Raw genomic sequence first — 57671 nt, 5'->3', positions numbered from 1 at the left:
GTGATCCTGCTGTTTAACAACACCGCGAACGCGATCATCAGGTCGTTCGGCATCGAGCCCAAAGAAGAACTCTCGGGTGCCCGCAGCGCAGAGGAACTCAGTTCACTGGTCCGGCGCTCCGCCCTGGAAGGCGTCCTCGACGCCGACCACGCCGTGCTGCTGCACCGGACCCTGCGCTTCTCCGAACACTCCGCGGCCGACGTCATGACCCCGAGGGTCCGGATGACGGCCGTCAATGACGATGACACAGCCGAGCAGGTCCTGGCCCTGGCCAGGACCACCGGCTACTCGCGCTTCCCCGTCATCGGGGAGGATCGCGACGACGTCCTGGGAGTCCTGCACGTCAAGCAGGCTTTTGCCGTTGCACTGCACGAACGGGAAACCGTAACAGCCGCCCAGCTCATGATCGACCCCCTGCGGGTCCCCGAGTCGATGGGCGTCGATTCACTGCTGGTCCTGCTGCGCAAACAGGGACTTCAGGTGGCGATTGTGTCCGACGAGCACGGCGGCACCGCCGGCATCGTCACCCTCGAGGACCTCGTGGAGGAAATCGTTGGCGAACTCGAGGACGAGCACGACAGGGCGCGCGTGGGCGTAGTCCGGGTTGGCCGGTCCATCACCTTCGATGCGTCCCTGCGGCCAGACGAACTGCTGGACCGGACAGGCATCGCCGTACCGGATGACGAGGACTACGACACCATCGCCGGCTTCGTCTCCGACCAGCTGGACCGCATGCCCGAACTGGGCGACGAGGTTCCGGTGGACGGCGGAACCCTGCGCGTGGAACGCGTGGTGGGGACGCGCGTGGAGCGGCTCCGCTTCACGCCGAACGAATCCCAGGAACCGCCCCAGAGTGCCCATGACCGCCTTGTCGACACCCTCACCTCGGAGCTGACCCATGAGTGAATACCTTCCCGGCATCATCTGGCTGGTGGTGCTCCTGGTGGTCAACGCGTTCTTTGTGGGCGCCGAGTTCGCCGTCATCTCCGCCCGCCGCTCCCAGATCGAGCCGAAGGCGGAGGCCGGCAGCAAGGCCGCGAAAACCACGCTGTGGGCCATGGAGCACGCTACCCTCATGCTGGCCACCAGCCAGCTGGGCATCACTGTGTGTTCGCTGGTGATCCTGAACGTTTCCGAACCGGCCATCCACCATCTGCTGGAGATCCCGCTGGGCCTGACGTCACTGTCGGGTGAGGCGATCGGCATCATCGCCTTTGTGGCCGCCCTGCTGCTGGTGACCTTCCTGCACGTGGTCCTGGGCGAGATGGTCCCCAAGAACATCTCCTTCTCGGTCCCCACCCGCGCCGCGCTGCTCCTGGCCCCGCCGCTGGTAATGGTGGCCCGGATCTTCAAGCCGGTGATCTGGACGCTAAACGGCATCGCCAACTCCATCCTGCGGCTTTTCCGGGTTGAGCCCAAGGACGAGGCCACCAGCGCCTACACACTGGACGAGGTGGCCAACATCGTGGAGCAGTCCACCCGCGACGGCATGCTGACGGACACCAGCGGCACGCTGACCGCCGCTTTCGAGTTCACGGCCAAGACCGTGGCTGACGTGGAGGTTCCCATCAGTGAGATGGTGCTCCTGCCCGCTTCCGCCACACCGGCGGATATCCAGCGCGCCGTGGCTGAGCATGGGTACTCGCGGTACATCCTCACCGATGACGACGGCGTCCCTTCCGGCTATCTGCACCTCAAGGATGTGATGGACCTGGTAACGCCGGAGAAGTTCGTCCGGCCCGTTCCGACGAAGCGGATCCGCCGCCTGGCCTCCGCCTTCAGCGGCGGCGAGCTTGAGGACGCGCTGGCCACCATGCGCCGCACCGGAGCCCACGTTGCCCGGGTGTTCGACGAACAGGGCAACACCACCGGTGTGTTGTTCCTCGAGGACATCATCGAGGAACTGGTGGGCGAAGTGCAGGACGCCACCAGCGCTTAACCCATCCATCGCAGTGCTGGCGAATGCCAAAAACGAAGGAGCGCCCTCCGTGCGGAGGGCGCTCCTTCGTTGCAATACGGGGTCAGTCCTTCTTGAAGGCGTCCTTGACCTTCTCGCCGGCCTGCTTCAGGTCGCCCTTGGCCTGGTCTGCCTGGCCCTCGGCGCGCAGGCTCTCATCGCCTGTCGCTTCGCCAGCAGCTTCCTTGCCCTTGCCGCCCAGTTTTTCTGCGGCGTTTTCGATCTTGTCATCCAAACCCATGGTGTTCTCCCTACGGTTGGCGCCCGCCGACGGGTAGGCCGGCGGCTAACGTTCCCATCCTAAGCACGTGGCTGCGACGCATCCAGCACCGAAAGGACCTGTGGCCGCGGGCCGCCAGGATCGGTGCATGGCATGGCCGTCCTTCACTACGACAGCTGCCACCCCGGCAGGTGGCGGCTGGAACCGCCCACGCAGGGCAATACCTTCACCATTCTGGGCCTGGTACTGACAGGCGTCGGACTCGCCTGCACCGCCACCGGTTTCATCCTCATGATGTTCTAGCCGACTCCAGGAACACATCCCGGCGCCTCTGTGACTACGATAGGTGCATATCTACGCACTTATGCACTTGGAGGGGTCGGGACTGATGCTGGTGGTTTTGCGGAACGTGGCGTACGGGCGGCTGTTTGCCGCCCAGGTCGTGGCGCTGATCGGTACGGGTCTGCTGACGGTGGCTCTGGGGCTGCTGGCGTATGACCTGGCGGGCAGCAATGCCGGCGCAGTGCTGGGCACGGCGTTGACCATCAAGATGCTCGCGTATGTTGGTCTGGCCCCGGTGATCAACGCCCTGGTGGCCCGGTGGCCCAAAAAGCGCGTCCTGATCGGCGCCGACCTCATTCGCGCGGCCATGGCCCTGGCGCTGCCGTTCATCACGGACGTCTGGCAGATCTACATCGTGATCTTCCTGCTCCAGTCCGCGTCCGCGACGTTCACCCCCGCCTTCCAGTCCCTCATCCCCACGATCCTGACGGACGAGAAAGACTACACCCGCGCACTGTCCCTCTCCCGGCTGGCCTATGACATGGAAGCCCTGGTCAGCCCCGCACTGGCGGCACTGCTGCTGACCGTGCTCAGCTATAACAACCTGTTCCTGGGGACGGTGGCTGGGTTCCTGTTCTCAGCCTTCATGGTGGCCATCACGGTACTGCCCAAGGTCCCCGCGGCCACCGGGCCGCAAAGCTCGCTGTGGCACCGGACCACGCTCGGCGCGAGGATCTTCTGGCGGAACCGTCGGCTGCGGTCCCTGCTCGCCCTGAACCTGGTGGTCGCCGCGCCCACGGCCCTGGTTCTGGTCAACACGGTGGTTTACGTCCGGGATGTCCTGCACCGGCCGGACACGGACCTTGCCCTGGCCCTGGCGTGCTTCGGTGTGGGATCCATGATCGTGGCGCTGTCCGCCCCGCGGGTCCTGGACCGGTTCGGGGACCGGACCGTGATGCTCACCGGCGCGGCCGTCATCCCTGCCGTCCTGGCCGGCGCGGCCGCCCTGACCCTGCTGGGTGTTCCAGGCACCGGCTGGTGGCTGCTGCTGGGCCTGTGGTTCCTGCTGGGAGCTGCGAACTCCACCATCCTCACGCCCTCCTCCCGGCTGCTGCGGGACGCATCCACCGAGGAGACGCGCCCGTACGTGTTCACCGCCCAGTTCTCCCTGTCCCACGCCTGCTACATCCTGACGTATCCGCTGGCAGGGTGGGTTGGGGCGGCAGCCGGTTTGGGCTGGGCAGCGTTTGCCCTGACAATTATTGCGATGATAGGCAGTGCAGGAGCGTTCCTGTCCCGGCCCCGGCACACCGTCGGGACCGGCCAGGAACCGGCGGAGAAGGAGCAGAGCGTTGAGCAGCCAGCCTCACAACGCACCAACCCCCGTCCCTGAGAAGCCTTCACTGGTCCACCCGGTCACCCCGGGGCCGCAGCTGCTGGAAACGGCGGCCGGGACGCTGCGGATGCTGGCCGAACCCACCCGCCTGAACCTGCTCTTCCAACTCACCGACGGGCCCAAAACCGTCACGGAGCTCACGGCCGCCGTGGACGTGCCCCGTACGGTGGTCAGCCAGCACCTGGCCAAACTTCGCCTCAGCGGCCTGGTGGACACCCGGAAAGACGGCCGGCACGTCATCTACTCCCTCCACGACGGGCACCTCATCCGGCTGATCCGGGAAACAATCAACCACGCAGACCACCGGCTCACCGGCGAACCCACCCACGGCTGACCCGCGCCCGTGACAACACTCCGCCCGGGAAGCCGTGCCAGGACGCCAGCGGTCGCGCCCGTACAGGCGCCGCTGACCCTGCAACGCGCGCTCACCGTCACCGGCCTGGTCCTCGGCATCGCAGCCGCCGCGCACACGGCCGGCGGAGGGCACCTTCCGCCGGCCCCGGTGCTCGCCCTTCTGGCTGCCCTGGTCCTGCTCCCGGTCACGGTGCTGGCCCGACGGCGGCTCAGCCTCGCGTCGATCTCCGGAGTCTTGGGCGCCGGGCAGTTGGCCCTGCACACCGCGTTTACCTCCCTGCCCGGGCCCGTTGATCACTGCACTCCTGCGGGGATTGCTTCGTACGGACACCATCAGGCCCAGGCGATTCCGGACTGCCTCACTGCAGGGGCCGGTGCCGTGGCACTGCAGCTGCCTGCGGTCCCCGGCCCCGTGATGGTTGCCGCGCACATCCTGGCCCTTGCCGCCACGGCTCTGCTTCTGGCGCACGGTGAGGAAGCCCTGTGGCGCGCCCTCGCATGGCTTGCCCCGCCGGTGCTCGAACTGTACGCCCGCCCGCTTCCGCGATGGACGGCGCCCGCACCGCTAGCTGCGTCCTGCGTCCCGCCGCTGCACCCCAGCGTGCGGACGAGGCTGTTCCGCGGCCCGCCGTTAGCCCTGGCCCGGCCCGTCTACTGACAGAGCCGGCTGCCGCCCCGCACACTTCACACACTTTTTCTTGCCTGCCCGGAACCCGGTGCCAGGCTGTCCTGAAAGGACTCCCCTGTGGCTTTTTCCCTCCGTCGCGCCCGGCTCGTTGGCGCGCTTACCGCAACCGTGGCCCTCGCCGCCTTGGCCGGAGCGACTCCGGCCCAGGCCCATGATGCCCTGGCCTCCACCAGCCCCGCTGACGGGCAGACCATCACCACCGCCCCAGGCGAGGTCTCCATCACGCTGACCAACCCGCCCACCACCGGCGTCCCGGGCGCAAACGTGCTCACGGTCAGCGGTCCGGACGGGCACGTGGTCAGCTCAGGCGAAGTGACCGTGAACGGCGCAACGTTGAGCACCGAAGCTGGCATCGACCTCAACGGCGTACACACCGTGCAGTGGCGGGCGGTCTCAGTCGACGGCCACCCCATCGAAGGTACCTTCAGCTTCACCTACGCCCCCGAAGGGGCAGGGACCGCAACGGCATCAGCTGCCGCCACCAGCCCCGCCGCTGTTGCCACCCCCTCGGCCGCGGCTTCCCCCAGTGAAGCGCCTGCGACGGCGGCTGCCCAGAGCGTGCCCGCGGACAACACCGGCTGGCTCGTCGCAGCCGGCGTCATCATTGTCATCCTCGCCATAGCCGTGGTGTACTTCCTGCGCCGGCGGAACACCAACAACAACCCGGTCTAAGCCAAGCCCGGGCCGCGCAGCAGCACCCCTGCTGCGCGGCCCGGGGCGGCTCTATTCCCCTCGGGAAAGTGCATACGAGGAAGGAATTATGTAACTCCAGTTGAGTTAGGTTAGCTTTACCTTTACTGTCCGAGGCGTGACTGTACAGCCAGAACTGGCCGGGGTCTCGTTCGCCGCCACTCTGGCAGGGTTCGGAGACCGCACCGCCATCAGGACAAAAAACCGCACGTTGAGCTACCGCGAGCTGGCGGACCTTGTGGACGGCATGACGCATTCGCTTGGGCCTGCCCGGCGGCTGATTGCGATCGAAGCTGAGAACTCCCTGCCCGCCCTGGTGGTCTACCTCGCGGCCCTGTCCTCCGGCCATCCACTACTCATCCTCCCCACAGGCGGCGGGAGAGCTACCGAAACGCTCATCGCCGCGTACGATCCCGACATTGTGGTCCGCGCCGTGGACGGTGAGGCGGTACTGGACATCCGGCGGGACGAAACCCGGCATGAGCTCCACCCTGATCTGGCGCTGCTGGTGAGCACCTCCGGATCCACCGGCAGCCCCAAACTTGTTCGCCTGTCCGCTGAGTCAATTCAGGCCAACGCTGCAGCGATCGCCGAGTACCTGCACCTGCGGCCCACCGATACCGCAGCCACCACACTCCCCCTCTCCTACTGTTACGGGATGAGCGTGGTGAACAGCCACCTCCTGGTGGGTGCGTCCCTGGCGTTGACGGACCTCTCCGTGGTGGACCCATGCTTCTGGGAACTCGTCCGTGAGGACAAGGTGACGTCCTTCGCCGCGGTACCCTATACCTTCGATCTCCTCGAACGGGTGGGCTTTGAGCACATGGACCTGCCCGGCCTGCGCTATATCACCCAGGCAGGCGGTCGGCTCGCCCCGGACCGGGTGCGTTACTACGCGGAACTGGGCCGGCGGCAGGGCTGGGACCTGTTTGTTATGTACGGCCAGACCGAGGCTACGGCCCGAATGGCCTACCTGCCCCCTGACCTGGCCGCAGAACATCCCCAGGCCATCGGCGTTCCAGTGCCGGGCGGATCCTTCAGGCTCGAGCCCGTCCCCGAGCTGGACGCCCACGAACTCGTCTACGCCGGGGCCAACGTTATGCTGGGCTACGCCGAGAAGCCGGAAGACCTCGCCCTGGGCCGGGTCATCACAGAGCTTCACACCGGCGACCTCGCCAGGCGCGGGCCGCAAGGCCTTTACGAAATCGTCGGCAGGCGCAGCCGGTTCGTGAAGATCGTCGGTCTCCGTGTGGACCTGGGCCAGGTGGAACGGTTACTGGCTGATCTTGGTTTGACCGCAGCCGCTGCAGGTTCCGATGACGGCGTGGTCGCCGCGGTGGAGGGCGGCCAGGACCTTGGCCTGGTAGCGAAAACCCTTGCCCAGGACCTGGGCGTGCCGCGTACGGCCGTTCGGCTGCATGCCGTGGAATCCCTGCCGCGGCTCGCGAACGGAAAACCGGATTACCCGGCGGTCCTGGCCCTGGATGTCGCCGCCGAGGGCCAGGGCAGCGACGCAGCTTTGCTGGAATCGAGCGAAAACGGGGCGGACGTCCGAAGGATTTTCGCCGAGGTCCTGGAGGTGGACGACGTCGCCGACACCGACACCTTTGTTTCCCTGGGCGGCGACTCCCTGTCCTACGTCGCAGCGTCCGTCCGGCTCGAACGTGCTCTCGGGGAGATTCCCCAGGGCTGGCACCTGATGCCGGTCCGTGAACTTGCATCCGGCCCAAAGCGTACGGCGCCCTCAGCACGGGACGGGTCCGCAGACCAGCCGGCCGACCGGGCAGCGCCGTCCTTCAGCGGCCGGTTCCGGCAGATTTTTGCCCCCATCGAAACAGGGATCGTGCTGCGCGCCGTCGCCATCATCTTCATCGTCTCCACCCACATCGGATTCTTCCACTGGGAAGGCACCGCCCACGTACTGATCGCCGTCGCCGGCTACAACTTCGCCCGGTTCCAGCTCAGCGGCACCCGCCGGGCCCGCTTCCGGCGGCAACTGCGGAGCATCGGCCGGATCGTGGTGCCCAGCGTGGCTGTCATCGGACTGGCCTTCGCGCTGACGGATACCTACACCTGGGCCAACGTCTTCCTGCTCAACACGCTGCTGGGACCGGAGGGGTGGACCGACTACTCCCGGTTCTGGTTCATCGAGATCCTCGTCCACATCCTGCTTGGGCTCGCCGCGCTGCTGGCGGTCCCTGCCGTCGACCGCGCGCTCCGCAGATGGCCGTGGGCCTTCCCCTTGGCAATCGTCGCGGTTGACCTGCCATTTCTCTTCAACCTGATTGACAGCCGCTACCCGGGGCAGGGACCGGTGCTGTGGCTGTTCGGGCTCGGCTGGGCGGCCGCCGTGTCGAGGACGACGATGCAGCGGGCCTTCGTGACCGCCATTGCGCTGTTCGCCGTCCCGGCGTCGTTCGAGGACCAATACCGCTGCGCAACCATCCTGGCGGGCTTCCTCATCCTGCTCTGGGCGCCCACCATCAGGGCTCCCCGCGGGCTGCACCGGCTCACGGCCCTGCTGGCCAGCGCCTCCCTGTACATCTATGTGACGCACTGGCTCGTGTACCCGCTCGTCGACCCGGCCCAGAAAGGGCTGGCCGTCGCGGCTTCCCTTGCGGCGGGCGTCCTTTACTGGGCGGCAGCGACGAGGGCCATGGGATGGGTTGAGCGCCAATTCCGGCGGCGCCATTGTTCAAACCGCGGAGATCTGGCCCACCCTTTAGCATGGGCGCACACCGCTAGCAGCTGAGATCCAGTGCCGTCCGTGCCGCCCTGTGCATTGCGTCCACATTGAGAGGATTATCTGGACGATAGTCGGCGGGGTCCCACGATTCCGGCGGGTAGGTGATCGCCATTGCTATCTGCCGCTTGGCGTCCGCGCTGGTAAGCACCACGGTGCGGTACCCCGCCCAGTCGCCGCCGTGTCCGTAATAGAAGCCACCGCAGATATCCACCCACCGCAGCAGTCCCATCCCGTAAAACCCGAAAGGGGCCAGCTGCATCTGCTTCACCGTGGCGGGTTTCAGGAGACGCCCCTCCATGAGTGCGGCATAGAAGGTGTTCACGTCTCCGAGGGTCGAGACCACGCCGCCCGCGGGGTTCCCGACAATCGCCCCCAGATAGGCAGAGTCAATCCGTTCGCCGTCAACCGCGACTTGGCCGTGGAGCATTGTGGGCGGAGGCGGGCCGGTGCCGGCCATGTGCGTGTTCTTCATTCCCAACGGTTCAAACACATCTCTCTCCAGTACCTCGGCCACGGGATGGCCGCGCAGACGCTCCACCAAAAGGCCAAGGACCAGGAAGTTTGAGTTCGAATACTCCGCGCCGCTGCCTGGTTTCAGCACCCACGGCATGGCAGTTGTCAGAGCCAGGCTCTCGCTCCAGGTCATCTGCTGCGTCAACGCCTGCCGGATAGGCCGGGAGCTGAATAGCTCCTCCTCATAGCTAGGTATTCCACTTTCGTGTCGTAGAAGGTGTGCCACCGTGACTGGGCCAGGCGAATTCACCAGACGGTCGAATTCAGGGAGGTGCCTGGTCACAGGATCGTCCAGCCCCACGAGACCTTCTTCCACGAGTTTGAGCACCGAGGCAGCCAGCATGGACTTGGTTATGCTCGCGATATGAGTGGGATCCGTGGATTGAGCCGGGACCGGGTTGCCAAAGCTTCGGGCTCCGTCGGCGTGTGACCAGACCTCACCGTTGATTCGCGTTTCCACCAGGACGGCCGAGGCCCCGAGGTCCAGCATCGTTCTGCTGAAATCCTCCAGGCCTGTCTTGTACTTCACAGCGGCCTGGCTGGTCTGCACGGGCATAGGCGGGGCCCCGGTGCAACCACTAAGCAGCACAGCTAGGGTTGCAGCTAGAACGGGGAAACGCCGGATATGCGGCCGTCGCTTCAACGAAAGTGATCTCCTGGGCATCGACGTGTCAACCCGTCTCTTTTTGGTCTGGGCTAGCACATGCTCTTGGCGGTCTGCAGGATAGCGTCCTCCATCTCGGGAACGAGCGGAGGCGCGTCTGCGACGTTCAGTTCACGGGGCGGCAGCACCGCTGCTACGGTTGCCTGCTGTTGGCCGTCTTCGGAAGATACGGATTGGATACTGTACGGGCCTCCGCCGCCGGACACGAAAACGTGGCCTGTACCCGGGCAGACGGCGTCACTTGGACGGATGCCACCCAAAGAAAACGGCTTGGCCTCAACCATGCTTTTCCACGTTTCCTCGCGGATCAGCCGGCCCGTGGTGAGCGCCGCCAAGAATCTGCTGAGGTCTTCGACCGTTGAAATGACCCCGGAATCAGCAGATCCGGCAACTGCGTCAATACGCGTGAAGTCGCGCCTGTTCCCGCCCTCCAGCACGTACCCGTGCAGCATGGGCTCAGGTGGCTGCTCTGCCGCCGCCACGTGGGTGTTGTCCATTCCTGCGGGCTCAAACACGTCCTTGGCGAGAATCTCTGCGAGTCCGCGGTTGTGTTTGCGTTCCAGCAGCCAGCCCAGCACTTCCCAGTCAGTTGCAGACCACGCAAAGTAGGTCACGGGCCCTGGCGGCAGGTTCACACCGGCTGCCATGTGGAGCCGTTCCTCGAAGGTCAGTGCCCTTGTTTGGAGCTCGTCCAGGCTTCTGGATTCAATGAGGGGTGGAAAGTAGTCGGGCAGGCCGGAGGTACTGCCCATCAGATCCCGCACCGTGACCCGGTCCCACGACGGGAAGATGGCCGTGAACTCCGGTAGATGAGCAGAGACGGGATCGTCCAGGCGCACGGCGCCGGCCTCCACCAGCTTCATCACGGAGACGGCTACCATCGGCGTTCCTGCCCCGATGATCCATGTTTTGTCCGTGGGGGCCGCCTTCTTCCTGGACTCGAAGTCATTCACCCCCGTGGCCCTTAGCTCTTCCTGGTCTCCATTCCGGACATGGAAGACCACTGCAGACGCTCCATGTGCGGAAGCGTCGGAGGCAAAAGCTTCCAGCGCCGCGGCAAGCTCTACAGCCGGGGTGGTGGCTGTTTCGTCGGGGGCGCCGTACGTGCACCCGGAAAGCACAAGAGCCACGGCCACCACTGCGGCTTTCTTTTTCACCACGGAACCGGACCCCATGTATTGCCCGGAGGGATATTGAGCCTGCACGGCAGGGCCCGGACCATGACCGCTCCTCTCCGAGAATGCGCCGCCCAGCCCACTTCCAATTATGTTCCTGAAACCTCTGATTAGATCCTTTGAGGCGGCCCAGGACTGTGGTTCAAGGAGAGACTGCGTTACCGGGCTTCCAAGGCTCATGCGTGTGTGAGAGCCAAACCATTTCAGGGTTCAGGGAACGGATCAGCTGCTGCCCGTTGGTGCGGGGGTTATCAAGTTCGTCGAACCAGACTGCCGTGTCACCGGCGATGATCGTTGGGCCTGCGGCTCCGTCGACGACGACGATCTGTGAGCCCCGGGTGTGACCGGGCGCCGGCAGGAGCCGCAGCCCGGGGAGCAGTTCGAGCTCGCCGTCCACCTCGATGTAGTTCATGCCGGGCGGGTCTACCCATTCGGGGATGGTGTAGTCGTCCTGGTTGCGGGCGTCGTCGAGTTCCTGGCGTTGGACATAGGTGGGCTTTCCCGCGAAGAGGTGGTTGCCTCCGCAGTGGTCGAAGTGCAGGTGGGTGTTCACCACCATGTCCACACTGCCGGTGTCAAAGTCCTGCTCGTTCAAGGGGTAAATCCGGGGGTCCATGTCGGCGACCGCCGGGTGAACCTGGGTCATGCCGGTGTCCACCAGCACACGCGCCTCGGGGTGGTCGATCACATGCACGTAGACCGGCATCGGCTCGCCTTCGGCCAGCAGTTCGGCAACCCGGACGGCGGTTACACGGATTTCAGCGGGAGAATTCAATGTTCACCTTCCGTTGGGGCGTCCGTCGAGCCAGGAGGCACGGAGCCACTCCACCTATTGGGTCAAAGCCGTCCAGGACTCCAGGAACTTCTCAGCGATGAAAGCGTGGCCAGCGGTGTTCGGGTGGATGCCGTCGGCGTCGAACTCCGGGCTGTTGGCAGCGGTGAACCAGCCGGCCTCGAGGGCGTCGATATAGGGGGCGTTGGCAGTCGCGGCCCCGGCACGGACGGCATTGTTCACGTCGCGCAGTTCCTCTGCAAGCGGCTGGGGCGCCGACGGTCCGAACACCACCACCTGCACGCCGGGCCACAACCTGCGGGCTGTCTCTACGGTCTGCGCAGTTGCGGCCCTGACCTCGTCCGGGTTGCCGATTTCCGCGTCGTTCTGGCCGCCCTGGAGAACGAGGAGGTTGGGCACAAAAGCCGGGTTGGCCGCGATGTTCCGCAACCGGACTTCGTACTCTTCACCCTGCTCATCCTGCGCGCCGCCGCCCCAGGCGAAGCCGGTTCCGCCGATCCCGTCGATGTTGGTGGGGTATCCGAGCTCCCCGGCAACAAGGTACGCCCACCCCTGGTCAGGGAGGTCGGCACCGTCACCGGCAGTGTAGGAATCACCAAGGATAAGCAGCACAGGATCAGCAGGCAGCTCAATCTTGAGCGAGGGAGCCGTAGGAGTTGCAGTAGCCGTGGGTGTCGGTGTGGGCGAAACGGACGCGGTGGCGGAAGGCGCCGCTGCCAGCGGACTCACCGGCGCCGGGACAGTTTCGCTCACGTTGCGTGGACCCATCAGGGCAAGAGCCGCAACGCCGAAGGCGGCCACTGCCAGCACAAAAAGTGCAGCGTACTTGATCCACTCCTGCTTGGTAATACTCGGGCGCCCGCCGTTCCTCGTCACCCGGCACATCCTACCGGGGCGAAGCCCTGTCGAGGGGCAACCCGGAGTCCTCTTGACAAGCCCCACGTCACGGCTTCTCATTCACGTACCTGCACGAATAGGAAAGGCCGTGGTGGCTATGCCTGCCGTCCCAACGCATTCCCAGGCGAAGAAGTCCCGGCTCCGGACCGGGGCCGCGCTCATGGCGCTGGCCGGGCTGGCCTTCGTGGCCTACGGCGCAGTCTTCCTGGTGCTTAACTTCGCTGGCACGTTCCTCGAGCTGGGCATCGGGCCCGACGAAGTGGACAAGACCAAGGCGGACGTGGAGGCGTTCAGCCCGCAGCTCTACCACTACATCAGCCACCTCCACATCGCGCTCAGCGGCTTCATCACGGCTACCGGGCTGGCCATCGCCGGCCTCTCCTGGTTCGGGGTGCGCCGCGGAGAACGGTGGGCCTTCACCGTGGCCGTTAGCGTCCCGGTCGTCGGACTGGCCGTCGCCGTCCCCGCCCATTACCCGTGGGGCCTGGCCACGCTTGGGCACCTTGGTCCGGTCTACCTCGCCGTCCTCATTTTTATAGCTGGGGCCGGGATGGCGTACAGCGAACTGCGGAAATACCGTCCGGAATCTCAGTAGAAGGAGATAAGTTCGACCAATTCCCCTACCCTGTCCTCCGGGTAGTTGCGGGCAACGTCCGCCTGGGTAAGGATGCCCACCAGGTCATGGCCGTCGATGACCGGCAGACGGCGCACTTGGTGCTCTCCCATAACCCTGATGGCTTCCTCGATGGAATCATCGGCACCGATGGTGACCGGCTTGCCCTGGCCAAACTCCCCGGCCTTGGCAGTACGCGGGTCGCCACCCTCCGCGAAGCATTTGATGACGATGTCCCGGTCCGTGATCATGCCCTTGAGGCGATTGTCCTCTCCACAGATAGGCAGCGCGCCGACGTTGAGGTCCTTCATTTTCCGGGCCGCTGCCTCCAAGGTCTCATTTTCACCGATGCATTCAACGCCGCCGGTCATAATTTCACGTGCTGTGGTCATGGCATTCTCCTCGTTAGCTTGCGCCCGTAGGGGCGTCGGGTGTTCCTGGTATCGGGCATCCCCAGACTTTGTCCGTCATCGTCACGTTCACATGTGATGCACTGGACAAGATGAATTCCGCAAGCCACCTCACCTTCCCGGCGGAGCTAAGCGCCGAACTGGGTGTATATCGAAATTTTATCCGCGTTTATCCCGGATGGACATGGAAGTTCATCACCCCAGCCGCCGTCGGCTCCGCACCATTCGTGCTTGGCAAAATGCGTACGACGGCGGGCGCGCGCCCGCCGTCGTACGCCCACCTTGCGCGCTGACTAGTGACTCGTACGCACTCAGCCGGTATGTTGAAGGCTTGGACCAGCGGGCGAAACTGGCCCGCATTGAAACTGGACGCTGGGGGCAGCAAAGGTCATGCACACAGGAGCGCGTAAAACTGCAGGGGCAGGCTCGGCGAACAGCGCCGGGCCGCAACGGTCAAACTCCAGGCGGGCATCCGCCGGTTCCAGCCCGTCCCGGTTCAAAGTCACGGACTGGCCCGAGGTGCCCGCTGACCCGGCAAAGGATCCGGAGGCCGCACATGCAACTCCTGCAAAACCAAACCCTGACGGTTCCAGCCCGGCCCTGGGGTTCAAGGACTTCGTGTGGCCGGAAAGCAGCACCAGCCTGGAGCCCGATGACGCTAAGCGGACGGGGCGTTGATTTTCGCTTCGATGGGGAGCCAAAGCTGACCGCGGCCTCTTGATCCGCCCGGTTCCGGCTGAACACTGAGCAGCTGCGGCCCGGGCGCCCATAGGTAGGGGTTGGCAGGGAACCACTCGGCGGCGGCGTCGGCCCACAGCTTTTGCAGGGCTTCGGGGAATTTCCCCTCGGTCTCGAAAACCACCCACAGCCCGGCCGGAACTTCTTTGGAGTCATATCCTTCCGGCGCCGGGTGCGAGGACGCCACTGCACGCCAGTAATCCAGTTCGCTGCCCTCGGTTCCCGGCTCCTCGATGTTCTCGGTGACAGCCACCAGGCCGAGCGGTTCCGTGTCCGAGAGCCCGGCCAGGCGCGGCCGCACCGCTGGATCCAGGCCACGCTCGAACTCTTCAATACCCGGGTTGGGTCCTTCATAGATGAGCCGGATTCGTGTCTTGAGGCCAATCAGGCGGAAGGCGTCCTTTTTGACAATCTGATGTTTCATGCCTGTGCTCCCTTCGATGCGTAAATGGAATTTCAAGTGGGGTTGGGAATGGAGCACTGCGCCGGGGCGTCGCGCTTCTGTGGGCGTCAGGCCGTGCATGGCTTTGAAGGCGCGGGTGAACGCCTCAGCGGACCCGTACCCGTAGCGCACGGCGACCTCCAGAACCCCCTGCCCGGCAACGATTTCCGCCGTCGCCGCCGTGAGTTTCCGGCGCCGGATGTACTCGGAGACGGGCATGCCAGCCAGGGACGCAAACATCCGCCGGAAGTGGTACTCCGAGGTGAGCGCCACGCGGGCGAGCCTGCCGACGTCGACGGCCGCGGTCAGATCCGCCTCGATGAGCTCAACGGCCCGGTTCCATTCCTGCATGGCATCCTTCCCTTCCCTTCAAAGGTATGGGGAACGTATCCCGGCGACCCCACTATCCCTGCCCGAAAAAATCAACGCCAGCTGCCATACCCGGAGGCAATTGCCGCAGTTCTCCCGGCCGGTCTCCCTCAAGCCGCGCGATGAACCAGCGTGCGATTCGCCCAGTACTCAGGTTCTACCTGCCTGCCGAGTGACTTCCGGCTGCCCTAAATCCGAGTACTTCGTACTCGTGCGGCAGTCGACTCTCATTTCTACACTCGAAGCTTCGAGGGCCGGACGCACCCGGGCAACCGGCGGCGTGCCAGAAGACGACGGGGGTTCTTATGACCAGGGCGAAACGGAGGAGGCTCCGCCAAACGTCCCTGTTTGTGGTCGGACTGCTGCTGGTGACCGGGTACCTGACGTACTTTGTCCCCAGGTCCTTGAGCAGTACCGGCTCCCACAGCTCCCACGCCCACGCCTCGGTGCTGCCGGCTGCCGCCCTCGCCGCCGCACCGGCTGCCCTGCCCCGGGCCGGATGGACGGCCTCGGCAAGCGACGCCGAAACCGCCGGTGAGAACGGCATCGCCGCCAACGTGCTGGACGGAAATGCCGCCACCATCTGGCACAGCAGATATTCTCCGGCGCCGGCGGCACCGCTGCCGCACACCATCACCATCGACACCAAGGTGAGCCAGGTATTCTCAGGGCTGCGCTACCTCCCCCGCGCCGACCATATGAACGGCCGGATCGGCACGTACTCCGTCCACGCCAGCTCCAACGGAAACACCTGGAGCCTCATCGCCCGGGGCACCTGGGCGGACAACGCTGACGAGAAAACCGTGACCTTCGCACCGGCCACCGCGCGCTACATCCGGCTCACCGCAAGCACCGAAGCCGGCAACCGCGGACCTTGGAGCAGCGCGGCGGAAATCAACCTGATTGGCGAGCCAACACCGCCTCCACCCGCTACAGGTCCGCTGCCAAGAGACGGATGGGTGGCCACCGCGAGCGATGAGGAAGTGGGCGGTGAAAACGGCCGCGCCGCAAACGTGCTCGACGGCAGCGCCGCCACCATCTGGCACAGCAGGTATTCGCCCGCGCCGGCAGCACCCCTCCCGCACACCCTCACCATCGACATGGGTGCCATCAAGGACGTCCTGGGACTGCGCTACCTCCCCCGGGCAGACCACATGAACGGCCGGGTGGGCGCCTACTCCATCCACGCCAGCACCAACGGCAGCACCTGGACCGCAATCGCCAGCGGCACCTGGGCGGACAACGCAGACGAAAAAACGTCGCCTTCGCCAAGGCTTCGGCACGTTACATCCGGCTGACGGCGACCAGTGAGGCCGGCAACCGCGGTCCGTGGAGCAGCGCCGCGGAAATCAACCTCCTCGGCGAACAGCCCACGCCCCCGCCCATCACGGCTCCGCTGCCGCGCGACGGGTGGGTGGCCACCGCAAGCGACGAGGAAACGGCAGGTGAAAACGGCCGCGCCGCGAACGTCCTCGACGGCAATGCCGCCACCATCTGGCACAGCAGGTATTCACCGGCACCGGCGGCACCACTGCCGCATACCCTCACCATCGACATGGGTGTCTCAAACCAGGTCTCGGGGCTGAGCTACCTCCCCCGCACAGACCACATGAACGGCCGGGTGGGCGCCTACGCCATCCACGCCAGCAGTGACGGAACCATCTGGAGCGTGGTCGCCAGCGGCACCTGGGCGGACAACGCGGACGAGAAAACCGCGGCCTTCACTTCAACCACGGTGCGCTACATCCGGTTGACAGCGAGCACCGAGGCAGGCAACCGCGGACCGTGGAGCAGCGCCGCGGAAATCAACATCCTTGGGGTCCAGCCAAAGCCCGAGTCGGCTTCCGGTCCCCTGCCCCGGGACGGCTGGCTGGCCTCCGCGAGCGACCAGGAGACAGCCAACGAAAACGGCCGCGCCGCGAACGTGCTCGACGGCGACGCCGCCACCCTTTGGCACAGCAGGTATTCGCCCGCTCCCGCGGCCCCGCTGCCGCATACCCTGACCATCGACATGGGTGTGGTCAACCAGGTCGCGGGGCTGCGCTACCTCCCCCGCTTCGACAATATGAACGGTCGGGTGGGCGGGTACTCAATCCACGCCAGCTCGAACGGAACCTCCTGGAACCTCCTCGCGCGCGGCACCTGGGCCGACAACGCGGACGAGAAGACTGTCACTTTTGCGGCAGCTTCAGCGCGTTACATCCGGCTGACGGCGAGCACGGAAGCTGGCAACCGGGGACCGTGGAGCAGCGCAGCTGAAATCAACCTGCTTGGAACACCACCGAAGGGGCCCGGAACATGGAGTCCCACGGTCAACTTCCCCCTCGTCCCGGCCGCCGCGGCACTGCTGCCCGGCAACAGGCTGCTCACGTGGTCCGCCTACTCGCCTATTACTTTTGGCGGCGAGACCGGCATCACGCAGTCAGCCATCCTGGACCTGAATACCGGGGCTGTCAGCCAGGCGGAAGTGGCCAACACCGGCCACGACATGTTCTGCCCCGGCACATCGCTGTTGCCGGACGGCCGGATCCTGGTCAGCGGCGGCAGCAACAGCGAAAAAACCTCTCTGTTCAGTCCTGCAACGAACACGTGGGCCCCGGGGCCGGACATGAATGTTGGCCGCGGCTACCAGTCCAACGTGACCACTTCCACGGGGGAAGTGTTCACCCTCGGCGGTTCATGGTCGGGCGGACTGGGCAGCAAGCACGGCGAGATCTGGAGCAGCACCGGCGGCTGGCGGCCGTTGCCTGATGTTCCGGTGGACAGCATCCTGACCGATGATCCCGGCGGCGAGTTCCGTTCCGACAACCACGCCTGGCTGTTTTCCGCGGCCGGCGGACGGGTGTTCCATGCCGGCCCCAGCCGTGAGATGAACTGGATCTCCACGGCCGGCACCGGCAGCGTCACGTCGGCCGGCACCCGGGCGGACAGCGCAGACGCGATGAACGGCAACGCGGTGATGTACGACGTCGGAAAGATCCTCACCATGGGCGGGGCGCCCGGCTACGACAACTCCGATGCCACGGCGCGGGCCTACACCATCGACATCAATAACGGGGTTGACGTTGCCCGGACCTCGGACATGGCGGTCAGCCGGTCCTTCGCCAACGGCGTCGCGCTGCCGGACGGCCAGGTGCTGGTGGTGGGCGGCCAGGCCCATGCCGTCCCGTTCACGGACACAGGCGCCAGGATGGCCCCCGAACTCTGGAATCCGGCTACCGAGGAGTGGACCGCGATGGCACCGATGGCGGTCCCCCGGACGTATCACAGCGTGGCATTGCTCCTTGCCGACGGCCGGGTGTTTGTGGGCGGCGGCGGACTGTGCGGCACGTGCACCACCAACCACCTGGACGGCGAGATCTTCACGCCGCCCTACCTGCTGAACGCGGACGGCAGCGCACGGACCCGGCCAACGATCGTTGACGCCCCCGCCACCGCTACGGCCGGCAGCAAGATCTCCGTGACCACCGGATCGAAGATCAGCAAGTTTTCCCTCATGCGGATGTCCTCGGTCACCCACACGGTAAACACCGACCAGCGGAGAATTCCGCTGACGGCAACGGGGACCTACGGCAACAACACCGCAACGCTGACGTTGCCGGCAGACCGCGGCGTGCTGGTACCGGGCGCCTACATGCTGTTCGCGATGGACGGCAACGGGGTGCCCAGCGTCGCGACGACGATCCAGATCTCGTGACAGCCGGGGCGGCGCCGCTAGTGCCCGTGACCTCCGCGGGTTGAGCCTGTCTAGACCCCCACGAAGCCAGTCGGTGATTGTGCCTGGGCCCTGCCACTGAGCATGGAGTGGCCCCGGAGCCCTCACAGGCTCCGGGGCTGTGCAGTCGCAGGTCCAGAAAGACGCTGCGGACTCCTGTGTGGCCGGCCAGCGTTCTTACCTGCCTTGCCTCATAGGTGTTCGACTAGCCCGTGATCAGGATGGCTGGCTCGCTGAACCCCTCGAAGGTCACCGAGTACTCGAAGCTGTAGTCGACATCGGTAACTTGAGCTAGCCAGCGGGGGTTCGGGCAGTCGAAGGTAGCCTGGAACTCCTGAGCAGAAGTTCCGTCCACTTTGACGCCTCCTGGGATGACCAGTCGGCCGTTCTTATCGGAGGTAACCGTAACAGGCGCCGCTTCCGTCTCCACGGTCTCTGTGAACGGATCTACGATATTGCGGTTGCCCGGGTTGCGGCACACGCCCGTGAACGTGGCGGTGAGAGACAGGTTAACGGTCGCATCCGTATTTCCGACGCCTGCGAACTCGGTACCAGTACACGTCACCGTGGCCGTCGTCTCGTTAAGTGAGCAGGTGGGCGCCGCTTTTCCCTTAGCGAAGTGAGCTCCCTGTGGAGCGTTATCGAGGTTTACAGTCGTCGCGGCCTGCGCCGCAGCCATGCCCGTTGCGAGGGCGAGAAATATTGCCGCGAACAGAATCAGGACGCGGCGGAGTGATAGCTTCATTTTTTTGCTTTCTGCAGATGCCCGTGGCCGGTCAGGCCCAAGGCGGTGAAGGAGGTTCGGAGATCCGGCTTTCGCCGGTCAATGTGCTTCTGAAGCGTCGCAGGCCACAGAAGCCACCCGGCCGCAGCCCCGAGAATGAGCTGCGCCTTTCGAATGGGCGAGCAAACAGCAGCACCTTTGCTTGTGCTGTCCTCGCCACTGAACAGATCAGGAGGGTGTCAGGCTAATTCTTTTGCTGACATCGGGATTCTCTCAGTGCAAATTCGCAATATGGAATCCGCCGATACCCAGTTCGTGGCGGTGCGCATGCCGTCGGTGGCACGCGACAAGGAGGCCAATTTATAACCTACCCGCTTCAACATCGTACGTCGGCCGGACACTTCTCAAGGGAATCGGTGACAGATAGGGGAGGCATGAGGGTGCATTAGGTAGGCCACCAGATCGGGGTTTCGGCTGCCCCCTTTTAGGCCGACGGCCACCTGCCATACGCGTGGCTGGCGCGGGACGGAGCGAAAGGCTCTTGGACCCGCAACAAAAGCGAGACGGCCGGGAGGCCTTGAGGTGGGGCCTCCGGACCGTGACGCTGTTTTCCTAGTCCGATTCAGTAATCGGAGCATTCACTATGCAAGCTCTGCACAAACGTCCGTTACATCTCCGATGCCGCTGTATGGACTTGATTCAGTCCCCTTCGATGTAAGCGCAAAGGTGAAATTTCCCTCTAATACGAAGATTCCCATCTCCTCGGATTTCACCTCGCGCGGGTTGAACACCACATTCAATCCGGTGACCTTGAATACGGTCGTCCCATCCGCCTGCACGGTGGCGTGTGTGGTCCCCGTAATCAGGTAGGTCACCTGCTCCCCCGTGTCGAGGTTGGTGACCGTGAGCACTTGGCCAGGAGAGCCCACGAAAAAGCGGTCCCCGGGAAGATCAACAAAATTCGATTTACCGGTCACTACCAACTGGACCGGGAACTGGCAAAGCTCCTTGGCTCTGAAGGTTTCATTAAAGATGATTTCCCCGCCCGGGGCCGCAGTCGCGGGGCTCGCGCTGGCAATAAACGCGAAGAACAGGACGCACAGAACAAACAGCTTCTTCATGGAAAACTCCATTCAGGTGGACGCGCACGCGAAGAAGTAGTAAAAGCACATGCGCGCAGAGGGGTTGCTGGTACTCGGCGTTGAATAATCAGCATCGGCGGCATTACCCAAGCAGGTAATTGCGCGGACGGACTGCGTGGAGTCGCAAAGGACCGTTTCGTCCCGCATCATGTCTTACCAAGGAGTAAGTTCGGCTGCTGTATCGCCAAAATTGCGATCACTAGGTGGCTGATGTTAGACCGCCATTTCCCGGTCTGTGAAGCATCAAAGATAAAGTAGGGGGCTCAATTCGGGAAGCAGGGGGCTCCGACTAAGGCAAGGTTGCGGTGAACGGCCGTGGACTTTCGCCGTTGCGGGTCCTCCAGCACTATGAACCTACCCCTGGTTCTCCCGGCGTGTTTCCTGCAGGCGCTTGATGAACCAGCGCGACTGTTCCGGCCCGTAGGGCAGCACCGGGATGGCCTTGGTGGCATCGTCCGGGGTGTCCCGGATGGAGCCGCGGGCCTGGCGGACGGCGGTGGTCATGGTGTTGGCCATGGTCTTGACGAACTGGTCGCTGCACGGCTTCCCGTGCCCGGGGATCAGGAACTCGTAACGGTGCCGCAGCGCCGAGATGTGGCGGAGCGCGTCCGCCCACTCCTCCGGGTACGAGTCTTCGAAGGAGGGGTGCGCGCCCTGCTCCACAAGGTCCCCCACGTACAGGGTGGTGGGGGTGCCCACCAGCAGGTCTCCGTCGGTATGGCCGCGGCCCAGGTAGAACAGGGTGGCCGTCAGCCCGCCGAGGTCAACCAGCACCGGCTGGTCTTTGACGATCGCGTTCGGAACCACGAGCTCCACATGCTGGCCCTCGCCGGTGGACATCTCCGGTTCCAGCGTCCCCACGAACCGGCGCTGGAGGTCACCGCGTTCATCAATCTCGCGGGCGCAGTTCTGGTGCGCCCAGAACTCGGTGGCTCCGGCTTCGGCGAACACGGCGTTGCCGAAGAAGTGGTCGTAGTGCGCGTGGGTGTTGACGACGACGAGCGGCAGCTGGGTCTTCTCCCGCACCGCATCCAGGATCTCCCGGCCCTGCCGCGGCCCGCAGCCGGTATCGATCACCATGGCCCGCTCGGATCCCACGATCAGTCCGGTGTTCAGCAGCGATCCTTCGGTGACCAGCACATAGTTGTCCGCGCCGACTTCGAGCCATTCCGACATTGTTTCTCCGTACCTCCGGCAAAGCAGTGTTCGTTCTCGTCTAGGCGTCGATTCTACCCATGGGCCGGTGGTTGAGCCCGGGGCCACGCCCGCGGGGAGCGGGTGGGAGCGAAACCCCGGGAGCCCGTACTCCACGCCGGCCGGACCGGTAACGGTGCAGTAACGCGCGTCTGATCGACTCATAGCTGTGGTTCCCCCGCGTGTGAGGCCGCGTTATGAGACAGCCCTGGAGTTCGGTCCGGATGGCGGGCCTGGCCCTGGACGTCCCGGCCCAGCTTGCCCCGTCGGAGGAGCGCGGCATCGAAGGCAGCGCTGCGGTCCTGGAGGGGGACGGCATGCGCCTGACTGTGGATACCAGCCCCTTCGCGGACCCCCTCACCCACTACGCGGCCAAGCCCGGCTACGAGCACTGGCAGGAAGCTGTGGCCAGCCAATCTGCTGACTTCATCCTGTTCGAAGAGGAGGGCACCCGCACCGTTGCCGTTGCCATCCCCGGCCGCGCCACCGCCGTCGTCCATCAACCGGCAGGCGCCGAAAGGGACGTCGCCCTGCAGATCCTGCGAAGCATCCGACCTGATGAAGGAGAGTCCAATGACTGAAGAGCAATACCGCGCCGCCCCGTACCTCGCGGCGGTCCCCACCACAGCCGCGGGTGAACGCAACCCGGGCTTCAGCAAGGTCCAGGCATATCTTGAGCGGTTCGGCTACCTGGCCGGCTCCACCACACGGGACATCGGCGTCCTGGACGACCCCACCGAAGGAGCCCTGCGGGACTTCCAGGAGTTTTTCCACCTTCCGGTCACCGGCGTGTTCGACGACGCCACCCGGGAAGCGATGATGCAACCCCGCTGCGGGCTTCCGGACATGCGCGGGGACGGCCTCGCCTTCTCCACAGCTTGTGCCTGGGCCGACCGGACCCTGACGTTCGCTTTCGACACCGGAACGGACGACGTCGCCGGCACCGCCGAGTTTGACGCCATCAGGCGTGCCATCCAGACCTGGCGGAACCTGGGCGGCCTGACGTTCACCGAGGTGGCCGTCGGATCCAGTCCGGACATCCGGATCGGATGGCGGCCCGCGGCGGACCCGGACCACTCGATGGTGGGTGGCGTCCTGGCCCATGCGGATTTCCCGCCGGGCTGCAGCGTGGTGACCAACACGCTGCCCAAGCCGGTGCACTTCGACGACAGTGAGCACGTGTGGAGCGTTGGCGCAGTGGCCAGCGCCTTCGACATCGAAACGGTTGCGCTGCACGAATTCGGCCATATCGTGGGCCTCGCGCACTCGAGCGTTGCGAATGCCGTGATGGCACCCACCGTGGCATCCAACTTCACCAAGCGGGCCCTCACCCAGGACGACATCGACGGATTCCGCGCGCTGTACCCGGCAGCCCCGCAGGCCTGGTCCGGCTGGAATTCCCTGGGCGGCACCCTCACCTCGGACATCTCCGTGGGCAACAACAAGGACGGCCGGCTGGAAGCCTTCGTCCGGGGCACCGACGGGGCTGTGTGGCACCGATGGCAAACCGCACCCAACGGAAACTGGGCGGGCTGGCAGTCCCTGGGCGGCGTGATCACCACCGAAATCGCCGTGGCCAACAACCAGGACGGCCGCCTGGAAATCTTCGCCCGCGGCACCGACAACGCCCTCTGGCACAAGTGGCAGACCACCCCCAACGGCAACTGGTCCGGCTGGAACTCCCTGGGCGGCGTGATCACCGGGCCACCGGCCACCGGACGCAACGCGGACGGCCGCCTCGAGGTCTTCGCCCGCGGCACCGACGGCGCGGTGTGGCACCGGTGGCAAACCGCACCCAACGGCAACTGGGCCGGCTGGCACTCCCTGGGCGGGGTGATCACCTCCGAAATTGCCACCGGCAGGAACGCGGACGGCCGGCTGGAAATCTTCGCCCGCGGCACCGACAACGCCCTCTGGCACCGGTGGCAGACCGCACCCAACGGCAACTGGGCCGGCTGGCAGTCCCTGGGCGGCGTACTCACCTCCAACATCACCACCGGCAGCAACGCCGACGGCCGCCTCGAAGTTTTCGTCCGCGGCACCGACAACGCCCTCTGGCACAAGTGGCAGACAGCACCCAACGGCAACTGGTCCGGCTGGGCATCCCTGGGCGGCATCCTCACGTCCGATATCGCCACCGGCAGGAACGCGAGCGGCCGCCTCGAGGTCTTCGTCCGCGGCACCGACAACGCCCTCTGGCACAAGTGGCAGACGGCCCCGAACAGCGGCTGGTCCGGCTGGGCCTCCCTGGGCGGCATCCTCACCTCCAACGTCACTGTGGGGAGAAACGCCGACGGCCGGCTGGAGGTCTTCGTCCGCGGCACGGACAACGCCCTGTGGCACAGGTGGCAGAACAGTCCTTTCCTGACCGAAGAATCCACCGGTGCTTCCGGTGCTGCCACCATGGCGGCGGAGGAAGGCGCGGAACCGGCCGCCGGCAGCCTGGTTGCCGGCACCGTGGACATGCCAGCCGGCACCATGGCCGGGAGCGTGACAACCAACGGGCACCAGCCGGCAGCACCGGCCATGCCTGCGGGGTCCATGGACACTCCAGCCAAGGAGTCCGCGGCTGAGTCCGGCACGCCTGATAAGGAAGGCAGCATGCCGTCCCGGGGCATGGCCGTCAGCGCCTGAGCAGGCGGGTGGCAGGAGCCGTAAGGTACGACGGCGGCGCGCGGCCGCCGTCGTACATCACCTCTGAAGGAAATGGACATGGCATGAACACCACCCACCGCCCCGGCGCGGAGGCAACGTCCGACGACGAGCAGATGATGGCCTCGCTGCGGCAGTTCATCAGGACCAGGGGCGCCGCCTACCTCGAGGACCCGAACATCACCTCGATCGGGGTGGGCCACAAAGTGGTGGACGGCAAACCGACAGGCGAGATCGCCATCCAGTTCACCGTGGGTGAGAAGGCGGCGCCGGAAGCCCTGGACGCGCTCAACACCACCCCCATACCTGAAGCGATCGTGGTGGACGGGGTCCCCGTGCCCACCGACGTTATTGAGCGGAACTACCGTCCCTCGTTCCGGGCAGTAGCCGAGGCGGAGCCGCCGGCCACCAAAGTCCGGCTCGATCCCATCCGGCCAGGGGTCAGTGTGGGCCACATCCGGTCCAGCGCCGGCACCATCGGCTGCATCGTGTACGACAGGCACGAGGGGACACCCATGATCCTCAGCAACTGGCATGTGCTGCACGGCGATTCCGGCATCCTGGGCGATGCGGTGGTCCAGCCGGGCCCGCACGACGACAACCGGGTGAACGCCAACGGACTCGGCAGGCTGGTGCGGTCCCACCTGGGCGTGGCGGGAGATTGCGCTGTGGCCACCATCGAACAGCGCGGATTCACTACCGCTATCCAGTCTCTGGACGTGACTCCGGATCAGCTCGGCGAACCCGAAATCGGGGACAAGGTGGTCAAAAGCGGCCGGACCACGGGGGTGACCCATGGGACGGTGCGCCGGGTGGATGTGATCGCCAAACTTCGTTACGGCAATGCTGGGACGCACGCCATCGGCGGCTTCGAGATCGGCCCGGACCCGGACAATCCCCCGGTGGACGGGGAAATCAGCCGCGGCGGCGACTCGGGGTCGGTCTGGATTTTCAAGACCCCTTCCGGCGAGCTCACCACCGTCCTGGCGGGCCTGCATTTCGGCGGGGAAACGGGCGACAGCCCGGACGAGCACGCCCTTGCCTGCCTGCCCCAGTCGGTGTTTGAAAAGCTGGAGATCACCCTGCGTCCGCCGGCAGCTCCTGAGGCCGGCGAGGATGTTCGCGAAGGGTTCGCCAGCGATTTCCTCGGCCCCCGCATCGGCCTGCCCACGCTCGCCGCTGACCTGGACAGTGACGCTGTCCGCCTCGCCGGCTCGGAGGTTATCCCTTACACCCACTTTTCACTCTCGATGAGCAAGTCCCGGCGGTTTGCCCGCTGGGTGGGGTGGAACATCGACGGCGCCGGCCTGATAAAGCTCAGCCGGAGCGGCATCGACTTCATCAAGGACCCCCGCATCCCGGCCGACGTCCAGACCGGGGACGAGCTGTACCGCGGCAACCGGCTGGACCGTGGGCACCTCGCCCGCCGCGCCGATCTGGTCTGGGGAGAGCTGGACGAGGCCGGCCGGGCCAACAAGGACTCCTTCTACTTCACCAACATCACCCCGCAGATGGATGATTTCAACCAAAGCAGCAAGAACGGGGTCTGGGGCCGGATCGAGGACGCGGTGTTCGCCGACGTCGACGTCGACGACCTCAAAGTCAGTGTGTTCGGCGGGCCGGTCCTCCAGGATGATGACCGCGCTTACCGGGGCACCCGCCTGCCGCGCGAATACTGGAAAATCGTCGCGTTTATGGAGCAGGGACAGCTCAAGAGCAGGGCTTTCCTCCTGACCCAGAACCTCAACCAGGTGGAAGCGCTCGAACTCGACGAATTCCGTGTTTTCCAGGTTGCCGTGACCGAAATCGAGGAACGGACCAGCCTGCAGTTCGCGGACACGCTGCGGCAGGCTGACACGCTTGTGGTCCCGGAGTCGGTGGGCGACCGGCGGCCGCTGGAGGATCCGTCCGATATCCAGTGGTGAGCCTCCAGTCGTGAGCCTCCAGGGGCAGGCCGTTCGCCTACTGGATGTCTGCCGCCGGCGGCGGGAGCCGGTATCCCCGGTCCTCGTCCACGGACTGCACGCCGTGCACGGACTTCAGGGCGGGCAGGCTGTCATCCGGGGCTGACCCCGTGATGAAGCCCATCTGCAGCACTTGTTCCACCTGCATGCCGCGGGCGCGCAGGGCGTCCGCGACATCGGCGACGGTGGACACATGCTCCGGGTCCACCGTGATGTTGATGTTGACCATGCTTCAGATTATCCTCGCCGCGGTGCTCACAGCGGTGCTCACATCGGTGCTCACAGCGGGGCGATGACCAGGCCGGAGCCAACGTCCACGGACGGCGCAATCAGGCGGTCGCTTTCCTGGACCAGCGAGGACCATAGTTCCCGTCCGCGGAAGCCGGTGGCCTGTGCCCAGAGGGCGGCAATGCCGGCGGCGTGGGGTGTTGCCATGCTGGTGCCGCTGATGCTCCGGTACCGGGCGGGCATGGGCCAGGACGAGTAGACCTGCCAGCCGGGGCCGGCAACGTCAACCTGCCCGCCGCGCACCGGCAGGCTGCGTGCGGAGAAGAAGGCGAGATCCAGCTGATGGTCCAAGGCGCCCACGGCCATGATGAAGGGGCTGTTGGCCGGGGTGCCCACAAAGCCGTTGTTGCCCTGGAGCCGCTTGGCGTTGTTTCCGGCGGCGGCGATGATCAGTGTCCCGGCGTCCAGGGCCCGTTCGCCCGCCGCCACATAGGGCGGGTGGATCTGTGGCACGTCGGCTCCAAGGGACATGGAAATGATGGCGCAGCCGCTGGTCAAGGCCCAGTCGATGCCGGCCAGGATGCCCGCGTCACTTCCCGAACCGGCGTTGCTGAGCACCTTGCCGGCGAAAATCTCCGCCTCGTAGGCAACGCCGTAGCGCGGACCCGTGGAGGGGGACTTGGAGCCGCAGGATGTGCCGATGCAGTGCGTGCCGTGCCCGTGTCCGTCCGTGGCAGACTCCCCCGGGATGAAGGAGCGCACGGTGATGTTGCGTCCGGCGAAGTCCGGGTGGGTTGAGTCGAAGCCGGTGTCCAGGACAGCCACCTTGACCCCGCGCCCGGAATAGTGGGATGAGTGGGCCTGGACCGCCTGCAGCCCCCACGTGAACTGGGCCGTGTCCTGGAAGATGGGCACCGTTGGGGGTGCCGCTACCGCCGCACCCCGGCCGTTTCCGCCGTTGAGGCGGGTGTCCAGGTCCAGGACGGCGTCGCGGTAGCCCCTGACATATTCAGTGGGGCCGGCCGGCAGAACGTGGTGGATCAGTTCCGGCGATACGGACAACACGGCACCCTGTACTGCTTCGGTGGTCTGCAGCGCGCCGATCTGCTCCGGCTCCGCCGAAACTACGGCGATGCCCAGGGAACTGAAGAACGTGGCGTCTGCGCCGCTGGTTTCCGAGACATCCACTTCGCGGTCCGTGAAGTCACGCGAGTCCGCCACGTTGGACAGTCCTGCCGATTCCAGGACCGAGGACGGGCTGCCCTCTTCCCGGGCGAAGACCACGATGAACCGGCCGGTGGTCTCGGCGCCGGAATAGTCCGCCTCCGGAACGGAGCCGGACGCGTTCTCGGACGAGGGGAAGGAATTCGGGTCAATCATTTCAGGTCTCCTTTGAGCGGGCGGATGGTGAACGGTGTCAGAGGGCCAGTGTCCTGGGGGTCACTGTCAGGCGGAGGCCGGCTTTTTGTCCGAGGAGGCTCCGGGACATGGCGGGAACGGGAATTAATCCCTGCCAGCGGTTGGGAGTGGGATCGATGTCCTTGAGTTGGTCCTGATCGCCGGCATCCCAGTTGCGCAGGGCGCCGGGAATAGTGCTGTTCCACGCTGCCCAGGCCTTTGGCAAAGGCACGCCCGCGGAGGGTGGTTCGATTTCCACCAGCAGTGTGTCCTGCCAGTCCTCGGTCTGCTCCAGATGGTCGGCAAAGAAGAAATGCCCGTCCTTTTCGATGATGGACATCAGCGTCAGCTTGAGTGCCTGGCGCAGGCGGGGTACTTCCTTTCCGTCCACGCGCGGCCGTGGGGCGTGGGACGAAAGGAACGTGGTCAAAAGCGGGACCGGTGAGTCGATGGGGTCCCCTTCTTTCCAGTGCTCGATCTGGACCGGACAGAAGTGGGCCGCACTTTGTTCATGGACCAGGACGGGCAGGCCCCGGATGGCCAGGCCCACGTCGAGTTGGTATTCGACTTCCGGCGGGTCGGCCACGCCCACGGTGAAGCCGACCAGTTCCACCTCCACTTTGAGGTCGCCGAAAAGGAAGCGCTGGAGGTTCTGGTAGCCCTCTTCTGAGTTGACGATGCCGTAGCGTCCGCTGTGGCTGCGGTGCACCACCGCCACCACGGCGCCTTTGACGGCGGCGTTGTCGATCTGGACCAGCCCGTCGCTGCGGGCACCCACGGCTTTGGAGGACAAGCCAAGGGCCACATCGTAATCCTCCGGGTTGGAGCCCACCAGGCAGAAGAGTTCCTCCACGGGGAACCCGTCGTCGGGCATCTCGGTGGCCCGGAAGCTCTCGCGTGTCCGGATCCGGCGGAGCGCGGGCGGCGTGAGGTATTCATACATACGGTCGGGTCCGAAGATATCTGCCCCCTGGAAGCGTGTGGCGTCCCGGAGCTTCTCGAACAGGCCCAGGCCGACGGCGAACCGGATGCCGCCGTGCGGAGTGGCATACGTGAAGACCCTGGCGACGTATCTGGCACCTGCTGCGGGGTCGATCCGGCCGTCGTCGCCGGCCAGGCTTTCAGGGATGACACGCTGCAGGAGCGAGCGGCAGATGAGCCCTCCCATGGAGTGCGCCACCAGGAAGACCTTGGGGGCACCGGTTTTTTCCAGCACAAGTTTGATCATGCTGAAGAGGTCCTTTGCCGCTTCCTCGAACGTGAACTTTTCAGGTTCCTCATCGAAGGTGTCTGCTGCGTCGTCGTAGAAGCGGTGGATCCAGATCGAGGCGGGGTTGACGGATTTGGCGTCCGCGGTATTAAGGAATGCCCATTGGTCGCCGTGGACCGGCACCTCGTACTTGTGGTCTGCCACCAGGCGCAGCATCGGCGACTCGAACTGGTGGAATTTTGCCCGGCCGCCGCCATCGGCGCGGACGTGGACCGAGCCTTGGCTGAATCCGTAAAAGGGGTCGTCAACTGCACTGTTCACCGCGGAGCCGGTACCCGCAAAGCCGCGGACGTAGATCACCGGCAGCCGGCCGTCATGAGGGGTGTTTCCCATGGGGAGAGTGGAGCATGGGAACCGTTACGGCTGCGTTACTGCCTAGGTGGGGTTGAGCGCTGGCCGCCCGCCCAGCAGGGACTCGGCCGCTGCAACCAGGCGGTCTGCAACCGGATGGGCCTGGCGGTCAAGGAGGTCGGCCACGAGGGCGGTGAGGGGTCCGGAGGGCAACAGGCCCAGGTCCTTCGCCAGCTGCTCCCGGTACCGCTCGTAGGCGCGCAGCGCTGCGCCGGGATTTTCACGCTGCAGTTCGGCCGCGATAAGCCACGAAACGGCGCGCTCGTAGAGCGGCTCGATTTCCAGTGTGGCGTGGGCAGCTTCCGCTGCTGTTTCGGAGTCACGTGCGGCGAGGGACTTCCGCGCCAGCAGGGCGAGGGCCTGGAAGCGGTCCTCGGTCAGGCGGTTTTGTGCGGTGACCACCCAGTCCTCGTACCAGCCGGGGAGGAGTTCGGCGTCACGCAGCTCGTGCAAAAAGGAGGCACCGTTATCGGTGTGCCGGTCTTCCTGCAAAGCCCGGATCCGGGACCGGATGCGCTGCACATCCACGTCCACCCGCTCGTCCAGCGACAGCATTGCTCCGCCATTAACGAGCAGCCCGGGCACCTGGCGGGAAATCAGGTGCACCGTGACGCGCAGGCTTTCCAGTGCCCTGGCGTCGGGGTACTCCGGCCACAAAAGGCCGCTGAGATACCCCCGCATGCTTGGTCCGCGCAAGGCCAGGGCAGCAATAAGGCGCTGCTGGCGCGTTGCAACGTGGAGAATTTCCTCGTCCCGGCGAAGCCGCCAGGACCGAATTAAGTCCAGTTGTAGTTCCCCATAGCCGACGGTGCCCATGGAAACCTGATTTCCGATTTGTCAAAAGGATGAAGCAGGTATGAATGAGCATCCTCAGTAAGAACAGCGCTGTCAATAAGCTGCTTCCCCCTATTTCGATAGGAGAGCGCACTCTCTCCTACCGGTCAACAAATAAGTCATAGGAGGAACAAACCATTACTTCAATGTGGGAACCACTTTCCTGAGCGGTGCGCCAACGGCAGGAGTCGGCGTTGCAGGCTTGGTGGTCGCAGGCCCCGTCGTCGCGGTCCCTGTACTTCCCGACGTCGATGCTGACGGTGAGGTGGTCGACGGCGACGGCGCGGGCTGGGACATGGAACCTGTAGTGGGTGGCAAGGTTGCGTTGGGGGCCGCTCCCGCCGCCGCAGTGAGCGGGACCGAAATGCCCTTGCGCACTGACCCTTCCTTCGCGTCCGGTTCAGCGACGGATACCTCCAGGTTTGCCTCCCGCACCTTTGTGGCGGTCCATTCTCCGCGCACCAGGCATTTTTCACCAGGCTTCAGGATTCCAGTGCAGCCGTTGAAAATGACGCGGAACGCCACATTGTTGATTCCGGCATCGGGCACGCTCACGTCGGAATCCGTGCCGTTGGTGATTTCTATCGACTCCATCGTGCCGGCTTCGGCGATGGGGCTGGTATGGGCGGCCTGCACTACCCAGTTGTCCTCGCCGATCCGCACCCTGTTTTCAACCACCGGCTGCGAGTCCTCGGTCCTGGTGTCCCCCGCTCCCCCGGGACCGGTGCAGGCTGGCAGGATTCCCGCGGCAAGAACGAGTGCCGCAAATTTTCCCATTGTCAGATGTTTCAACTTTCAGCCTCCCGGAATGAATTCCACCCGGTATTCCGGATTGTCTTCCAGAATGATGGCCACGCCGTTGTCGCGCCGCCAGCCTTCCGGCAGAAGAAAGAACTTATCGGCGCTCCTGGTGACAAACTTCAGTCCCGTGTATTTGAAGTGGTACTTCGCTTCCGGGTCCGGTATCCTCTCCTCCCGGACCGGGCCGGCCAGCGCCAGCGACTGGACGCTGTAAACAACCACGGAGGGACGCTTGGCCAGCTCGCGCGCGTATTCCCGGGATCTGCCTGTACCCAGGGCCCCGGCGTACAGCGAGCAGGCCCAGAAAAGTGCCAGCACCACCAGCAGCACGGTGCACACGTAGCCGAGTTTTTCCCACATGGGTAGATACCTGAGCGTGTGCCCTGTTGAGGTGGCCAGTCTCCGAAGGACCCAAAAGGCGTAGGCGCTGACCGCAACGCCGCTGCCCAGGGCCGCCGGTTCGAAGAGGAACGGGGTTCTGAAGGGAGGTTCCTCGAAGATCACCCACACGCCAAGCGCGGTGACAAGAAGGCCTGCGGCGAGGATCATCCACGCGCCGAAGAAGGCGTACCGGTGTACCCCTGGCCGGCCGATGATGTTGGCGGTAAAGGCGTGTATTCCAATGCAGATAACGCTGATGAGAAGGACGGATATTGCGGGCACGATGATCGCGTCGGCGCTTCGCAGCAGATAGTCCACGGTGGAATATTCGAGGATGCTCTGGTCAATGCCGAAATAGGCGGTCCGGGTGGCAGTCATGGTCCAGCCGAACCAGAATGCCAGGGCCGTGGCAATTGTGGTCAAGGGCGCAATGATGGCAAACCACTGCACTATCGAGTGGCTGAGATCCGTGCCAGTACGCGCGGCTGGAGGGCCCTTCCGCCGGGCGGGACCGCGACGGACTGTGCCGGACCAGGCGGCTGCCGGCACGGTCGATCGACGGCTGCGCTGTGCGTCCGGCCGGCGTCCCGGAACCCTCCCGGAGTTCACTGTTGCTCCTCATGCCTGGTAGGCATTTCGCATTTGCTCACACACACCGTTACTGCGGTGTTACTGCCCCGAAGGAAGGCGTACGACGGCGGCACGCGCCGCCGTTGGACGCCTCACCTTCGGGCGGTGGCTGAGCCCGGGCTCCCACCGCGCCGGGTTCCCTGGCCAAGCTGGCCAAGGTGGAAGCCTTCCTCACGACACGCAAAAGGGATGACGCTACCCATATTTGGGTAGCGTCATCCCTTTTGCGTAGCGGCAAAGATTATGCGCGTCGAAAACGTCAGCGCCCAGTCCCGAAGGCGACACCGAGTGAGAGAGCGATTGAGTTAACCCGACATCGAGTGAGCGAGCGTTTGGATAAAACCGACATTAAGTGAGAGAGCGTCGGTGGGGGTGGGTGCTGGGGTTAGAGGTCCGCGAGGAGGTTGGTTGGGTTTTCGATGGCGTCGGCTACGAAGCGGAGGAAGCCTGCCGCGGTGCCGCCGTCGCAGACGCGGTGGTCGAAGGTGAGGGTTACCTCGGTGACCTTGCGGACTGCCAGCTCGCCGTTCACCACCCACGGCTTGTCGATGATGCGGCCGACGCCGAGGATGGCCACTTCCGGGTGGTTGATGATCGCCGCTGAGCCGTCCACGCCGAACACTCCGTAGTTGTTGAGCGTGAACGTGCCGCTGCCCAGCTCCGTGGGCGTGGCCTTGCCCTGGCGTGCGACGTCGGTCAGCCGGCGGATCTCCGCGTCCAGCTCGCGAGCGCTGAGCTTCTCGGCCGCGCGTACCGACGGCACTACCAACCCGCGGTCGGTCTGGGCGGCGAAGCCGAGGTTGATCCCCTCGAACGAGACGATCTCCTGCGACCCGTCGGACGCGGTCTCGATCCGAGTGTTCAGCTCCGGGTGCCTTTTCAGCCCGGCCGTGACAAAGCGGGCGATGAACGCGAGCAGGCCCGGAACATCCGAACTGCCGGCTTTGAGTTCCTTGCGGAGCTCAACGAGCGCAGTGGCGTCGACATCCACCCAGACAGTCGCCTCGGGGATCTCCGAGCGACTGCGCGTCATGTTCGCCGCAACGGCCTTGCGTACTCCCTTCACAGGTGTGCGGGAAGAGATGGCGAGGCCGGTGCGGGCGTCAGTGCCCTGGGTTTCGATGGGCATGGTCCGGGCCGGTTTGGTTTCGACAGGCTCAACCACCGGGCTCGGCTTGGTTTCGACAGGTTCAACCGCCGGCGCACTGATCGCCTTTTCAACGTCTTTGCGCATGATGAGCCCACCCTCGCCGGAGCCGGGAAGCTCTCCGAGGTCGACGCCGTGCTCCCGGGCCATACGACGGACCAGCGGGGAGATCACTGCACCGAGCCTGCCGGGGACGCGGGTGCGCAGGATGGAGAGGTCGTCGAGGTCCTTGGTTTCGGTTGCCGTGGAAACGGGCTCAGCCACCGCAACAGGTGACTTGCGAGCGCGGGTCCTGCGGGCAACGCCATGCCCACCTGGAGTTCCGTACCCGATCAACACATTCCCGGACCCGGCCTTTTCTTCTTCCCGGTAGGTCTCAGCTGCCGCCTCAGCGACCGCCGACGCGGATGATGCCGCCCCGGGAGTGGCATCGGGCCTGTCGGAGCCGGACGGCATGCTGCTTGCAGCATTGCCGTCCGGCGAAGGGGCGGGGGCGGCATCATCCGTGGCGATACCCGTAGAAAATGGCGTCACCGAGATCAGCGGCTTCCCCACGTCCAGGGTCTCCCCCGGCTGCCCGTGCAGCTCCGCCACAATCCCGGCATACGGCGAAGGCACCTCAACTGTGGACTTCGCGGTCTCCACCTCGGCGATCGGCTGGTCCACGGCAATCGTGTCCCCCACCGAAACGTGCCAGGACACCAGCTCCGCCTCGGTCAGCCCCTCGCCCAGGTCGGGCAACAAAAACACGCGCGCTTCACTCATAATCAGTTCTCCCACTGCAGGTCGTCGACGGCGTCGAGGATGCGGTCCACGCCGGGCAGGTAGTACTTCTCAAGCTTGGGCGCCGGGTACGGGATGTCGAACCCGGTGACGCGGCGGATGGGGGCGGCCAGGTAATGGAAGCAGCGCTCCTGCACCCGGGCCACAATCTCGGAGGACACGGACGCGAAGCCGTGCGCCTCGGCGATCACCACGGCCCGGCCGGTCTTCCGCACCGACTCGCACACCGTCTCGTCGTCGAACGGCACAATCGTCCGCACGTCAATCACTTCCAGCGAGCGCCCCTCCAACGCAGCAGCCTCGGCGGCGGCGAGCGCGGTGGGCACGGACGGACCGTACGCGATCAGTGTCGCGTCAGTGCCGGGACGCGCGACGGCGGCACGCCCCTCAGTGGCAAGGCCCGCCGTCGTGCCTTCCAGGTAAGAGGACTTCAACGAAGGCAAATCCACCAGGTCCTTGGACCAGTACAGCTTCTTCGGCTCCATAAACACCACGGGATCGTCCGAGTCGATCGCCTCGCGGAGCATCCGGTACCCGTCCGCCACGGTGGCCGGGGTGTACACCTTCAGGCCGGCGGTGTGGGCGTAGTAGGACTCGGAGGAATCGCAGTGGTGCTCCACTCCCCCGATGCCGCCGCCGTACGGCACCCGGATCACCATGGGCAGCTTCACCGCGCCGCGGGTCCGGTTGTGCATCTTGGCCACGTGGCTGACGATCTGCTCGAACGCCGGGTAGGCGAACGCGTCGAACTGCATCTCCACCACCGGGCGCATCCCGTTGATGGCCATGCCCACGGCCATGCCCACAATGCCGGACTCGGCCAGCGGGGTGTCGAAGCAGCGCTGCTCCCCGAACGTGGCGGTCAGCCCGTCGGTAATCCGGAACACCCCGCCCAGCGTCCCCACGTCCTCGCCGAACACCAGAACAGAGGAGTCAGCGTGCATGGCGTCAACCAAAGCGGTGTTCAACGCCTTGGCCATGGTGACCGGCTGCGGGCCGGCGGCCTCGGCAGAGGCAGCGGCGGAGGCGGCTGCCCGGGCAGTGGCGGCGGAAACGTTGCCGTTGGCCTCGGATGAGGTGGTGATGGTGGGGCTCATTTGCCGGCCTCCTCGGTAGATGCTGCGTCGCGGGCGAGTTCGTCGGCGAGCAGGGCGGACTGTTCCTGCAACTGTGGTGTGGTCTTGGCGAAGACGTGGCGGAACAGCTCCTGCGGATCCACCGGCACGTCCTCGCTGAGGCCCTCGCGCAGCTGGCTGGCCACTGCTTCGGCGTGTGCGGCAATCCGCGACTCCACGGAATCGTCCAGCAGGCCGCGGTCCCTCAGGTAGGCGCGCATCCGGTTCACCGGGTCCTTCGCCCGCCACTCGGCAACTTCAGCGCTCTCCCGGTAGCGGGTGTCGTCGTCGGCATTCGTGTGCGCCTGCATGCGGTACGTGTTGGCCTCCACCAGCAGCGGCCCGGAGCCTTCCCGAGCGAGCTTAACGGCCCGGTCCAGGACAGCGAGGAGCGCGACAACGTCGTTGCCGTCCACGCGTTCGCCGGCCATGCCGTAGCCCACGGCCTTGTGCGCGAGCGACGGCGCCACGGACTGGTGTGCCAGCGGCACCGAGATGGCGTACTTGTTGTTCTGGACGAAGAAGATGACGGGCAGGTGGAAGACGGCGGCGAAGTTCAGGGCCTCGTGGAAGTCGCCTTCACTGGTGGCGCCGTCGCCGCACATGGCCAGCACCACGGTGTCCTCGCCGCGGAGCTTGGCGGCGTGGGCCACCCCCACGGCGTGCAGCAGCTGGGTGGTCAGCGGCGTGCACTGGATGCCCACCTTGTGCTCGAGGGGATCGAACCCGCCGTGCCAGTCGCCGCGGAAGATGGTCATCACCTGCACGGGGTCTACGCCGCGGGTCATCACGGCCACGGCGTCACGGTAGGTGGGGAACATCCAGTCGCCCTCGGACAGGCACAGGGCGGCCGCCACCTGGCAGGCTTCCTGGCCGTGGCTGGACGGGTACACGGCCATGCGGCCCTGCCGGACCAGTGCCGAGTTCTGGTCATTGACGCGGCGGCCGACGACGAGCTGCTCGTACGCTGCCAGCAGTTCCTCATCGCCGGGCAGGGGGTACTCGTGGCCGGGTTCGGTGCCCTGCTCACCTTCGGGCTTGAGCCGGCCCTCCGGGTCCACCATCTCGATCTGGTGCCGGGCGGGCAGCATGTAGTCCTCGGCCGTGATGCCGAACTTCTTGGCAGCCTCGGCGAGGGCATCCTCTGCCGGCACCGGGCCAGCGTGCTCGCGTGCGGTGTGGTCTGCGGAGATCGTCATTGTTCCGTCCTTCTGTTGCCACTATTCCTTCCCAGTATCTGCCCGCAGCTTGTTTCGTATCCAGCATCTGGAGGAATCGTGGAGAAGCTGCTCGATTCGGGCGTTGCCGGGAGACGAATTGCAACTGTGAGCCAGCTTACTGCGGCGGGTGTGGACAAAATGGCACGCAGGGTCGCGGTACGGAGCCGAGACCGCTGGACAACTCCCCGAGAGGACCCTTATGTCCCGGCACCCCCTAACATGCGGCTGCCGAGGCTTAGAATCAATGCGTCCAGTCTCAATCGGAGGAGTGTCCATTGGTTTGGCGTACGCGATTCTTGGCAGTCCCTACCGAGCGGCTACAACAAGGCGAGCCGGTAGCGATCTCTCCCAAGGCGACATTTGAGCAATTGAAGGCGTTTATGGCTCAGCTTCCGGCCGTCTACGACCAGATCCGGGACGGCGCGAGAACCGACGACTTTCGCCAAATGAGGCACAGCCACGATGCACAGACACAGGCCATCGGCAACGCCTATTATCACCTCTTCGCACCAGAGGGAATAGACCACAGGCTCGAAGCAGAAGTCGTTGAAGGCAGGGATCTGATCGTCACTCGCGGCCGGCACCGAGTGGAGGCCGCCCTTGAATTGGGACTACCCTACGTGCCGGTTCATGTCCGTGCCGCTGATGACCGGGCCCTGAATACCTTCACCCGCACTTTCGAAGAGACCCTTGAGCCCACAGCTCAGGGAGTGGTTTACGCGCAACGCGAGTTGGATGCTGAGCACCAGGCTGCACGTGCGGCTCGGGATCGATCCAGCACGCGAACTTCTGCCGGGCAGGCGCCAACCCGCGTGTCGCGTGTGAACTCCAATGGAATCCTGTCCACACCAGCCTCTACCCGGAACCGCAATCGGCGCTAACGACGTCGGTCGTTTCTAAAATCATCAAGTGCAAGCCCAAGAGACGCACTCGCCTGCTTAAATGATTGATGCGACTGCGTACTGAATTGCTTGACCACCAGGAGCTGGAGCAGCTGCTTTTCCCTGTCCGACGTTTGGGCCTTATTGTGAAAGCACGTATAGAAAATCGAGCCCGCGCCGTACTCCGCGTACGCCATGAGAGGTAGCCCGGCGTGCACACTGTCTACGCTCGACGTGAGAAGCGGCTCCACCTTCCCTCCTTGCAGAACAGCCCAAGCGCCCATATCGAACTCAACTTCGATGCGGCTTCCCAATACGTCCCTAAGCTCTGGGTCGGTGACATCCGCGGTCACCCGGCCCGAATTGCCCAAGTGGCCGCCAAAGTCGAAGAGGCCGGGAAAGGCCTGATCTATCAGACGGTCGGCGTGATCTGACGCATACACGCACCCTCCACTGTTAACAAATTCGGCCAACTGCAGGGCGTCTACGTCATCCGGCGTCCGGCAGTTCACAAAGAGCAGGGAACAATCGAAAGAACCTTGGAACGCTTCGAATTCGATACCCAAACCGGAAAGGATGTCGCCAATGTTGTCGTTTCCTGGACGGGTAACCAACACCTTCTGCTGTCCGAGCCGTGAAAGGTGTGGGCCATGCGGATATTCCGTGATCCCCGCTGAGAGCATTTTGCGGCGCCGCCATCGACTCATGCGACGTCCCGGGTGATTGCTGCCTGCCCTTTGTGGCTGCGTTCAATAAAGAACTGTGCAAGGACTGCGCCAGCAAACAGGCAGGCACCGAGAAGGGTCAGGAATACCCCGACGACGCCGTCGCCTTGCCGCAGTGAGGAGCTTGCCAGGGAGTAGGTTGTGATGTAGATGACGGACCAAAGGAGGCACGACGGGGCGGACCACGCCACGAAGCGGCGGAAGGGAAAGCCATTGACCCCAACCACGAAGGGGGTGACCGTGCGCAGGACGGGGATGAATCTCGACATCAGGATCGAAGGGCCCCCCCAGCGTTCCACCATGCGTCCCACAGACCCGATCCGATGTTCCCCCACTGGCCGGCGCAACCAACGGCCACGCCGGAATGCTGGGCCGGCCCAGCGGCCCAGCCAGTACCCGGAGACTTCACCGAGGAACGCACCGACGGACACAAGGATGCCGAGCAGGACGCCCTCAGGGACGCTTTGCACTGCCGCCGATGCGACGAGCATGACGGTATCGCCGGGAACCAGAAGGCCTGTGATGACGTTCGTTTCCAGGAACGCGGCTGCGCCTGCAAGGAGCGCCCGCAGTGTTGGGTCGACGGCTTGGATCTTGTCGATTACATCGCTGACGGGGCCACCGAGGTTTCTCAGCAGCCCCATCATTCCATCCCAGAACCCGTTCACGTTTCCAGCCCTTCCCACGCGCCTACGGCCACTTTTCAACGCCTCTGCGGGTTAGACCCTGCGCCATTGAAGCGATGGAATCGGCGAGGTTTTCTGACGTCGCAGTCCTTGGAGCCACACTCTCCGTAGAGATGGAAGCGAGCTCTTGAGCGCTCCCATCGCCCAAGCCGCACGTCAGGATGCGAATGTTGTCGGCTACGAGCTGATGCGCCTTCGCTTCGGCACTCTGCCGGTCTCCAAGGTCTCCATCTCCGAAGATGGCCACTACTTTGTCGCCCACGTCCACCGCCATCAGCTGGCTGTGCGCAAGCGTCAGGAATGGAACGGCGCTATTTCCGCCAGCCGCTTTCGCGCGCGCGAGCAGAGCCTTGGCACCCTTTGGATCGGCATGTGGGGGTGAGTCTTCTTCGACGGCGTGGTGCCAGAGGATCACACCCACTTGGTATCCTGCTCCGACAGCTTCATCGACGAATCGCTGACAGCCCTGGACCGCCTTGACGATCCGGTCGCCTTGCATCGACCCACTCACGTCCAAAGCGAGGACCACCGCCCCGCTGGATCGGGCCAGCAACCGCTTGAAGTTGGCACCTATGGGGTGCTCAGTAACACCGCCCGAACTAAATGACTTCCGAGTCCATCCTGCAGCCACTGCTTCCTCCGCCCTAGCGATCCAGTGTCAGGTTGCCAACGGTCCGCTGTTGTTCGGCGACTTCCGCGTCGTCCAAGACACCGTGGATGAAGGCCTCGACCACCAGTCCGGTCCGCGACACACCTTCAGCAGATTCAACAGTGATGCGTCCGTCAAGGTCTATCGAGACGAACAGCGTCAAGGGGCTCCCTGCCTGCCGTGGAGGTATGCCCACGATTTCACCCTCCAGAACGATCCGGTTGTCCGCAGGTTCCTTGGACGTCACCGAGCCACCTTGCTCGTAAAGTTGGACGCGGGCGCTCTCCTGCTCATGCACGATGGTCGCCACCACATGTTCTTTGCGGTTGATTGGCAGTGGAGTGTTTGCGAGCAGGAAGTGATGCACGTATGGCTTCTCCCTCCAGGGCTCCTGGCTGGAATGAATCAAAATGCCGATGGCTCGTGGCAGAACCGGCGTTATGCGGGCAACCGGTCCCGGCAGTCCTTGCCGGAAAGTGGAACTTGAGGTCCCGCCGGGCACGGTGCTCAACTGCTGGGCGAGGATGGCTGCCCCTCGGGCAACCGCCTTGTCTGGATCGATCAGACGAACAGGCAATTGGAGATGTTCACCGAGGGCTTCTCTGATCATGGGCATGCGGGTGGAGCCGCCCACGAGTAGGATCTGTCCCACCCGGGGCGTACCCAATGCAGAGGCCGACTGCACCACCCTGTCAACAGCGTCCAAGCACCGGACCACGAGGTCGCGCGAAACCTCTTCGAATGCCGCGCGACTCAGTTTAAGCTCAATTGATTCGCCTCGTAAGCGAACGCGCTCGATCACACTGTCCCGACCAGTGAGTTGGCGTTTGATGCGTTCGGATGCAACCTCTACCGCGCTTATCATCTCCTCGTCGTACCGGAGATCCGAGGCGTTCGGGAGCTTGTCCACCTGAACCCAAAGCAGGTCTTGAATCCGGCTGTCCCAGTCAAGGCCGCCGAGGCGCGTCTCGCCGTCCACAGCCCACACGCGCGGCGTACCGCGGTGCATCCCAACGACGGCGACGTCGAAGGTCCCGCCTCCGAGATCAAATACAAGTGATGTGATGTCCGGTTCGTCGGCCAATCCGTACGCGTATGCGGCTGCGACTGGTTCGGCAAGAAGCTCAAGGCACCGCAGGCCGCCAATCTCAGCGGCGGCGTAAGTGGCCTCCTTTTCGGCCACTCCAAAATAGGCAGGAACGGTGATGACTGCTGCCAGATCAGCGGGAGGAACACCCAGCGACTGGGAGGCGTCGGCGGCAAGATGGCGGAGGATGATCCCCGAGATACCCTCGGGCGTGTAATGCTTCCCGTGGTACTCGAGCGGAAACTCGCTCCCCATCTGCCTCTTGATTCCGGATACTACATTCCCGGGGTCGCGTTCAAGCATCCGTTTGGCTCGCTCCCCGACCAAGACGCGGTCCCCGGCGGAGAAATGCAACACCGACGGAGTCAGCTCCCCACCATCAGAGGACTCGACTACCGTCTCGCTGCCGTCGTGTTTACGGTGGATGACGCACGAGTATGTTGTCCCGAGATCGATTCCGATGCTGGTAGTCATCTCTCCGACCTCACGCACCCCACGGCCATCGTACGGCGCTAGCGACACGCTGCTGCAGGTCAAGGACGTCGTGGATGGCCGATTCGATGATGCGTTCAGCGTTGTTGTCCGAAAGCGCCCACCAGATCAACACAGCTGTGGCCACCGCCACAAGAAGAAAGTGAAGGACAGTCCATGCTGTGCGGAACGTCCAGTAAATCAGGGGAACGTTGTCCTTCATACTGCGCTCTCCTCAGCAGCCACAGCCGCAAGCTGCGGCATCACACTTAGTTGCGGGTCGGTGGTTCGCAGGACCCAGTCCAGGACCCTGACGGGGTGCAGGACGTCAACGCCGTTGCGAGTGCCGTATGAGTCCACGGCGAAGTACTCAACACGCTTGAAGTCCTGGTCAACCCGCCGAACAAATCCGTCCGCCCCGTTACCACGCAGCCATGCTTTGACGGAGGTACTGTCCGCAGGGTCGATCGGCCCTAGTCCAGAAAGCGATTGAAGTACGTCGATTTTGGTCAGGATGATCGCCAGACTCTTGGTGCCAAGGCGGACGTCTTCTGCACGAAGTCGGTCGACAACACTGGCGTAGGAGTCCTCGGGGTCACCCTGGGCAATCGGGACGTCGGCCACCTTGCCCGCCACCCGTACCTGTTCGGTCACCTTCGGCAGCGCAAGGGGATCGAGGATGAAGAGCAGGACGTCAGCGGTGTCGATGTACCCAAGACCCTGCGAGCGTTCCCAGTCGACAAAATTTTCGCCGGCTGCATCCATAAGCTGCAGCTCCAGCTCCCGGCCTTTAAGGGAAAGGGTCAGCGGGACGCCCTCCGGCCGGTCCTCCCACGCAGTCTTAGCCACAGCCTTCCCGGACGCGACGGCGGCAGAAGCTGCCCTCAAGAACGACTCAGCCACCGGTGACATCGGAGTCAGTGAACCAGACAATGTTTCAACCCGGTTCTGAAGTTCGACCACTCCGCTGGACAGGAACTGTGTTTTACCGGCGCCCACGGCACCGATGACCGGTATAGGCAGAACACGCCTGGTGCCGCTGCCCTTGGGCGCGTCCTGAAGGCAGAACGGGCAGACCGTGACCAGGAGCTTCGCAGCAGCTCCCACCGTTGCGGGGATACTCGTTCCGCATCCGCAAAGGCGGCGGATGATGCCGAGGGGACCGGGGCGCATATCGTGATGGATCGTGGGGCACAACGTGTTGGCGCATCGGTAACTGGGAGCAGTCGTCACCCGGTAACACTTGGCGCAACGAAGCGCCGCCTTGCGTCGGCGACGGGTCAGGCGATCATACGAGCGGTGCGCGAGGACGCTTATGTGCTGAAAGATATAAACAATGGCACCGAGCACGCCCATGACGAGATACCACATCAGCGTCGAAATCCACGCTCCGACGGCGAAGCCTACGAACGGGGGCATCAGCACGGCGACCCAAACAACTGTCGGATTCTGTTTCAGGAGCCAGCCAAATGTGCCCTTGACCGTTCGTTTCGTTTCTGACAGGACTGCGTTCGCATCGCGTTTCGCTTGGTGAGGGTTGTAGAGGGGCCAAGCGCGGTCCCAGCCAAAGTGTTTGGCCGGGCTCTTCGGCGCAGCACCCAGCACCGTGCCGGCGACCACAGCGTCAGGAGTGGCGATCTCGGGTTTCACGCTGGCTTTGCCGCGCAACACCCGGGGCGGCAGGACAATGCCCGTCAATATGCCAATGACGATTCCGACCGCCAGGGTTGCGATCCAGTACACGAGTACCCACGCAAAGATCCGCACAAGGGCGGCAACGGCAACCCAAAGCGCGAAGCCGACGGCAGCAATTCCTGCCACAATAGCCAAAACCCACCCTACGAGCTCTTCCACCTACTTCTCCTTGTTCCGGCGGAACGGCCCGCTCAACTTTCGGATTCCACCAAAGGCATGCGACTGCTGCTGTCCCAGGTACTTGTCCATAACACCTCGGAGGCGGGGCTGGACCCTGGCGCCGTCGAGCAAGTCGGGGTGAGACTTGAGGATCTCGGCGAGCGCTTTATCGGCTGCCGCCGAAATCTCACCATCCGGGTTGGATCGCAAATGAATGGCAGAGTCGATAGCTTCCATGCCGTGGTTTGTTGCGGCAAGGTGGCGGAGTGTGGCACGAATGGCTTCTGGCCCCCAGGGCGAAACAGCCTGGAACAACTTCTCTATCTCGCCCGGGTTGGCCGAGTTCAGCACCAGCCACCCAATGTCGGAGAGGAAAAGCGGTGCCAGCCGGCCCGCGTGGGGCAGGCACGCATCCAGCCGCGCAGCAGAATCTGCGCGAACTTCATCACGTGAGCTCCTGAACGCTGTCTGAACAACGGAATAATCGTCTACCAGGCGCGTGAGCTCTGGATCCGCCGACCCACTAAGGCTACGCATGATCGGCCTCCAGTCGCCGGCATAAATCACCCCGGTGGAACCGGGCTCTCCGGCCAATGCCCTATTAATCACTGCCGTCAGAGCTGCTGCCATGGCATCCGGAAGCCCCTGCGAGGTGATCCATGTGGCCCACAGGCCGGCATGTTGAGGCAACCTCGAACCCGCCAGGACCACTCTCCAAGCTTCAGCCGGTAAAGGTGAGGTGAGTCCCGCTTGGTCATTGCGGTCATCGACCGGGATGCGCGCGAGTTTGGCTGCTTCCAACCAGCCATGCAGCTCCAGGTCCTCTGAGTGCTGGCCCAAGAAATCCCAGTCGCCTTCAAGCAGGGAGGTCAAAGCCGGGTTGTCGCCGTCACGCAAATTGAGGATGAGTTGCTGAACGGTATCCTCGACGACGGCAGGTCCTGCTAGCCAGTGCTGCCATCGTCCTAATCCGATTGCAGGTTCCTGCAACCATGCCGAAGAGAGCCGGCGAATTGCAGCGTTAAGTTCCGCGGGGGCCACAGGGGCAGCGATTACCTTCGCTGCCCCCAAGAGTTCCGGAAGCGCGTGGACGGATACCGAATTCAGCAACTCCGCCACAAAAACGCCTGCAGCTTCCTGTGCCTCGGCGGATTCCCACCGCACCGGGGCTGACGCTCCTGAGAGTTCGCGGGCAAACGCTTCAATACTGGAAGGCGCTGCGGTGAGAGCCTCCAGGGTGGGGACCAGGATCTCGGAAACCAACTCATCAACGTCCAGATCGTGCGCCTTCCGAATTGCGCGCCCGACCAGGCTGAATTCGCCTATATCGCTAGGTCCATATCCGAAACTGGCTTCACAGAGCTCCTCGGCGTAAAGGGCCAGGTCATCACGAAGCCCAGCGACCGCCAGTAACTCGGTGGAGGCGACACTGGCCCGCCAGGCAGTCCGTCCCTGTGTCGGGTCATCCGGCAACCCCACCACCCGTGCTGCCTCGATGGCCAGGTCGGTGCCGAGACTCGGCTCCCACCGCCGAGCAATTTCAATAGCGCTCAGGGCGTCGTCAGCGCCGTGGTCCAAAAACCACCCCGCTCGAACGCGCGCTGAGTTGCTCGGTTCAATGCCGGGCATGGATTTTTGCACGAGGTTAAGGACATTCGCGGCGCCGAGATCACCACGACCGAAGTCGGGGCTGACCCCTACCACCATCGCGTCGGCCCGCCAGGGGTCATCGACCAACGCCCTGAACTGGAGAGTCCGAGCACTATCTGTGTCGAGGAACAGACTCCCAAGCGCGATCCACCGCATCACCACATCGAGATCGTGGTGAAGGAGCACCAACTTCTTCGGCTCAGGTGCAATCGCCGCTTCCAGCATGGTCAAGTAGTAGGGAAGGACCGCCACCGCCCACTCATCGGCAGCGACAAACGCTTCCAGCGCTGGTACCTCGAACTCAGGCCGGATCTCCAACGGGGTGATCCAAGGGTCTGCTGAAGAGCGAGGAGCTTTCTCAAGCTTCCAGTGCGTCGCTCCGTACAACTGCGCAGGGCGATAGGGCACGAAATCGTCGGGGTCAGAGGTCACTATGGCCTGGGTAATCTGGTTACCGGGGCGGCCGCTGTTGGTATCACCGGTGGATTCGCCCCGGGACAGATAGAAGCGCCCGCCCTGGACAATGTAGGCGCAGGTGGCGGGGTGACGCAGCGCGTCGTTCCCGAGGGCCCATGACGGCACAATCCGATGAAGGAGGCGTGCGCGGATTTGTTGTTGGTCAGCTCCCGTCACTCCTGAAGACACTGCCTGGAAGTTGAAGCCGTCCACGCCGTCAACAGCCTCGCTGGCGGCAACGTCGGTGTAAGTCGCTACGTCGAACGCCACGTCACTCTCCCGTCGCCGGTATGAAGCCTCTGCTCGCCATGAGCCACAGCAGGGGTTCCGCAACCCGATGCGGGAGAAGGCCTCGGCTGTTGACGCGGCGAGATCGATAGTCCGGCTCCGCACCCAAAGCTGACGCCCCGAAAAGCCTGAAGGTCGTGTAGTTGTGTTCCAATTTGCGGATCAACCCGGCCCCGCCCCACTGCTCAACCAGTGAGCCAACATGATCGTGCACGGTCTGGGATTCGGACTCATCAAAAATCGGGCGGGTTGATGACGGCTGACGCAAAGGGTGGTCTGGCGGGATCTGGTCAAAAAATGCATCGATTTTCCCAATCACCACCGCGATTGGCTGCTTGATCTTCTTGTTGCGCTTGACGCCCTTCGATGTCCGCAGAACAACGGTAATGGCATCCAGCACTGCTTCCGGTCCCGTATCTGGGACGTCCACCCCTTTGGCTTCTGCACGGTCGCGGTTCGCAGTAAAGCCAAACGGGTCCAGCAACAGGATTACGCCGGACGTCGCACCCAGGTAAATTTGACTGAGCGCTCTGTCCGGCGTCGCAAAGTCCTCACCTGCGTTGTCGTAGAAGGAGAAAACCGTGGACGCTGCCCGCTGTATTCCCATAAACCCCTTGCGGTTGTATCGCCACGAGTACACGGCCGGCGGCTTCTTTGCGTCCCCGCTCTCTTGCGTTTGCGCCGGCAGGACCCCATCGGACCGAAGCATCAACTCCCGGTTGATGCGAAGATCACGGGCGAGCCCGGACTTCCCGCCCGGGGCGTCAATAGTTGCGTCGAATCGATCGGCAACAGAAGTCTGGAGTTCGGTGTCGAGCTGGGAAAGCATCACCGTCTTACCCGAATCACGCACACCGACGAGTCCGATAAGCGCCGAGTCGGTGCCGTACTCCGCCGGCAGCAAAGAGTGGCACTCCGGGCAAATTGGCGGGCCGGGGTCGGCGGCACAACTGGAACAACAGGCGGACGCGGATCCAATCGGTGTTATCACCGGCCAGTAGTTGTCAGAGTCATTGAAGTGGTTCCGGCGCGCTGGGTCAACCTTCTTCTCGCAGGGCGTCTTGCCTGCAGCGTGCCTCCCGGAGCAACGGTATGCCAGCTTCCGCGGGTTAATCTCCGTGTAGCAGTACGGACATGGAGTCATCGAGCTGAACATGGCCATCATTGCCCTCGCATCTGGCTTGTGGGGGGGTCCTCGACCCGGACTTCACTTGTTGACTCTGGAAACAGCCGTACCCAGAACGGGGTGGCCACCCTGCCCAGGTCAACGCTGTAAATGCTGGTTGACCCGGCGGTAAAGTCAATCACACGACGATCAACCATCGTGCCATCCGAGACGCTACCGGGCATGAACTTCGCTTCTTTGACAACGGTCATCAATTCCACCTTGTCGCGTAATTCGGTGGACTCAACGGTGACGGTCACGGAGCCCTTCCCGAAGAACTTTGACCGCCTTACCGCGAGCCCGTACTTCACCGTTGGGAAGACTCCGCTGACAGGAACAGAGATGGGAGCGGAGAGCCACTCCAGCGCCCCGACCTTAACGACCGTCGCGAGCGTCACCCCGCCAACCAGTTCCGATGCTTTGATACGCACGCCGCCGCTATCGTTGTATGCGGTACGCGACACCCTGCGCATATGGTGGCTTCCGTTGGCCTGCCAGCCCACTTCGATCATGTAATCGCCCTTGGGCCATTCCCAGGACAGCCTTAGTTCGTCCCCGAACCTCTCGGCTGTAGCCCTCTGTACCGGAGGCGCCGAGCCCGCCACCTGCGTCGAGCCAACTAAGCCGCCGTCACCATCGAGTGTGATGGGGACAAGGAGGCGAACCTCCGGGAGAGCCTCAAAGTCGTAGCCTGCCACACCCCTGGCACCGCTCACGGGACTAAGCGTTAATCGGCGGCCCCCCAGGTTGGCCAGCTCGGCGATGGTTGCGCGGGTCCCGGGAGCCACATGCGCAGTGACCGGGAGGGCCCAGAGTTCCACCGTGTAGCCCACAACCGGGGACCAGTTTGCCCGGTGCCCGCCCGGCACGGCCTCGATCTGAAGGTCGCTGACACTGCCTATGGCGCCGCGCGGAATTGCGTCAACCTCCACTGCTGCCGACTCGCGGCGTCCTGCGCCGGCGAGCAGGTAGACGGCTTTCGCGGAGAAGCGATACTTCGTACCCGTCGCCAGACCCCGTAAAGCGATCTGGCCTGGTGTAGTTGCAGTATGTTCGCTTCGATTGCCGTCGGGCGCAGTTTGTGTGATGACCACGCCCGCGGCCTCCGGCGGGGTGGTCCACGAAAGTGACACCTCCGTCACTCCGGGGGATGCAGCGAGATCCATTGGTGAGGGGAGCACCACGGAAGTTGCAGTAGCCGGGTCCGAGTACGAGGAACCGTCACGGGTGGCAAACACAGAATAGGTAACGTTGGTCCCGATTGGCGCTTTCTCGTCGCGGAATCGTGTGCTTGCGAGGCCACTTACGAGGATGTCTCCATCGTTGTGGTTGACCGGAACATGGGCAGTCGTGCGCAGGACGGAATACTTCACTGCCGCGTCCTCATCGGCCGACCACCTAACCTCCAGTGCGCGCCCGTCCACCCGCAGGGACAAGCTGGCCGGAGGTAATGGCGGCAACCGCGACAACTTGGTGCGCAAGTCGTCGTCCTGCGTATCCACAGCGAGAGCTTCGCGTAGCGCCGCCGCCGCAGCGACATAGTCCCTCGCCCCAATACACGCGTCATACTGCACGAGAAGTTGACGCTTCTGATTCTCAGCTGCCTCCACTCTCGCAGCGATACGCTCCCGCTCGGTTGAATCTTCGCCGTCGAGCGGGCCAATCACCTCGAGAAGTCGTCTTGCCTCCCCCAGGGCGCCGCCTGCGAGCCGGCTGGCAACGTCAGCGAGACCAAGAACTTGGGTGGACGCGGAAAGCTTGGCCACCAGTCTGCTGGCATCAAGCTGCCGAACGCCACGGTTGACCAGCTCGGCGCGGACCGCAACGCGAGGCAACCCGCGACGCAGCAGGTGCTCGGTCGAATTGGCCACCGCGGCCAGTATTAAAGCATGGAGGTCCGAGTCCGACTTCACTTCCGTCAAAGCGGCCAAGGCATTCTGGGCTGCTTGCCGTGCCCGCTCCTCCACCTGCGCCTCCTGCTGTTGGAGACGCTCCTTGGCTGGACCTATGTCGGCCGGCTTCAAGCGGCGTGCGGGGCTGCCGACCGCGAGCTCATCGATCAGACGAATATCAGAAGGCTGCTCGGGCCTGAGCACCACATCGACAATAGTTCTAAACTCAGGGAACTCGGTGACCTTAAGGACCGCCGGCGGCAACGGCAGCTTGGGGATTTCGAAATCGGGACAAACCTCAACGCCGTGCTTGTTCAGCGCCGCCGCAAGCTCCGCCGCCGGCACATCAGCTAAACCCATGCCCGCGGCCATCTCCGGCACCTGTTGCGGCGTCACCACTTTGAGAGGGTGTTCCTCGGCCATAGCCTTGGCGAAGCCGTCAAGCTGCCCCTTAAGCGCCTGACCGCGAGAAGCGGCCAACCTGGCCCAGAATGCTGAATCGGCCGCTTTGTCCTTGCCGAACAGCTCCAGCAATTTCTTCAGCAACTGGGCGGAGGGCAGGTGCTTTTGCTTGTTGTACGTCATTTCGAGATTCTTAAAATGACTTGCCAACTCCGCGGCTCCCATTGCCGGATCGAGTGCGTACAACTCGGCCGCGTTGAGGCGTGCGGCAGCATCAATCCCAGCAGAACCCTGAACGTCACGAATGACCTGCTGAAGAACCTCTAGCCTGGCCTTATCCTTCGCCAGCGGAACCAAAACACTATTTCTGTACTTCCCAGCATCGAATGCCACTGCTGCCCCGCCCCCCCAGTCCGGAGCTATCAGGAGCGCAGCGTGATGGCGGCGACTTGTTCGGTAGCCTGTGCTACCTCTTTTTCAGTGAGGACCGAAAGCTGTGCTTCCACATCAATGGTCTGGCCGCCGGTGGGGTCGTAAGCGGTAACTCGCGCAAGACCTTCGGCAGTCACGACCAGAGTAATGTCGATCGGAGACCCCTTCGGAAGGGACGGGATAGGCAAAATCTTCTCCTGCAGGAACTTGTTGTCCTCCAGAGCCTCCGATTCGAGCTCACCCCCCTGCTCATACAGTGCAATGGCAACGGAAGTTTGACTATCCACAACCGTGCCCGCCCTGATCGGTTCCGGGGTAGCCGGAATTGAGTCGTTTGCATGGACGAGGAACGAGACATACATCTGATCGCTCGCCTCCCGCTGAAATTTGATGCCGACCCCGCGCGAAAGGGCGTTCGTCACGCTGAGGGTCTTTGAGCCTCCGAGGAAGTACTTCTCCCCTGCCTCATCAGCGGCGGGGTCCTCCTCGCCGTCAGTGAACAGGACTTCGTCAATGGCAGCCTGGCCATAAATAGCAGCACCCTTCGCAACTGCAAGGTCGAAGTCCGTGCTTGTCGGGTTCCAACCGAGTTGCTCGCGGAGCGCAGCGTCGATCATGGGCATCTTCGACGAGCCACCTACCAAAAGGACGCGATCGACTTTTAGTCCCGGAGCCTTTTTCTCGGCTGCGGCTACTACACGCTGCGAGATTTCGATGGTTTGCGCGACGAGATGCTGGGTGGCCACCACGAACTCGTCACGGGTGACTGTGAACTGTTCGTCGATTTCTTTGTACCTGCAGCGTACCGGGGCGTTCTCACGCTTGGTGAGGGACTTTTTCGTTTCCTCAGCATGGCTCAGCAGTTCCATCTCAAATTCCGCATCCAACCGGGGATTTTCCTCGCCCAATCCACCTTGTGCGACAAACTTATCCGAGATCAGCTGGGCCAGCGCCTCATCCCAGTCTGCGCCGCCGAGAGCCTTGTTTCCGTCAATCGCGATGACTTCAACCCTGCCGGCTTCCACCTTCATGGCCGTGGTATCGAAAGTGCCGCCACCGAGGTCGTACACCAGGACGGTCTCGGGATTCTCGCCCCTGATGCGAAGCGACAGCGCGGCCGCCACTGGTTCAGTCACGATGCCCACGACGTCCAGACCCGCGATTTGCCCGGCCTGCTTCGTAGCCTCCTTTTCCTGGATGCCGAAGTAAGCAGGGACGGTGATGACCACCTTGCTGACCTTCTCGCCGAGTTCACTGTTGGCCGTGTTCACGAGTTCCTTGAGAATCAGCGCGGAGATGCTCTCAGGTGTGTACTCCTGCCCGCGAAACTCCTGGGGATATACCGTCCCCATGTGACGCTTGATCAAGGAACAACCATTTTCCGGGTCGAACAGCTCCCCACGCTTGGCTTCGGCCCCCACCACAACGTTATTTTCCTTCTCGAAGTAAACAACGGACGGGGTAGTTGGGTTGCTGTCGTAGTTGAGCAGCACCTCGGCCTGGTCAAGGTCATTTATTCGCGCAATCGCCGAGTACGTCGTGCCCAAATCGATTCCAAACACACTCTCACTCACCGAGGTCTCCTTCGCCATGCTTGTTCTTGGGGTCATTCTCAAGAGGTTCTGCCTCCGCAGGTGCCTGCGGCGGTTCGTACCGGTAAACACTCACTTGTGCGGGGATGAAGACCCTCGGAGCATCCACATAGGTGAATCCTTGCCGCAGGACACGCTGAATGCGTCCGTCTAGTTCTTGTACATCGGTGGCCACAACCCGGGCCACATGGTGCTTCCGCCGGTCAAACTCGGTGGATGGGGCAGCCTGGACGGACTCGATATCCACAAGTCCGAGCGCCTCCTCAATGGCCACGGCGAAGAAGCTGAAGTCCTTTTCGGCCGCCTCCCCACGGTCCCGGGCATGCCCACAGGCTTCGATGGCCTGGGCGTGGAGTCCGGCGAACCTCTGGATGACAGGCTTTAGCAGCGCTTGTATTTGGTCACCCTGCAAGTGCTCGATCCGGGTCTGCATCTGCCGAATGATCTGCTCGTAGTTCGCCGCACGGCCGTGAAATTCCTGCACTTGGACCTCAAGGTTCCTAAGGGCCGTGGTCACCTCATCGGCCGGGAGTTCACTCGGTGACTCCCCAGTCCGAGCGGCGGCGTCGCCAACTGACTCCGTAATCAGCGATTCGTCCAGCAGGTCCCAGGACTCGTCGGGCTCTGGAGAAGCGGCCTTGTCCCCGTTCCCCGCATCAGAACTCTGTCCGGCCTCGTCGTCAGCTTCAACATCCGAAGCCCCCTTCGACTGTACCCCCACGTATGCCTCCTAGATGTGCTTCACACACTGTAGCCCAAGCCGGTTTGACGGCTGCCCTCTGTGAAGCTATGCCTTAATGCGGCCCGGGAGCGCCACGCCGCGCCGGGTTCCTTTACTATGAGGCTAGGTTTTCCGCGGTACGAGCACTGCGTTGGCGAGAGCACGAACGTCACGCAGGTCGCTTCGTCCGGTTCGGATGGGGCTGGCTCAGCGTTACGGGCCCGCGTCCCGTAACTGCAGCTGCGGAGAATCAAGGGGTAGGCCCACCGAGGATGGAGAGAACTTGGGAATTGGCTGGCAGGTGACACGGGGCCTGTTCGAGGCCAGCAACTCCGCGAGTCGTCAGATGGCAAACGCCGCTGCGACCAAGGCCGCGATCCGGCGGGCGAACAAGGGCAGCAGGGCCGTGCGCCGAGGGCTGGTGGGCCCTTGGGACACGGTACCGGCCGGGGCGCAGGACTTCCTTGACTACTCCGGGGTCGCCAAGGACAGCGATATCAATTGGCAGACGTGGACGTTCCCACTTGGCAGGTATGTGTTGCCGCAGGCGCCCCGCTTTGGCAGTGGTTTCCAGACCAAGGACGAGTTCGGGCTTTCCCCGGAGACAGCCAACCGCCATACCGCGGTGTATGCGCCGACCCAAAGCGGGAAGACCACCTCAGTCATTGCACCGTGGATCCACTCCGCGATGGCACAGGGTTATCTTGTTGTGGCTTTGGATTTGAAGGGTAACGGCGACCTCCTCGCCAAGGTTCAGGAATACGCCGGCACACAGGCGTCCCTGCCCGAGGTGGCAATCTCGAATTTCGATTACACCGATCCCATGAGGTCCGTGCCCTGGAACTGGATCCGTGAACTGCACGGCAACGACACCGCTATCGAAGCGGCCTCGGGCGCACTCGTGGGCTGCGATCGCGAAAACGACCCAAACCGCGAGTTTCGCCTGCGCGACCTCAAATGGATGCGCGGACTGCTGGAATACGCAAGTACGAGCGATCACAACTGGACGGTTGAGACCCTGCTGAGGCTCCTGGACGATCAACCGCGGTTGGCACGCTACATTACCAATAGCGCGCCGGATCGCGCACGGTCACGGCTCAGTGACCTCGTCTACCTTCCCGAGGATGACTACTACGCGAAGGTTCAGTTCCTTACGACCTACCTTGAGGTACTCAACACTCCGGGATTCAACCGTGTGACCGCCCGCCGCGGGCTTACTTTGAAGGATGCCGCCGACGAACCGGGACTGCTCCTGATTACCGCGCCCTTAGCAGACGGACGGCTCTCGGAGGCGGTTTCCGGGCTTTTCCTGTCGCAATTTATCAACGCGCAGCTGAAGAAATTCAATACGCGCTCTCGGCCGGTCCTCCTTGTGCTCGACGAGGCCCCTCGTCTAAAGGAGCGGCTTGATTTACCGCAGTTGATGGCAACCTCGGCCAGTTCGGGGATGAGCGTGTTGCTTGCGCTCCAGGAGGTAACGGACTTTGACGAGAAGGAGCGCGACACCATCCTGTCGAATTGTGCGACGCACATTCTCATGTCAGGTGCCGGTGCACCGACGACGGACTACTTTGGTAAGCGCCTCGGCACCCGCACCGTGGCCCGCCAAACCCAGACGATGAACTATTCACACCGGGAAGGTTCATCTTTCCAAACAGGGATCCAGAACGCGGACGTCCCGGTCCTGGGGCGAGTCGAGATGACCTCTCCCCCGGGCGGCCCCTACACAGCCGTCCTCCACTGCCACGAACTCTCGCGCAAACCGGTCTTAATCGACCTGACGCGCTACGACCTGATGGACTCCTAGACTCGGGTTCAGGTCCGGTCCCTGGTCCGTGCCCGAGCTTGAGTGGAACCCTCCACCGCGGCCTTCCCAAGTGCCCGCTGAACCCGCGCGGACCGGGTTGTTGAAGGGTTCTCAACAGCGTTGCCTGTAGCAGCACGCCCGAGTGCGCGATTGGTTCGATCGCTCACCCGGTCTTGGGCTCCATCTGGTGGCTGGGGCTCAAACTCGGGGCTGCGACGGGAAGCGCGACCTGCATTCTCAAACGACATAGCTGTACTCCGAATCGACACGAAGGCATTGACGCATAACCTCAACCACCCCACTATCTCACCTCTGTCGGTGACGTCCACGGGTCGACGTGCAATTCCCGCCCCTGGCTGCCGCAGCTAAAGCACCGCGCTGCCGGTGCAGCTCGCCCGCCGAAGACGTTCTGGGTGGCTGGGAAACACCTCAGGACGCACCCGCTCTAGCCTTCGCTAATACTGCTTCGCGAACCTCAGCAAACTCCTTGTGCCCACTGCTTAGCATCTTGCCTGTGGAACCGATAGACAACAAAACCAGAACTGGCGTGACTAGTGACCGATCGAAGGTATTGTCCAGGTTTAGACCACTAATGAGCATTAGCCCTATGAATGCAAGCCAGTAAGCGAATACTTCACGGCCAGTCGTTGTCCCTTTTATGAAGTCGATAGGAGCTAGAGTTCCTGACGGATCAACATCAGGGACCCAAAGCGCAATCAGGTCTTCAGAGTAGCGCTGTATAAGGACGGGAGGCACCAACATAAACAACGCGACTAGGAAAACCGCAGGGTGGGCGCCTGTGAAGACCACTGCACAGGCGAGGACAAAAACGATGGCGAACCCGACCCAGCGCATGATGCTGAATGCCCGTCTCCACCACCGGACCGCCCGCGGCAGCTCCCTGTATGCCTTCGAGCGCGCAGCCCGTTGCGCGACGACGGTGCGTTCGTGTGCAGTAAGTCGAATCTTTCTGGTGTGGAGAGTGTCAACCAGCATGGATGTTCCTACTGCGAGGGTACCCGTGCCGGTAAGTGTAACGCCGCACAAGAAGGCGAGCGGCTCCCGCGAGGCTACTTCACTGATGTAGATCAGCGCGAGACCACCAATTATGGCCGCATGGGCCCATGCAAGACGAACCGAGAATGTTTTCCGGATCCGCTGGAGTTGGTCCAAGTTAGGCGTGGCCGACTCTTGTGAGCCTTCCGGACCGTCGCTTTTCTCTTTGGTAGCCTTCATGCCCATGCTCGTTGTCCGTGATTCGAAGCTTTATGGATTATGGTGCCTAGGGGTGCGCATTGACCGAAGGGCTCAACCCAAGTACATTGATGCAGCATAAAAAAGCCCCCTACTTGTTGATTCAGCAGAAACCGCACGCTCGATGAGAACTGAGCGCAGAAAACATAAATGCAATCTACGTCATGACAGTACTCCGAGTTCTGTTCAGCAGAAATTTCTAACCTAACCGCTGAGACATGGCCAAGCCGGAACTCCTCGGCTCGTTCATACCTTTATCGGGAGAGCGGCTCAGGCACTTTCGTCCAACAACGAGTTGCAGAACAAAACGTCGCGCGCGAAGGACTCCGGCGCCGACAGCAACGTTATCCAGGCCCTTGAATGCATCTCAGACCGCGAGTACGACAGCCCACGGCCGTTAGCTCCGCGGTGTCCGGCAGCGGATCTAAGTAGGTAATCTTCGAGGCCGGAAACCGGACAACGGAGGATTATTGCTTTCAGGCCCTGAAGGGAGCGAAGAGCATGAGCAACTACGACTTTTGGCATGGAGAGCAGCCAGGCCCTGGCGGCTGCGCCGGTTGACGGTGCCGGCGCAGGCCCGTCGATGACTGCTGCAGCCGAGCTGTTCAAGGCCGTCGCCCATCCGGTCCGCGCGCAGGTCCTGGAGTTGCTCTCCCAGGGCGCGTCCTCCATCCCGGAGCTGTGCGAGGACGGGGGTGAAGGCTTCGCACCTGTCCCGGCACCTGAACCAAATGCGCGGGCAGCACCTGATCCAATGCCGCTGGACCGGGGCCGGCTCGTGTATTCACTGGCATACCCGCAAGTCACCGAACTGCTGGCCGCTGCCCGGTCGGTACTTCAGGCCCATACGGCGGCCGCTGCCAGCTCTCTGGGCACGCCGCCGGATGAACAGCCCTTCACCACCCTCTGGGGCGAGCGGTATTCTGCCCGGGAAGCAGCACTAGTATCACGTTCGGTGATCGCGGACGCGTGACAGGCGGTCGCTGCACGGGCCCGGTTGCACTCCAGAGGCAGCAGCCGGACGGCTCATCACAACGGCTCGCACCTGCAAAATCACCCTTTTGGAAGCCGCCCTGGACGAACTCCGCGAAGGGCAGGACCGCCGCCACAGGTGACTCCGACGGGGCTCCTCGCGGTGCCGGTTGACTGAATGATTTGCAGTGCCTACCGGCTTGCTGTTGCGTGAAGCTTCGTTGCCCGGTCCCAGGGGATACCCGTCACGGACGGCTCAACGAGTCACGAGGCCGTCCCTTTCTCATCTCAAGTCGCGGACCGAGACGAACGTGTAGCCGAGATCCTTGATGCCGGTGACCGTCTGATCGAGCAAGTCGAGGCTCAGGTGGGGATGGAAGAAGAAGCTGGCCGTGGATTCCCGCACGACCAGGTTCGCTTCGGCCCGATCGATGATGTAGTCCGGATCCCGGATGGCGTGGTTGTTCTGCTCCGTCTCGGTGATATTGCCGAGGTTTTCGGGATACACCGTGGTGCCGTAGATGTCGTGGACGGTGTACGGGAAGTATTGACTGTAGTAGGAAGCCGGGGTGATCTTCTTTCCCGACACCATGCCGGCGTAGTAGTCGGATTGTTCGTACCGTGCCTCATACACCGCGGCGATCGCGGCATGGGCGTTGACAGATGCGGTGTAGTGAGGAGTCTCAAAGATCGTGGGTTCGCCCAGACCGGCGTCGATCATCACCTGCCGGCCGTGTTCGATCCGGGCAACGTGCTGCTCGACGCTGTCCTCCGGAACCGGGCCGATCTTGGTGATGTAGGAGTCGGCCTCGCACGCCCCGAATTCGTAGGGTGGCCGTTCCGTGACCGTGCAGCCGTACCGGTAGAACTCGTAGTCCTCACCTGTTCTGCCGCTGTACGGGTTGTCGAACGTGCCGTACTGATGGCTGGTGCCGTGCTGGATGAGTGTTCCCCCACGCGCTTGCATGTACTTCAGCGCCTCGACCACTTGCGGGGTATCGAGCAGGCTGCGCCCGTACCATCCGTCCTTGTCCGGTGTACGGGCCACGTGGACGGGCATGACAGCCACTTGGAAAGGCACTCCAGCGTCGTGCAGGTATTCGGCGACCTTCCGGAGGTCACCGGGATCGGTCTCGGGGCCCACGTCCTCCAGGCGTAGAGCAGCTTGCCGCACCGGTTCCGTCCCTGGCGCGAGCAGGTCGTAGTACAGATCCGAGAAGATCAGGTACAGGTCATTCTGATCGATGTCATGGAGAGGAGCCTCGGTCAGGTAGGTGAGGTGGCCTGATCTTACGGCCCAGGCCAGTCGGCCCATCTGTGGTTCGCCGACGACGTCACAAGCATGGGGGCTCGCCGGGTCACCGCACACTATGGTCGCAAGGGTCCGGGCCTTTCCGGGCTCCACAATGCGCGGACTATAGACGGGGTCGGAGTTAAGCGTGCTGCGGCGCACGGAACGGTTCTTGTAGGACACGGATTTCACTTGGTCGTTGCTCACCTCCAGAGGGGCGGTGGGGTCCCAGCCGTACCGGGACACGAACTCCGCAGTCGAGCCGGCGAGGTCATCGATGTTCTGCCCCACCCAGAGCACGGGCACGGCGCCCTCCAGGACGTCGGTGAGGAAGGCCCCCGGCGGTGTGGCCCGGGCGTCCTTCCCGAGGTAGACGACGGCGTCGAAGTCCTCCATCTTGTCCGCGGTGTAGTCGCCCACTAGTGCGACCTCGGCCTCGCCGAAGTGCGTGGCAAGGTTCCCGGCGGCAATGCCATACAGTTCGGCGTCCTGCGAGGCGGTACCGGTGCCATCGTAGAGCACGAGCGTCCGCGCCCCGTCCGGTCGGCCAAAGCGCGGCGAAAACGTGGCGCTCTTCACCGCCGATGCGTCGGGATTGGAGTTCGTCAACGTGGTGTAACGCTCAGCGAGTGGGGAGTTCTCTCCTTCGACGAGGCTGTCGTCGGTGAGGTCGAAGACCACGCCCGCGGCGACCAGCGGCAGGGACACTAGGGCGATTGCCCACCCCATCCGCCCTCTCGTCGACAACTTGTACTGCCTCTCCATGGATCTTCCTCGAGGGTGTGGGTGACGGCTCCGCTGGCCGGCGTGGATTCCGCGTGCGGCGGCTTTCAGGCGACGGGGATGGCTGCTGCCCAGTCCTGGAACTCCTGCACGGTGTCGTCGTGTCCGTAGTGGCGG

Annotated in this window: 50 protein-coding genes (1 of these 50 running past the window's edge); 18 read left to right on the top strand and 32 right to left on the bottom strand. The window is 63.8% G+C overall.

Features of this window, described 5'->3' with window-relative positions; translation table 11 throughout:
- Both ARTSIC4J27_RS04995 and ARTSIC4J27_RS04990 read left to right on the top strand, forming a co-directional pair.
- Positions 1–906, top strand: the 3' portion of a protein-coding gene (locus ARTSIC4J27_RS04995; RefSeq protein WP_050054120.1) for a hemolysin family protein. 456 nt of this gene lie to the left of the window's left edge; only the last 906 of its 1362 coding nucleotides appear in the window; the start codon falls outside the window, past its left edge; it ends in the stop codon at positions 904–906.
- Entirely contained in the window at positions 899–1939 is a 1041-nt protein-coding gene (locus tag ARTSIC4J27_RS04990) for a hemolysin family protein (RefSeq protein WP_050054119.1), read from the top strand. Before ARTSIC4J27_RS04995 ends, ARTSIC4J27_RS04990 begins: the two co-directional genes overlap by 8 nt.
- A gap of 82 nt (positions 1940–2021) precedes the next feature.
- On the opposite strand, the gene ARTSIC4J27_RS04985 is transcribed toward ARTSIC4J27_RS04990, so the two are convergent.
- On the bottom strand, positions 2022–2198 hold the full coding sequence (locus ARTSIC4J27_RS04985; RefSeq protein WP_050054118.1) for a CsbD family protein: 177 nt from the start codon (positions 2196–2198) through the stop codon (positions 2022–2024).
- Between the two features lie 132 nt (positions 2199–2330).
- On the opposite strand from ARTSIC4J27_RS04985, the gene ARTSIC4J27_RS22740 reads away from it, so the two are divergent.
- The 6 genes from ARTSIC4J27_RS22740 to ARTSIC4J27_RS04960 all read left to right on the top strand — a co-directional run bounded on the left by ARTSIC4J27_RS22740 (position 2331) and on the right by ARTSIC4J27_RS04960 (position 8339).
- Positions 2331–2480 (top strand): hypothetical protein, encoded by a 150-nt coding sequence (locus tag ARTSIC4J27_RS22740; protein ID WP_161799548.1) that lies wholly within the window; start codon positions 2331–2333, stop codon positions 2478–2480.
- An 85-nt stretch (positions 2481–2565) separates the two neighbouring features.
- Positions 2566–3852, top strand: coding sequence for an MFS transporter (locus ARTSIC4J27_RS04980; protein ID WP_050054214.1), 1287 nt, complete (start codon positions 2566–2568; stop codon positions 3850–3852).
- Complete coding sequence (locus ARTSIC4J27_RS04975; RefSeq protein ID WP_050054117.1) at positions 3812–4189, top strand: ArsR/SmtB family transcription factor; 378 nt, start codon at positions 3812–3814, stop codon at positions 4187–4189. The genes ARTSIC4J27_RS04980 and ARTSIC4J27_RS04975 overlap by 41 nt, the downstream gene beginning before the upstream one ends.
- Positions 4190–4198: 9 nt before the next feature.
- Positions 4199–4867: a hypothetical protein gene (locus ARTSIC4J27_RS04970; protein WP_050054116.1), complete on the top strand. Its 669-nt coding sequence runs from the start codon at positions 4199–4201 to the stop codon at positions 4865–4867.
- A gap of 87 nt (positions 4868–4954) precedes the next feature.
- Positions 4955–5569: a copper resistance CopC family protein gene (locus ARTSIC4J27_RS04965; RefSeq protein ID WP_050054115.1), complete on the top strand. Its 615-nt coding sequence runs from the start codon at positions 4955–4957 to the stop codon at positions 5567–5569.
- Positions 5570–5705: 136 nt separating this feature from the next.
- Positions 5706–8339, top strand: coding sequence for an AMP-binding protein (locus tag ARTSIC4J27_RS04960; protein ID WP_050054114.1), 2634 nt, complete (start codon positions 5706–5708; stop codon positions 8337–8339).
- Here ARTSIC4J27_RS04960 and ARTSIC4J27_RS04955 read toward each other — a convergent pair.
- The 4 genes from ARTSIC4J27_RS04955 to ARTSIC4J27_RS04940 all read right to left on the bottom strand — a co-directional run bounded on the left by ARTSIC4J27_RS04955 (position 8329) and on the right by ARTSIC4J27_RS04940 (position 12363).
- The gene (locus ARTSIC4J27_RS04955; protein ID WP_161799546.1) at positions 8329–9396 is read right to left on the bottom strand and encodes a serine hydrolase domain-containing protein; all 1068 of its coding nucleotides are present in this window, start codon (positions 9394–9396) and stop codon (positions 8329–8331) included. The two genes, ARTSIC4J27_RS04960 and ARTSIC4J27_RS04955, sit on opposite strands and share 11 nt — an antisense overlap.
- A 146-nt stretch (positions 9397–9542) precedes the next feature.
- Entirely contained in the window at positions 9543–10667 is a 1125-nt protein-coding gene (locus ARTSIC4J27_RS04950; RefSeq protein ID WP_050054213.1) for a serine hydrolase domain-containing protein, read from the bottom strand.
- Positions 10668–10827: 160 nt separating this feature from the next.
- Positions 10828–11460, bottom strand: coding sequence for an MBL fold metallo-hydrolase (locus tag ARTSIC4J27_RS04945; protein WP_050054112.1), 633 nt, complete (start codon positions 11458–11460; stop codon positions 10828–10830).
- 54 nt (positions 11461–11514) lie between these two features.
- A complete protein-coding gene (locus tag ARTSIC4J27_RS04940; protein WP_050054111.1) occupies positions 11515–12363 on the bottom strand; it encodes an SGNH/GDSL hydrolase family protein in 849 nt (282 codons plus the stop codon).
- Positions 12364–12472: 109 nt separating this feature from the next.
- On the opposite strand from ARTSIC4J27_RS04940, the gene ARTSIC4J27_RS04935 reads away from it, so the two are divergent.
- Positions 12473–12970, top strand: coding sequence for a hypothetical protein (locus ARTSIC4J27_RS04935; RefSeq protein ID WP_050054110.1), 498 nt, complete (start codon positions 12473–12475; stop codon positions 12968–12970).
- Here ARTSIC4J27_RS04935 and ARTSIC4J27_RS04930 read toward each other — a convergent pair.
- Positions 12964–13380, bottom strand: a complete 417-nt coding sequence (locus ARTSIC4J27_RS04930; protein ID WP_050054109.1) for a CBS domain-containing protein — start codon at positions 13378–13380, stop codon at positions 12964–12966. The two genes, ARTSIC4J27_RS04935 and ARTSIC4J27_RS04930, sit on opposite strands and share 7 nt — an antisense overlap.
- A 110-nt stretch (positions 13381–13490) precedes the next feature.
- Between ARTSIC4J27_RS04930 and ARTSIC4J27_RS23130 the strand changes: the two genes are divergently transcribed.
- Entirely contained in the window at positions 13491–13691 is a 201-nt protein-coding gene (locus tag ARTSIC4J27_RS23130; RefSeq protein WP_235436547.1) for a hypothetical protein, read from the top strand.
- A gap of 365 nt (positions 13692–14056) precedes the next feature.
- On the opposite strand, the gene ARTSIC4J27_RS04920 is transcribed toward ARTSIC4J27_RS23130, so the two are convergent.
- Positions 14057–14929: an AraC family transcriptional regulator gene (locus ARTSIC4J27_RS04920; protein ID WP_050054107.1), complete on the bottom strand. Its 873-nt coding sequence runs from the start codon at positions 14927–14929 to the stop codon at positions 14057–14059.
- 323 nt (positions 14930–15252) lie between these two features.
- Here ARTSIC4J27_RS04920 and ARTSIC4J27_RS04915 point away from each other — a divergent pair, with 323 nt between their 5' ends.
- Positions 15253–16245 carry a discoidin domain-containing protein gene (locus ARTSIC4J27_RS04915; RefSeq protein ID WP_083435327.1) on the top strand — a complete coding sequence of 331 codons (993 nt, stop codon included), beginning with the start codon at positions 15253–15255 and terminating at the stop codon, positions 16243–16245.
- Between the two features lie 116 nt (positions 16246–16361).
- A complete protein-coding gene (locus ARTSIC4J27_RS04910; protein WP_200900755.1) occupies positions 16362–18644 on the top strand; it encodes a discoidin domain-containing protein in 2283 nt (760 codons plus the stop codon).
- Between the two features lie 223 nt (positions 18645–18867).
- On the opposite strand, the gene ARTSIC4J27_RS04905 is transcribed toward ARTSIC4J27_RS04910, so the two are convergent.
- The 3 genes from ARTSIC4J27_RS04905 to ARTSIC4J27_RS04895 form a co-directional block, all read right to left on the bottom strand.
- The gene (locus ARTSIC4J27_RS04905; RefSeq protein WP_050054104.1) at positions 18868–19407 is read right to left on the bottom strand and encodes a hypothetical protein; all 540 of its coding nucleotides are present in this window, start codon (positions 19405–19407) and stop codon (positions 18868–18870) included.
- A gap of 620 nt (positions 19408–20027) precedes the next feature.
- Complete coding sequence (locus ARTSIC4J27_RS04900; RefSeq protein WP_050054103.1) at positions 20028–20507, bottom strand: hypothetical protein; 480 nt, start codon at positions 20505–20507, stop codon at positions 20028–20030.
- Positions 20508–20882: 375 nt separating this feature from the next.
- Positions 20883–21704: an MBL fold metallo-hydrolase gene (locus ARTSIC4J27_RS04895; RefSeq protein WP_050054102.1), complete on the bottom strand. Its 822-nt coding sequence runs from the start codon at positions 21702–21704 to the stop codon at positions 20883–20885.
- A 215-nt stretch (positions 21705–21919) separates the two neighbouring features.
- Between ARTSIC4J27_RS04895 and ARTSIC4J27_RS04890 the strand changes: the two genes are divergently transcribed.
- From ARTSIC4J27_RS04890 to ARTSIC4J27_RS04880, 3 genes are all read left to right on the top strand, one after another.
- A complete protein-coding gene (locus tag ARTSIC4J27_RS04890; RefSeq protein WP_050054101.1) occupies positions 21920–22303 on the top strand; it encodes a hypothetical protein in 384 nt (127 codons plus the stop codon).
- Complete coding sequence (locus ARTSIC4J27_RS04885) at positions 22296–24356, top strand: matrixin family metalloprotease (protein ID WP_083435326.1); 2061 nt, start codon at positions 22296–22298, stop codon at positions 24354–24356. Before ARTSIC4J27_RS04890 ends, ARTSIC4J27_RS04885 begins: the two co-directional genes overlap by 8 nt.
- 83 nt (positions 24357–24439) lie before the next feature.
- Positions 24440–26299, top strand: coding sequence for a DNA/RNA non-specific endonuclease (locus ARTSIC4J27_RS04880; RefSeq protein WP_050054100.1), 1860 nt, complete (start codon positions 24440–24442; stop codon positions 26297–26299).
- 37 nt (positions 26300–26336) lie between these two features.
- Here the strand turns inward: ARTSIC4J27_RS04880 and ARTSIC4J27_RS04875 are convergent, their stop codons facing one another.
- From ARTSIC4J27_RS04875 to pdhA, 9 genes are all read right to left on the bottom strand, one after another.
- The gene (locus ARTSIC4J27_RS04875; RefSeq protein WP_050054099.1) at positions 26337–26567 is read right to left on the bottom strand and encodes a hypothetical protein; all 231 of its coding nucleotides are present in this window, start codon (positions 26565–26567) and stop codon (positions 26337–26339) included.
- 50 nt (positions 26568–26617) lie between these two features.
- Positions 26618–27946, bottom strand: coding sequence for a S8 family serine peptidase (locus ARTSIC4J27_RS04870; protein ID WP_050054098.1), 1329 nt, complete (start codon positions 27944–27946; stop codon positions 26618–26620).
- A gap of 37 nt (positions 27947–27983) precedes the next feature.
- Positions 27984–29567: an esterase/lipase family protein gene (locus ARTSIC4J27_RS04865; protein ID WP_050054097.1), complete on the bottom strand. Its 1584-nt coding sequence runs from the start codon at positions 29565–29567 to the stop codon at positions 27984–27986.
- A 42-nt stretch (positions 29568–29609) separates the two neighbouring features.
- On the bottom strand, positions 29610–30401 hold the full coding sequence (locus ARTSIC4J27_RS04860; protein ID WP_050054096.1) for an AfsR/SARP family transcriptional regulator: 792 nt from the start codon (positions 30399–30401) through the stop codon (positions 29610–29612).
- Positions 30402–30557: 156 nt separating this feature from the next.
- Positions 30558–31196 carry a hypothetical protein gene (locus tag ARTSIC4J27_RS04855; RefSeq protein ID WP_050054095.1) on the bottom strand — a complete coding sequence of 213 codons (639 nt, stop codon included), beginning with the start codon at positions 31194–31196 and terminating at the stop codon, positions 30558–30560.
- 18 nt (positions 31197–31214) lie between these two features.
- Positions 31215–32024 carry a hypothetical protein gene (locus ARTSIC4J27_RS04850; RefSeq protein WP_152683786.1) on the bottom strand — a complete coding sequence of 270 codons (810 nt, stop codon included), beginning with the start codon at positions 32022–32024 and terminating at the stop codon, positions 31215–31217.
- Positions 32025–32616: 592 nt separating this feature from the next.
- Complete coding sequence (locus tag ARTSIC4J27_RS04845) at positions 32617–34143, bottom strand: dihydrolipoamide acetyltransferase family protein (protein ID WP_050054093.1); 1527 nt, start codon at positions 34141–34143, stop codon at positions 32617–32619.
- 2 nt (positions 34144–34145) lie between these two features.
- Entirely contained in the window at positions 34146–35258 is a 1113-nt protein-coding gene (locus tag ARTSIC4J27_RS04840) for an alpha-ketoacid dehydrogenase subunit beta (RefSeq protein ID WP_050054092.1), read from the bottom strand.
- On the bottom strand, positions 35255–36475 hold the full coding sequence (pdhA, locus tag ARTSIC4J27_RS04835; protein WP_050054091.1) for a pyruvate dehydrogenase (acetyl-transferring) E1 component subunit alpha: 1221 nt from the start codon (positions 36473–36475) through the stop codon (positions 35255–35257). Before pdhA ends, ARTSIC4J27_RS04840 begins: the two co-directional genes overlap by 4 nt.
- Positions 36476–36792: 317 nt before the next feature.
- On the opposite strand from pdhA, the gene ARTSIC4J27_RS04830 reads away from it, so the two are divergent.
- Entirely contained in the window at positions 36793–37377 is a 585-nt protein-coding gene (locus ARTSIC4J27_RS04830) for a ParB N-terminal domain-containing protein (RefSeq protein ID WP_152683785.1), read from the top strand.
- Here the strand turns inward: ARTSIC4J27_RS04830 and ARTSIC4J27_RS04825 are convergent.
- From ARTSIC4J27_RS04825 to grpE, 11 genes are all read right to left on the bottom strand, one after another.
- Positions 37374–38084 (bottom strand): hypothetical protein, encoded by a 711-nt coding sequence (locus ARTSIC4J27_RS04825; RefSeq protein ID WP_152683784.1) that lies wholly within the window; start codon positions 38082–38084, stop codon positions 37374–37376. The two genes, ARTSIC4J27_RS04830 and ARTSIC4J27_RS04825, sit on opposite strands and share 4 nt — an antisense overlap.
- The gene (locus tag ARTSIC4J27_RS04820) at positions 38081–38746 is read right to left on the bottom strand and encodes a DedA family protein (protein ID WP_161799542.1); all 666 of its coding nucleotides are present in this window, start codon (positions 38744–38746) and stop codon (positions 38081–38083) included. Before ARTSIC4J27_RS04820 ends, ARTSIC4J27_RS04825 begins: the two co-directional genes overlap by 4 nt.
- A gap of 46 nt (positions 38747–38792) precedes the next feature.
- Positions 38793–39287: a hypothetical protein gene (locus ARTSIC4J27_RS23525; RefSeq protein WP_407681118.1), complete on the bottom strand. Its 495-nt coding sequence runs from the start codon at positions 39285–39287 to the stop codon at positions 38793–38795.
- A gap of 145 nt (positions 39288–39432) precedes the next feature.
- The gene (locus tag ARTSIC4J27_RS04810) at positions 39433–40998 is read right to left on the bottom strand and encodes an Hsp70 family protein (protein WP_050054212.1); all 1566 of its coding nucleotides are present in this window, start codon (positions 40996–40998) and stop codon (positions 39433–39435) included.
- Between the two features lie 10 nt (positions 40999–41008).
- Entirely contained in the window at positions 41009–41218 is a 210-nt protein-coding gene (locus ARTSIC4J27_RS04805; protein WP_050054086.1) for a hypothetical protein, read from the bottom strand.
- Positions 41215–42849 (bottom strand): TRAFAC clade GTPase domain-containing protein, encoded by a 1635-nt coding sequence (locus tag ARTSIC4J27_RS04800; RefSeq protein WP_050054085.1) that lies wholly within the window; start codon positions 42847–42849, stop codon positions 41215–41217. The genes ARTSIC4J27_RS04805 and ARTSIC4J27_RS04800 overlap by 4 nt, the downstream gene beginning before the upstream one ends.
- On the bottom strand, positions 42850–45225 hold the full coding sequence (locus tag ARTSIC4J27_RS04795) for a GAP1-N2 domain-containing protein (protein WP_050054084.1): 2376 nt from the start codon (positions 45223–45225) through the stop codon (positions 42850–42852).
- 1 nt (position 45226) lies between these two features.
- On the bottom strand, positions 45227–46147 hold the full coding sequence (locus tag ARTSIC4J27_RS04790) for a hypothetical protein (protein ID WP_200900754.1): 921 nt from the start codon (positions 46145–46147) through the stop codon (positions 45227–45229).
- A gap of 257 nt (positions 46148–46404) precedes the next feature.
- On the bottom strand, positions 46405–49095 hold the full coding sequence (locus ARTSIC4J27_RS04785) for a fibronectin type III domain-containing protein (RefSeq protein ID WP_050054083.1): 2691 nt from the start codon (positions 49093–49095) through the stop codon (positions 46405–46407).
- A 29-nt stretch (positions 49096–49124) separates the two neighbouring features.
- Positions 49125–50708: an Hsp70 family protein gene (locus ARTSIC4J27_RS04780; RefSeq protein WP_050054082.1), complete on the bottom strand. Its 1584-nt coding sequence runs from the start codon at positions 50706–50708 to the stop codon at positions 49125–49127.
- Positions 50701–51447: a nucleotide exchange factor GrpE gene (gene grpE, locus ARTSIC4J27_RS04775; protein ID WP_200900753.1), complete on the bottom strand. Its 747-nt coding sequence runs from the start codon at positions 51445–51447 to the stop codon at positions 50701–50703. The genes ARTSIC4J27_RS04780 and grpE overlap by 8 nt, the downstream gene beginning before the upstream one ends.
- A gap of 283 nt (positions 51448–51730) precedes the next feature.
- Here grpE and ARTSIC4J27_RS04770 point away from each other — a divergent pair, with 283 nt between their 5' ends.
- On the top strand, positions 51731–53254 hold the full coding sequence (locus ARTSIC4J27_RS04770; RefSeq protein WP_050054081.1) for a type IV secretory system conjugative DNA transfer family protein: 1524 nt from the start codon (positions 51731–51733) through the stop codon (positions 53252–53254).
- 429 nt (positions 53255–53683) lie between these two features.
- Here the strand turns inward: ARTSIC4J27_RS04770 and ARTSIC4J27_RS04765 are convergent, their stop codons facing one another.
- A complete protein-coding gene (locus ARTSIC4J27_RS04765) occupies positions 53684–54496 on the bottom strand; it encodes a hypothetical protein (protein WP_050054080.1) in 813 nt (270 codons plus the stop codon).
- 535 nt (positions 54497–55031) lie between these two features.
- On the opposite strand from ARTSIC4J27_RS04765, the gene ARTSIC4J27_RS04760 reads away from it, so the two are divergent.
- Positions 55032–55481, top strand: coding sequence for a hypothetical protein (locus ARTSIC4J27_RS04760; protein ID WP_050054079.1), 450 nt, complete (start codon positions 55032–55034; stop codon positions 55479–55481).
- A gap of 282 nt (positions 55482–55763) precedes the next feature.
- On the opposite strand, the gene ARTSIC4J27_RS04755 is transcribed toward ARTSIC4J27_RS04760, so the two are convergent.
- Positions 55764–57536: a DUF2334 domain-containing protein gene (locus ARTSIC4J27_RS04755; protein ID WP_083435323.1), complete on the bottom strand. Its 1773-nt coding sequence runs from the start codon at positions 57534–57536 to the stop codon at positions 55764–55766.
- Positions 57537–57671 lie beyond the last annotated feature (135 nt).

Source organism: Pseudarthrobacter siccitolerans (assembly GCF_001046895.1).
GTDB classification, from domain to species: Bacteria; Actinomycetota; Actinomycetes; order Actinomycetales; family Micrococcaceae; genus Arthrobacter; species Arthrobacter siccitolerans.
Note: the sequence above shows the minus strand (reverse complement) of the source record. Positions and strands in the feature narration are given on the sequence as shown.

Excerpts from the sequence above, each read along its gene's own strand:
- ARTSIC4J27_RS04885 (WP_083435326.1), top strand. The coding sequence starts at position 22,296 with ATGACTGAAGAGCAATACCGCGCCGCCCCGTACCTCGCGGCGGTCCCC.
- ARTSIC4J27_RS04840 (WP_050054092.1), bottom strand. The coding sequence starts at position 35,258 with ATGAGCCCCACCATCACCACCTCATCCGAGGCCAACGGCAACGTTTCC.
- ARTSIC4J27_RS04825 (WP_152683784.1), bottom strand. The coding sequence starts at position 38,084 with ATGAGTCGATGGCGGCGCCGCAAAATGCTCTCAGCGGGGATCACGGAA.
- ARTSIC4J27_RS23130 (WP_235436547.1), top strand. The coding sequence starts at position 13,491 with ATGAATTCCGCAAGCCACCTCACCTTCCCGGCGGAGCTAAGCGCCGAA.
- ARTSIC4J27_RS04990 (WP_050054119.1), top strand. The coding sequence starts at position 899 with ATGAGTGAATACCTTCCCGGCATCATCTGGCTGGTGGTGCTCCTGGTG.
- ARTSIC4J27_RS04875 (WP_050054099.1), bottom strand. The coding sequence starts at position 26,567 with ATGGTCAACATCAACATCACGGTGGACCCGGAGCATGTGTCCACCGTC.
- ARTSIC4J27_RS04865 (WP_050054097.1), bottom strand. The coding sequence starts at position 29,567 with ATGGGAAACACCCCTCATGACGGCCGGCTGCCGGTGATCTACGTCCGC.
- ARTSIC4J27_RS04905 (WP_050054104.1), bottom strand. The coding sequence starts at position 19,407 with ATGAAGCTATCACTCCGCCGCGTCCTGATTCTGTTCGCGGCAATATTT.
- ARTSIC4J27_RS04895 (WP_050054102.1), bottom strand. The coding sequence starts at position 21,704 with ATGTCGGAATGGCTCGAAGTCGGCGCGGACAACTATGTGCTGGTCACC.
- ARTSIC4J27_RS04820 (WP_161799542.1), bottom strand. The coding sequence starts at position 38,746 with ATGGGGCTGCTGAGAAACCTCGGTGGCCCCGTCAGCGATGTAATCGAC.
- ARTSIC4J27_RS04855 (WP_050054095.1), bottom strand. The coding sequence starts at position 31,196 with ATGGGAAAATTTGCGGCACTCGTTCTTGCCGCGGGAATCCTGCCAGCC.
- ARTSIC4J27_RS04890 (WP_050054101.1), top strand. The coding sequence starts at position 21,920 with ATGAGACAGCCCTGGAGTTCGGTCCGGATGGCGGGCCTGGCCCTGGAC.
- ARTSIC4J27_RS04935 (WP_050054110.1), top strand. The coding sequence starts at position 12,473 with ATGCCTGCCGTCCCAACGCATTCCCAGGCGAAGAAGTCCCGGCTCCGG.
- ARTSIC4J27_RS04845 (WP_050054093.1), bottom strand. The coding sequence starts at position 34,143 with ATGAGTGAAGCGCGCGTGTTTTTGTTGCCCGACCTGGGCGAGGGGCTG.
- ARTSIC4J27_RS04920 (WP_050054107.1), bottom strand. The coding sequence starts at position 14,929 with ATGCAGGAATGGAACCGGGCCGTTGAGCTCATCGAGGCGGATCTGACC.
- ARTSIC4J27_RS04980 (WP_050054214.1), top strand. The coding sequence starts at position 2,566 with ATGCTGGTGGTTTTGCGGAACGTGGCGTACGGGCGGCTGTTTGCCGCC.
- ARTSIC4J27_RS04880 (WP_050054100.1), top strand. The coding sequence starts at position 24,440 with ATGAACACCACCCACCGCCCCGGCGCGGAGGCAACGTCCGACGACGAG.
- ARTSIC4J27_RS04985 (WP_050054118.1), bottom strand. The coding sequence starts at position 2,198 with ATGGGTTTGGATGACAAGATCGAAAACGCCGCAGAAAAACTGGGCGGC.
- ARTSIC4J27_RS04860 (WP_050054096.1), bottom strand. The coding sequence starts at position 30,401 with ATGGGCACCGTCGGCTATGGGGAACTACAACTGGACTTAATTCGGTCC.
- ARTSIC4J27_RS04810 (WP_050054212.1), bottom strand. The coding sequence starts at position 40,998 with ATGACTACCAGCATCGGAATCGATCTCGGGACAACATACTCGTGCGTC.
- ARTSIC4J27_RS04930 (WP_050054109.1), bottom strand. The coding sequence starts at position 13,380 with ATGACCACAGCACGTGAAATTATGACCGGCGGCGTTGAATGCATCGGT.
- ARTSIC4J27_RS04940 (WP_050054111.1), bottom strand. The coding sequence starts at position 12,363 with ATGTGCCGGGTGACGAGGAACGGCGGGCGCCCGAGTATTACCAAGCAG.
- ARTSIC4J27_RS04760 (WP_050054079.1), top strand. The coding sequence starts at position 55,032 with ATGGAGAGCAGCCAGGCCCTGGCGGCTGCGCCGGTTGACGGTGCCGGC.
- ARTSIC4J27_RS22740 (WP_161799548.1), top strand. The coding sequence starts at position 2,331 with ATGGCCGTCCTTCACTACGACAGCTGCCACCCCGGCAGGTGGCGGCTG.
- pdhA (WP_050054091.1), bottom strand. The coding sequence starts at position 36,475 with ATGACGATCTCCGCAGACCACACCGCACGCGAGCACGCTGGCCCGGTG.
- ARTSIC4J27_RS04870 (WP_050054098.1), bottom strand. The coding sequence starts at position 27,946 with ATGATTGACCCGAATTCCTTCCCCTCGTCCGAGAACGCGTCCGGCTCC.
- ARTSIC4J27_RS04765 (WP_050054080.1), bottom strand. The coding sequence starts at position 54,496 with ATGGGCATGAAGGCTACCAAAGAGAAAAGCGACGGTCCGGAAGGCTCA.
- ARTSIC4J27_RS04900 (WP_050054103.1), bottom strand. The coding sequence starts at position 20,507 with ATGAAGAAGCTGTTTGTTCTGTGCGTCCTGTTCTTCGCGTTTATTGCC.
- ARTSIC4J27_RS23525 (WP_407681118.1), bottom strand. The coding sequence starts at position 39,287 with ATGCAAGGCGACCGGATCGTCAAGGCGGTCCAGGGCTGTCAGCGATTC.
- ARTSIC4J27_RS04755 (WP_083435323.1), bottom strand. The coding sequence starts at position 57,536 with ATGGAGAGGCAGTACAAGTTGTCGACGAGAGGGCGGATGGGGTGGGCA.
- ARTSIC4J27_RS04915 (WP_083435327.1), top strand. The coding sequence starts at position 15,253 with ATGACCAGGGCGAAACGGAGGAGGCTCCGCCAAACGTCCCTGTTTGTG.
- ARTSIC4J27_RS04805 (WP_050054086.1), bottom strand. The coding sequence starts at position 41,218 with ATGAAGGACAACGTTCCCCTGATTTACTGGACGTTCCGCACAGCATGG.